The organism is Nocardia wallacei (genome assembly GCF_029868745.1).
In the GTDB taxonomy this organism is placed as follows: domain Bacteria; phylum Actinomycetota; class Actinomycetes; order Mycobacteriales; family Mycobacteriaceae; genus Nocardia; species Nocardia wallacei_B.
Genome location: NZ_JARWOP010000163.1, coordinates 1 through 56,089 on the forward strand (window position 1 = coordinate 1; position 56,089 = coordinate 56,089).

At 66.2% G+C, this 56,089-nt stretch carries 56 protein-coding genes and 1 pseudogene; 25 read left to right on the top strand and 32 right to left on the bottom strand.

Annotated elements, in window-relative coordinates; translation table 11 throughout:
* The first annotated feature begins 849 nt into the window (after window positions 1–849).
* The 3 genes and pseudogenes from QH470_RS13285 (at window position 850) to QH470_RS13295 (ending at window position 2,234) form a co-directional block, all read left to right on the top strand.
* The gene (locus QH470_RS13285) at window positions 850–1,383 is read left to right on the top strand and encodes a DUF6879 family protein (RefSeq protein WP_342228439.1); all 534 of its coding nucleotides are present in this window, start codon (window positions 850–852) and stop codon (window positions 1,381–1,383) included.
* Window positions 1,383–1,577, top strand: a pseudogene (locus QH470_RS13290) (helix-turn-helix domain-containing protein); the annotation flags it as partial. The gene QH470_RS13285 and the pseudogene QH470_RS13290, both read left to right, overlap by 1 nt.
* An 18-nt stretch (window positions 1,578–1,595) precedes the next feature.
* Complete coding sequence (locus QH470_RS13295; protein WP_280272698.1) at window positions 1,596–2,234, top strand: DUF5753 domain-containing protein; 639 nt, start codon at window positions 1,596–1,598, stop codon at window positions 2,232–2,234.
* Window positions 2,235–2,252: 18 nt separating this feature from the next.
* On the opposite strand, the gene QH470_RS13300 is transcribed toward QH470_RS13295, so the two are convergent.
* The 3 genes from QH470_RS13300 to QH470_RS13310 all read right to left on the bottom strand — a co-directional run bounded on the left by QH470_RS13300 (window position 2,253) and on the right by QH470_RS13310 (window position 4,024).
* A complete protein-coding gene (locus tag QH470_RS13300; RefSeq protein ID WP_280272643.1) occupies window positions 2,253–2,567 on the bottom strand; it encodes a glutaredoxin domain-containing protein in 315 nt (104 codons plus the stop codon).
* A 76-nt stretch (window positions 2,568–2,643) separates the two neighbouring features.
* Entirely contained in the window at window positions 2,644–3,630 is a 987-nt protein-coding gene (locus tag QH470_RS13305; protein WP_280272644.1) for an LLM class F420-dependent oxidoreductase, read from the bottom strand.
* A 121-nt stretch (window positions 3,631–3,751) separates the two neighbouring features.
* A complete protein-coding gene (locus tag QH470_RS13310; RefSeq protein WP_280272645.1) occupies window positions 3,752–4,024 on the bottom strand; it encodes a hypothetical protein in 273 nt (90 codons plus the stop codon).
* A 70-nt stretch (window positions 4,025–4,094) separates the two neighbouring features.
* Between QH470_RS13310 and QH470_RS13315 the strand changes: the two genes are divergently transcribed.
* From QH470_RS13315 to QH470_RS13330, 4 genes are all read left to right on the top strand, one after another.
* On the top strand, window positions 4,095–4,466 hold the full coding sequence (locus QH470_RS13315; protein WP_280272646.1) for a DUF488 domain-containing protein: 372 nt from the start codon (window positions 4,095–4,097) through the stop codon (window positions 4,464–4,466).
* Between the two features lie 427 nt (window positions 4,467–4,893).
* Window positions 4,894–6,186 (top strand): RNA 5'-3' helicase PhoH2, encoded by a 1,293-nt coding sequence (gene phoH2 / locus QH470_RS13320; RefSeq protein WP_400182884.1) that lies wholly within the window; start codon window positions 4,894–4,896, stop codon window positions 6,184–6,186.
* Window positions 6,187–6,403: 217 nt separating this feature from the next.
* Window positions 6,404–6,928 (top strand): LGFP repeat-containing protein, encoded by a 525-nt coding sequence (locus QH470_RS13325; RefSeq protein ID WP_280272648.1) that lies wholly within the window; start codon window positions 6,404–6,406, stop codon window positions 6,926–6,928.
* 121 nt (window positions 6,929–7,049) lie between these two features.
* The gene (locus QH470_RS13330; protein ID WP_280272649.1) at window positions 7,050–7,907 is read left to right on the top strand and encodes an acyl-ACP desaturase; all 858 of its coding nucleotides are present in this window, start codon (window positions 7,050–7,052) and stop codon (window positions 7,905–7,907) included.
* A 40-nt stretch (window positions 7,908–7,947) separates the two neighbouring features.
* Here the strand turns inward: QH470_RS13330 and QH470_RS13335 are convergent, their stop codons facing one another.
* On the bottom strand, window positions 7,948–8,388 hold the full coding sequence (locus QH470_RS13335; RefSeq protein WP_187686919.1) for a limonene-1,2-epoxide hydrolase family protein: 441 nt from the start codon (window positions 8,386–8,388) through the stop codon (window positions 7,948–7,950).
* Window positions 8,389–8,454: 66 nt separating this feature from the next.
* On the bottom strand, window positions 8,455–9,171 hold the full coding sequence (locus tag QH470_RS13340) for a TetR/AcrR family transcriptional regulator (protein WP_280272650.1): 717 nt from the start codon (window positions 9,169–9,171) through the stop codon (window positions 8,455–8,457).
* 108 nt (window positions 9,172–9,279) lie between these two features.
* On the opposite strand from QH470_RS13340, the gene QH470_RS13345 reads away from it, so the two are divergent.
* Window positions 9,280–10,464: an FAD-dependent monooxygenase gene (locus QH470_RS13345; RefSeq protein WP_280272651.1), complete on the top strand. Its 1,185-nt coding sequence runs from the start codon at window positions 9,280–9,282 to the stop codon at window positions 10,462–10,464.
* Between the two features lie 7 nt (window positions 10,465–10,471).
* Here the strand turns inward: QH470_RS13345 and QH470_RS13350 are convergent, their stop codons facing one another.
* The 4 genes from QH470_RS13350 to glpX form a co-directional block, all read right to left on the bottom strand.
* A complete protein-coding gene (locus QH470_RS13350) occupies window positions 10,472–11,878 on the bottom strand; it encodes a class II fumarate hydratase (protein ID WP_280272652.1) in 1,407 nt (468 codons plus the stop codon).
* A gap of 90 nt (window positions 11,879–11,968) precedes the next feature.
* Window positions 11,969–12,214 (bottom strand): TFIIB-type zinc ribbon-containing protein, encoded by a 246-nt coding sequence (locus QH470_RS13355; RefSeq protein WP_280272653.1) that lies wholly within the window; start codon window positions 12,212–12,214, stop codon window positions 11,969–11,971.
* A gap of 51 nt (window positions 12,215–12,265) precedes the next feature.
* Complete coding sequence (locus QH470_RS13360; protein WP_280272654.1) at window positions 12,266–13,207, bottom strand: phosphotransferase family protein; 942 nt, start codon at window positions 13,205–13,207, stop codon at window positions 12,266–12,268.
* A 9-nt stretch (window positions 13,208–13,216) separates the two neighbouring features.
* Window positions 13,217–14,260, bottom strand: coding sequence for a class II fructose-bisphosphatase (glpX, locus tag QH470_RS13365; protein ID WP_280272655.1), 1,044 nt, complete (start codon window positions 14,258–14,260; stop codon window positions 13,217–13,219).
* Between the two features lie 286 nt (window positions 14,261–14,546).
* On the opposite strand from glpX, the gene QH470_RS13370 reads away from it, so the two are divergent.
* Both QH470_RS13370 and QH470_RS13375 read left to right on the top strand, forming a co-directional pair.
* Window positions 14,547–15,113 (top strand): DUF4245 domain-containing protein, encoded by a 567-nt coding sequence (locus QH470_RS13370; protein ID WP_280272656.1) that lies wholly within the window; start codon window positions 14,547–14,549, stop codon window positions 15,111–15,113.
* Between the two features lie 370 nt (window positions 15,114–15,483).
* Window positions 15,484–16,371, top strand: a complete 888-nt coding sequence (locus QH470_RS13375) for a phosphotransferase family protein (RefSeq protein WP_280272657.1) — start codon at window positions 15,484–15,486, stop codon at window positions 16,369–16,371.
* A gap of 15 nt (window positions 16,372–16,386) precedes the next feature.
* On the opposite strand, the gene QH470_RS13380 is transcribed toward QH470_RS13375, so the two are convergent.
* The 4 genes from QH470_RS13380 to QH470_RS13395 are packed head-to-tail and all read right to left on the bottom strand — an operon-like array spanning window position 16,387 to window position 18,899.
* A complete protein-coding gene (locus tag QH470_RS13380) occupies window positions 16,387–16,731 on the bottom strand; it encodes a VOC family protein (RefSeq protein WP_280272658.1) in 345 nt (114 codons plus the stop codon).
* Window positions 16,728–16,961, bottom strand: a complete 234-nt coding sequence (locus QH470_RS13385; protein WP_280272659.1) for an exodeoxyribonuclease VII small subunit — start codon at window positions 16,959–16,961, stop codon at window positions 16,728–16,730. The genes QH470_RS13380 and QH470_RS13385 overlap by 4 nt, the downstream gene beginning before the upstream one ends.
* Complete coding sequence (gene xseA / locus QH470_RS13390) at window positions 16,948–18,243, bottom strand: exodeoxyribonuclease VII large subunit (RefSeq protein ID WP_280272660.1); 1,296 nt, start codon at window positions 18,241–18,243, stop codon at window positions 16,948–16,950. Before xseA ends, QH470_RS13385 begins: the two co-directional genes overlap by 14 nt.
* Window positions 18,240–18,899 (bottom strand): lipid droplet-associated protein, encoded by a 660-nt coding sequence (locus tag QH470_RS13395; protein ID WP_280272661.1) that lies wholly within the window; start codon window positions 18,897–18,899, stop codon window positions 18,240–18,242. The genes xseA and QH470_RS13395 overlap by 4 nt, the downstream gene beginning before the upstream one ends.
* A gap of 208 nt (window positions 18,900–19,107) precedes the next feature.
* Between QH470_RS13395 and QH470_RS13400 the strand changes: the two genes are divergently transcribed.
* Window positions 19,108–20,112 (top strand): 4-hydroxy-3-methylbut-2-enyl diphosphate reductase, encoded by a 1,005-nt coding sequence (locus QH470_RS13400; protein ID WP_280272662.1) that lies wholly within the window; start codon window positions 19,108–19,110, stop codon window positions 20,110–20,112.
* Window positions 20,113–20,997: 885 nt separating this feature from the next.
* Here the strand turns inward: QH470_RS13400 and QH470_RS13405 are convergent.
* The 5 genes from QH470_RS13405 to QH470_RS13430 all read right to left on the bottom strand — a co-directional run bounded on the left by QH470_RS13405 (window position 20,998) and on the right by QH470_RS13430 (window position 25,479).
* Window positions 20,998–21,834 (bottom strand): helix-turn-helix domain-containing protein, encoded by an 837-nt coding sequence (locus QH470_RS13405; RefSeq protein ID WP_342228440.1) that lies wholly within the window; start codon window positions 21,832–21,834, stop codon window positions 20,998–21,000.
* The gene (locus QH470_RS13415; protein WP_280272663.1) at window positions 21,831–22,340 is read right to left on the bottom strand and encodes a DUF6879 family protein; all 510 of its coding nucleotides are present in this window, start codon (window positions 22,338–22,340) and stop codon (window positions 21,831–21,833) included. The genes QH470_RS13405 and QH470_RS13415 overlap by 4 nt, the downstream gene beginning before the upstream one ends.
* Window positions 22,321–22,536 carry a hypothetical protein gene (locus QH470_RS13420; RefSeq protein WP_280272664.1) on the bottom strand — a complete coding sequence of 72 codons (216 nt, stop codon included), beginning with the start codon at window positions 22,534–22,536 and terminating at the stop codon, window positions 22,321–22,323. The genes QH470_RS13415 and QH470_RS13420 overlap by 20 nt, the downstream gene beginning before the upstream one ends.
* 944 nt (window positions 22,537–23,480) lie before the next feature.
* The gene (locus QH470_RS13425; RefSeq protein ID WP_280272665.1) at window positions 23,481–24,284 is read right to left on the bottom strand and encodes a DUF6542 domain-containing protein; all 804 of its coding nucleotides are present in this window, start codon (window positions 24,282–24,284) and stop codon (window positions 23,481–23,483) included.
* 58 nt (window positions 24,285–24,342) lie between these two features.
* The gene (locus tag QH470_RS13430) at window positions 24,343–25,479 is read right to left on the bottom strand and encodes a DNA recombination protein RmuC (protein WP_280272666.1); all 1,137 of its coding nucleotides are present in this window, start codon (window positions 25,477–25,479) and stop codon (window positions 24,343–24,345) included.
* Between the two features lie 143 nt (window positions 25,480–25,622).
* On the opposite strand from QH470_RS13430, the gene QH470_RS13435 reads away from it, so the two are divergent.
* From QH470_RS13435 to QH470_RS13445, 3 genes are all read left to right on the top strand, one after another.
* Window positions 25,623–26,798 carry an exonuclease SbcCD subunit D gene (locus QH470_RS13435; RefSeq protein ID WP_280272667.1) on the top strand — a complete coding sequence of 392 codons (1,176 nt, stop codon included), beginning with the start codon at window positions 25,623–25,625 and terminating at the stop codon, window positions 26,796–26,798.
* Window positions 26,795–30,997 (top strand): AAA family ATPase, encoded by a 4,203-nt coding sequence (locus QH470_RS13440; protein WP_280272668.1) that lies wholly within the window; start codon window positions 26,795–26,797, stop codon window positions 30,995–30,997. Before QH470_RS13435 ends, QH470_RS13440 begins: the two co-directional genes overlap by 4 nt.
* Window positions 30,998–31,162: 165 nt before the next feature.
* On the top strand, window positions 31,163–31,528 hold the full coding sequence (locus tag QH470_RS13445; RefSeq protein WP_280272669.1) for an ester cyclase: 366 nt from the start codon (window positions 31,163–31,165) through the stop codon (window positions 31,526–31,528).
* Between the two features lie 111 nt (window positions 31,529–31,639).
* Here the strand turns inward: QH470_RS13445 and QH470_RS13450 are convergent, their stop codons facing one another.
* The 9 genes from QH470_RS13450 to QH470_RS13490 form a co-directional block, all read right to left on the bottom strand.
* A complete protein-coding gene (locus QH470_RS13450) occupies window positions 31,640–32,149 on the bottom strand; it encodes a methylated-DNA--[protein]-cysteine S-methyltransferase (protein WP_280272670.1) in 510 nt (169 codons plus the stop codon).
* On the bottom strand, window positions 32,146–33,645 hold the full coding sequence (locus QH470_RS13455) for a DNA-3-methyladenine glycosylase 2 family protein (protein WP_280272671.1): 1,500 nt from the start codon (window positions 33,643–33,645) through the stop codon (window positions 32,146–32,148). The genes QH470_RS13450 and QH470_RS13455 overlap by 4 nt, the downstream gene beginning before the upstream one ends.
* A 134-nt stretch (window positions 33,646–33,779) precedes the next feature.
* Window positions 33,780–34,019, bottom strand: a complete 240-nt coding sequence (locus QH470_RS13460) for a YbdD/YjiX family protein (protein ID WP_280272672.1) — start codon at window positions 34,017–34,019, stop codon at window positions 33,780–33,782.
* Window positions 34,016–36,310, bottom strand: a complete 2,295-nt coding sequence (locus tag QH470_RS13465; protein ID WP_280272673.1) for a carbon starvation CstA family protein — start codon at window positions 36,308–36,310, stop codon at window positions 34,016–34,018. The genes QH470_RS13460 and QH470_RS13465 overlap by 4 nt, the downstream gene beginning before the upstream one ends.
* Before the next feature lie 288 nt (window positions 36,311–36,598).
* Complete coding sequence (locus QH470_RS13470) at window positions 36,599–38,281, bottom strand: tetratricopeptide repeat protein (protein WP_280272674.1); 1,683 nt, start codon at window positions 38,279–38,281, stop codon at window positions 36,599–36,601.
* A 225-nt stretch (window positions 38,282–38,506) separates the two neighbouring features.
* Window positions 38,507–38,878, bottom strand: a complete 372-nt coding sequence (locus tag QH470_RS13475) for a hypothetical protein (RefSeq protein WP_280272675.1) — start codon at window positions 38,876–38,878, stop codon at window positions 38,507–38,509.
* Window positions 38,879–38,889: 11 nt separating this feature from the next.
* Complete coding sequence (locus QH470_RS13480; protein ID WP_280272676.1) at window positions 38,890–39,381, bottom strand: roadblock/LC7 domain-containing protein; 492 nt, start codon at window positions 39,379–39,381, stop codon at window positions 38,890–38,892.
* Window positions 39,378–40,166, bottom strand: coding sequence for a hypothetical protein (locus QH470_RS13485; protein WP_280272677.1), 789 nt, complete (start codon window positions 40,164–40,166; stop codon window positions 39,378–39,380). The genes QH470_RS13480 and QH470_RS13485 overlap by 4 nt, the downstream gene beginning before the upstream one ends.
* Window positions 40,156–40,539 carry a hypothetical protein gene (locus QH470_RS13490; RefSeq protein ID WP_280272678.1) on the bottom strand — a complete coding sequence of 128 codons (384 nt, stop codon included), beginning with the start codon at window positions 40,537–40,539 and terminating at the stop codon, window positions 40,156–40,158. The genes QH470_RS13485 and QH470_RS13490 overlap by 11 nt, the downstream gene beginning before the upstream one ends.
* Window positions 40,540–41,321: 782 nt before the next feature.
* Here QH470_RS13490 and QH470_RS13495 point away from each other — a divergent pair.
* Both QH470_RS13495 and QH470_RS13500 read left to right on the top strand, forming a co-directional pair.
* The gene (locus QH470_RS13495) at window positions 41,322–42,191 is read left to right on the top strand and encodes a hypothetical protein (RefSeq protein WP_280272679.1); all 870 of its coding nucleotides are present in this window, start codon (window positions 41,322–41,324) and stop codon (window positions 42,189–42,191) included.
* Window positions 42,175–42,612 carry a hypothetical protein gene (locus QH470_RS13500; RefSeq protein ID WP_280272680.1) on the top strand — a complete coding sequence of 146 codons (438 nt, stop codon included), beginning with the start codon at window positions 42,175–42,177 and terminating at the stop codon, window positions 42,610–42,612. Before QH470_RS13495 ends, QH470_RS13500 begins: the two co-directional genes overlap by 17 nt.
* A gap of 44 nt (window positions 42,613–42,656) precedes the next feature.
* Here the strand turns inward: QH470_RS13500 and QH470_RS13505 are convergent, their stop codons facing one another.
* Window positions 42,657–43,112 carry a PaaI family thioesterase gene (locus tag QH470_RS13505; RefSeq protein ID WP_280272681.1) on the bottom strand — a complete coding sequence of 152 codons (456 nt, stop codon included), beginning with the start codon at window positions 43,110–43,112 and terminating at the stop codon, window positions 42,657–42,659.
* Window positions 43,113–43,471: 359 nt separating this feature from the next.
* On the opposite strand from QH470_RS13505, the gene QH470_RS13510 reads away from it, so the two are divergent.
* The 5 genes from QH470_RS13510 (at window position 43,472) to QH470_RS13530 (ending at window position 48,505) form a co-directional block, all read left to right on the top strand.
* Window positions 43,472–44,704, top strand: a complete 1,233-nt coding sequence (locus tag QH470_RS13510; RefSeq protein ID WP_280272682.1) for an SGNH/GDSL hydrolase family protein — start codon at window positions 43,472–43,474, stop codon at window positions 44,702–44,704.
* Between the two features lie 12 nt (window positions 44,705–44,716).
* Window positions 44,717–45,811: a redox-regulated ATPase YchF gene (ychF, locus tag QH470_RS13515; RefSeq protein ID WP_280272683.1), complete on the top strand. Its 1,095-nt coding sequence runs from the start codon at window positions 44,717–44,719 to the stop codon at window positions 45,809–45,811.
* 140 nt (window positions 45,812–45,951) lie between these two features.
* Window positions 45,952–47,061 (top strand): GmrSD restriction endonuclease domain-containing protein, encoded by a 1,110-nt coding sequence (locus QH470_RS13520; RefSeq protein WP_280272700.1) that lies wholly within the window; start codon window positions 45,952–45,954, stop codon window positions 47,059–47,061.
* Complete coding sequence (locus QH470_RS13525; protein ID WP_280272684.1) at window positions 47,042–47,767, top strand: MAE_28990/MAE_18760 family HEPN-like nuclease; 726 nt, start codon at window positions 47,042–47,044, stop codon at window positions 47,765–47,767. Before QH470_RS13520 ends, QH470_RS13525 begins: the two co-directional genes overlap by 20 nt.
* 66 nt (window positions 47,768–47,833) lie before the next feature.
* Window positions 47,834–48,505: an HAD family hydrolase gene (locus QH470_RS13530; protein ID WP_280272685.1), complete on the top strand. Its 672-nt coding sequence runs from the start codon at window positions 47,834–47,836 to the stop codon at window positions 48,503–48,505.
* Here QH470_RS13530 and QH470_RS13535 read toward each other — a convergent pair.
* Window positions 48,486–49,754 (bottom strand): helix-turn-helix domain-containing protein, encoded by a 1,269-nt coding sequence (locus QH470_RS13535; protein ID WP_483243936.1) that lies wholly within the window; start codon window positions 49,752–49,754, stop codon window positions 48,486–48,488. The two genes, QH470_RS13530 and QH470_RS13535, sit on opposite strands and share 20 nt — an antisense overlap.
* A gap of 214 nt (window positions 49,755–49,968) precedes the next feature.
* Here QH470_RS13535 and QH470_RS13540 point away from each other — a divergent pair, with 214 nt between their 5' ends.
* The gene (locus tag QH470_RS13540) at window positions 49,969–50,271 is read left to right on the top strand and encodes a hypothetical protein (RefSeq protein ID WP_280272687.1); all 303 of its coding nucleotides are present in this window, start codon (window positions 49,969–49,971) and stop codon (window positions 50,269–50,271) included.
* A gap of 543 nt (window positions 50,272–50,814) precedes the next feature.
* Here QH470_RS13540 and QH470_RS13550 read toward each other — a convergent pair.
* Entirely contained in the window at window positions 50,815–51,654 is an 840-nt protein-coding gene (locus QH470_RS13550) for a LysR family transcriptional regulator (protein ID WP_280272688.1), read from the bottom strand.
* A gap of 105 nt (window positions 51,655–51,759) precedes the next feature.
* Between QH470_RS13550 and QH470_RS13555 the strand changes: the two genes are divergently transcribed.
* The gene (locus tag QH470_RS13555; protein WP_280272689.1) at window positions 51,760–52,485 is read left to right on the top strand and encodes an SDR family NAD(P)-dependent oxidoreductase; all 726 of its coding nucleotides are present in this window, start codon (window positions 51,760–51,762) and stop codon (window positions 52,483–52,485) included.
* A 33-nt stretch (window positions 52,486–52,518) separates the two neighbouring features.
* Window positions 52,519–53,142, top strand: a complete 624-nt coding sequence (locus QH470_RS13560) for a GIY-YIG nuclease family protein (RefSeq protein ID WP_280272690.1) — start codon at window positions 52,519–52,521, stop codon at window positions 53,140–53,142.
* A 38-nt stretch (window positions 53,143–53,180) separates the two neighbouring features.
* Here QH470_RS13560 and QH470_RS13565 read toward each other — a convergent pair whose 3' ends face one another.
* Window positions 53,181–53,981 carry a hypothetical protein gene (locus QH470_RS13565; protein ID WP_280272691.1) on the bottom strand — a complete coding sequence of 267 codons (801 nt, stop codon included), beginning with the start codon at window positions 53,979–53,981 and terminating at the stop codon, window positions 53,181–53,183.
* Window positions 53,982–54,006: 25 nt separating this feature from the next.
* Window positions 54,007–54,981, bottom strand: a complete 975-nt coding sequence (locus QH470_RS13570; RefSeq protein ID WP_280272692.1) for a type IV toxin-antitoxin system AbiEi family antitoxin — start codon at window positions 54,979–54,981, stop codon at window positions 54,007–54,009.
* 329 nt (window positions 54,982–55,310) lie between these two features.
* On the opposite strand from QH470_RS13570, the gene QH470_RS13575 reads away from it, so the two are divergent.
* A complete protein-coding gene (locus QH470_RS13575; protein ID WP_280272693.1) occupies window positions 55,311–56,072 on the top strand; it encodes an alpha/beta fold hydrolase in 762 nt (253 codons plus the stop codon).
* The last annotated feature ends 17 nt before the right edge of the window (window positions 56,073–56,089 follow it).

A 56,089-nucleotide genomic window follows, 5' to 3' on the forward strand; every position in this document is an offset into this window, starting at 1 on the left:
CGACGTCGGGCAGGGGCACGGCGCGCTGGACCTGCGCTCGGTGCGGCCGCTGAACCCGGCGGGCGGGCGGCTCACGGTCGTGTATCCGACGCCGGTGGATTCCGCGATGCGCGTCGACGCGGGCGTGCCCCCTTATGGGGCTCCCCCCCATGGGTCCCCAACCCGCCGGGCCCCGTCTATCCCTCCTCCCACCCAGGGCCCACGGTCGTATTGTCGAGTGTGGACGCGTTTTTACCGCCCGTCTTCTCCTTCGAGCCGATCACGGATTCCCCGCACCGACTTGTCCTCCGGCGTCCGCTGCGGCCATAAAACCGCGATCGCGAAGACCACCAACGGAATTCCGATCACGATAACGAGGCCAACCTGCCATCCGAGCACATTCATGACGCCTCGCATTCCACGAGCCCGCCATCCTCAGCATCACCATCGAACATCCGTGTGCGCCACTCCATCTCGTCCCCTCATAGCCGTCGGTATGGCAACCCCGAACCGGTCCCATTCCGCCGGCTCCAAATGCCGCCTACGACGCTAGGAAGCTGGATACCACCAGGTCGACATACTTGCAGATACTTGCAGATATTGACAGAACCGAGTACAGCGCTCATTACTCCGCGAGACAATGTCTCTTGTCATCGCAAGAACTCGCAAGTATTCGATGAGGGGAAGTCGTCATGAATCTGAAGTTCCTCGGCAGTGGAGGATCCGACAGGAACGGGTGCCCTACCTTGTATGCCAAGGGCGAGGGGTACGTCGTCCAGGCATGGCGGACGGATCGAGTGGGCACTGTCGAGCTTCCGCATCTGCACGAAACGGCTGTCGAAGTACCGAAGGCTGAGAGGACCTACTACGGTGGAGTTTCGCGGACTCGATGATTGGATTCGGCCCTTCCTCGAGTGTCGACACTCGGCTTTCCATATGGAAGTCCGCGATTCCTACCTGGAGCCGTCCGAGTCGGAGGCGCTGCGACGATTCCTGAATGACGAGCCGCCGCCGGAGTACGACAAGAGCGATTGGATCCAGCTGATCCAGGATATGACCGATCGAGGTGTCGGAGTCGGTCGTATCCGGGTAGTCACTGTGCCGCACAGCGGCTATCAGCGCTGGCTATTGTCGGTTACGGGCGAGAACGTGGAGGCAGGCGAAGACATTCGATATATCCCACGGCATACGGTCCCGCCGGAAATCGTGCCATCCGACGATTGGTGGCTATTCGATGAGAGAATAGTGGTATTCAATCTGTCAGATGCCGACGGTAGACCGGCGGGTACGGGAACGACGACCGATCCCGGAATTGTCACGTATTGCCGAGAGGTCAAGGCGAAGCTCTGGCCCTTTGCTATACCTTACCGCGACTACTACGAACGTCCGGTGACCGCTCGATAGTGACGAACTCGGCTCAGGAAGGCAGGGAGGCCCTCGGCCTGCGGCTCCGGGAGATACGGCGAGACGCCGGTGTCACAGGCCGAGACCTCGCTGCTCGCGAAGGATGGCACGAATCCAAGGTTTCGCGTATAGAACACGGAAAAGCGCGCCCGTCGAGCGATGATATTCGTGCGTACTGCCGACATTGCGGGGCTGGTGACGAGCTACCGGAGTTGCTGGCTACACTTCACGCGGTCGACTCGGCGTATCTGGAGTGGCGGCGTGTGCTGGGCGGCGGGATCAAACGGGCGCAACAGCTCGTAATGAAGAACGAGGCCGCAGCTCAATTCATAAGAAATTATGAGCCCCAGGTGATTCCTGGGCTGCTTCAGACCGCCGAATATGCGGAAGCCAAGCTTCGGAGTGTCATTCAGTTCTACAATCTTCCCAATGGCCTGGACAGTGGCGTATCGAAGCGCATGGAACGTCAGCAGGTTCTATACAAACGCGGGCGCCGATTTCATTTTCTGATCGGCGAGAAATCCTTGTACGGCACCGTGGGAGGCGACAACGTGATGATCGGGCAACTCGATCGTCTGCTTTCGATAATCGGAATGCCGAGAGTTGCGCTGGGCATCGTACCGCTCACCGCCGAGACCGTTGTATCCGTCGAAAATTTCATGATGTTCGACAATCGCATGGTAAAGATCGAGGGGCATACGGCCGAATTGACCGTAACCCAACCGAGAGAGGTCGCACTCTACGGCCGCGCATTCGATGTCTTGGCGGGTCAGTCCGTGACAGGGGAGAAGGCGCGAGCGCTGATCCGGACTGCGTTGGAAATTCGACGGAGTCCGGACGATCAGGGATAGCGCCTGCCCGCTGAGCCCCTACCAGAGCCGGAAACGGAAATGACGTGGGCCGCCGGTGAGCGTGGGCGCATCGGCGGTCACTGTCGCTATCAGGTCCTTCGGGTGTGGGTTCACCCAGTGCCGTTCGCCGGACCCGTCGCGTAGGACTACGGTCGGCACGGCCTCGTTGCCGTAGGCGACCGAGCGGACGAAGTCGGCCGCTTGCGGGTCGTTCCAGATGTCGACCTCACGGTGCACGATGCCGTGCCGATCGAGCACTCGTCGCATCCGCGCGCAGTACGGGCAGCCGTCGCGGCGGTAGACGACGAGTTCGGGTGCGGAGTCGGCGGACATAGCCGAAGTGTAAGGCGCGCACGACGACTACCCGCGCCAGAGCAGTCTCGCTGCCGCCCAAGGCTATTCGGGCCGGTCAGTGCACCAGGGGGCTGAGCGTCTTCCCGGCCAGTTCCAGCACGCCCGGCTCGTGGCCGTTGGCCACCATGTTGACGATCACGCCGTCCACGCCGTGGTCGAGCACGCGACGCTGGATCTGGTCGGCCACATCGTCGGGGTCGCCGACGAACTGGCGGCGGCCGAGTGCTTCGCGGAGTTCCTCGACCGAGGGGCCGGAGGGATCCTGGGCGGCCTGCTTCCGGAGCAGGTCGTCCTGCAGTGCGCGGGCGCGGTCGCCGTCCTCGTCGACGATCAGGAAAGCGAGGAAGCTGGTTTCCAAGGTCGCCGGATCGCGCCCGGCCTCCGCGCAGCGCTGCCGCAGCGCCTCGATCTTGCCGGGCAGTTCGGGAGCGTCGCAGATGATGTTCAGGTGGTCGGCGAAGCGGGCGGCCAGGGCGAAGGTCTTCTTCTCCCCGCCGCCGCCGAGCATGATCGGCAGGTCGTCGCGGATGCGCGGCTCGTTGAGGGCCTCGCGGGTGTGGTACCACTTGCCCTCGAAGGTCGGACGCTGCCCGCGCAGCATCGGCTGGATGATCTGCAGGGCCTCGTCCAGTCGCTGGAAGCGTTCGGTGAACGTGCCGAATTCGTAGCCGTATCCGATGTGCTCGAGTTCGAACCACCCGGCGCCGATGCCGAGCACCGCGCGCCCGCCGCTGACCACGTCCAGCGTGGTGACGGTCTTGGCCAGCATCGCCGGATTGCGGTAGGTGTTGCCGGTGACCAAGGTGGACAGCTGGATCCGCTCTGTCGCGGTGGCCAGCGCGCCGAGGGCGGTGTACGCCTCCAGCATCGGCTCCTCCGGCGCACCGAGCACCGGCAGCTGATAGAAGTGGTCCATTACGAACGCGGCGTCGAAGCCCGCCGCCTCCGCCGCCCGGGCCTGGGCGATCACCGAGGGAAACAGCTCGCGCGGCGAGGTCGCATGACTGAAGTTCGGCATCTGGTACCCGAGGCGAATGCTCATCCGACGACCTTTCGCTGAGGAAGTAGATACATGCTCACCTTCGCGAAGCTACCCGCACGGCACGACTGCGAGACAGGGAGCGATCTGCCCTTGCTGTCGGCGTGATGTGGGTGTATGTGGCTCAGTCGTGCTCGGCCAGGTACTCGATGTACAGCGGCCGCAGCACCTCGGCGAGCTTGCCATCGCCGGCGTGCACATAGTCGTCGAGCATCGGCAGCACGTACTTGATGTCGGCCTCGCTCTCGCCGATGTCGCCGGAGGCGGCCGCGGCGGCGGGAATCTGCTCGAGCAGCCGCCACAGGAACCGGATATCGCCGTGCCGGACGGCGTACTTCACGGCCCGGTCGTGCAGCTCCTTCGACGACAGCTGCTCCAGTTGCTCAACATCGGCCATGAGTCGACTCTATCCGGTGCCGCGGCGTGTGGTCCGCTATCGCGGCCCGCGACTGTGCTCCCATGGAGCCATGGCACAGCAACCCGCGGGCGGTTTCCGCGTGCAGCGTGTCTACGACCCGCCCGAGGATTCCGACGGCGCCAGGGTACTGGTCGACCGGCTGTGGCCGCGCGGCATCGGCAAACATCAGGCACGCATCGACGAGTGGGCGAAGGACGTGACACCGTCGAACGAACTACGCCGCTGGTTCCATGCCGACCCGCAGTCGCGCGAAGCCGAGTTTCGCGACCGTTACCTGGCGGAACTTGCTGCGTATGAGCCCCAGCGGGGTCTGGCGAGACTGCGCGAGTTGGTTGCCGGAGGTCGCGTCACGCTCGTGACCGCGGTTCGGGATCCGGCGCACAGCCACGTTTCGGTACTGTTGGAGCTACTCGACCGCTAACGAACTCGGTCCACTCGGCGACCCATCCGAAATGAGATGTGTGTCATAGCTTGAACTTTCGCTGAATTGGGTATACGTGCGCCGCGTTAACGACATATTCACCGACACGCCTGCGATCTCGGGAGCCGGAATCGCGGATGCGCAGTAACGTCGGATGTGCGGGCCGCGGCGGTGTGGCTCGTGCGGGAGGTCCTGATCGTGGCTGAGAAATTCAGTGCGAGGGGGCCGGCGCCCGGCCCTCGGGTCCACTGACCCCAGGGCGGACCGGCCCAGCGAGAACGTTCGTACGGGTGCTGTACGAACAACAAAGGAGCCCACCGTGACTGATGCACGCTCCGTCATCGCTCCCTCGGCGAAAGCCCGCTCGACCCAGAGCGCACGCTCCGGAAAGGGAGCTTCCACCTCGCAGACTGCCCGGAAATCCGGGTTGAAAACCTTCGTCATCGACACCTCCGTGTTGTTATCGGATCCCTGGGCCATCACGCGTTTCGGCGAGCATCACGTGGTGCTGCCGCTCGTGGTGATCAGCGAACTCGAGGGCAAACGGCACCATCACGAACTCGGCTGGTTCGCGCGGGAGTCCCTGCGCATGCTGGACGATCTGCGGGTGGTGCACGGGCGGCTGGACGAGCAGGTGCCGATCGGCACCGAGGGTGGCACGCTCCAGGTGGAGCTGAACCACACCGATCCGGAGGTGCTGCCGGTCGGGTTCCGCACCGACAGCAACGATTCCCGCATCCTCGCCTGTGCGCTGAATCTGGCCGCCGAGGGCCGCTCGGTCACGCTGGTGTCCAAGGACATTCCGATGCGGGTGAAGGCCAGCTCGGTGGGTCTGCACGCCGACGAGTACCACGCGCAGGACGTGGTCACGTCGGGCTGGACCGGTATGGCCGAACTCGAGGTCGCTCCCGAGGCCGTCGACCGGCTGTACGCGGAGAGCGTCATCGATCTCGACGAGGTCCGGGACATGCCCTGCCACACCGGGATCCGGCTGTTGGGCGCCAACGGCAGCGCACTGGCCCGGGTGACGTCGGACAAGCGGTTGCAGTTGGTGCGCGGGGACCGCGAGGCGTTCGGACTGCACGGTCGCTCCGCCGAGCAGCGCATCGCGCTGGATCTGCTGCTCGACGAGAGCGTGGGCATCGTGTCGCTGGGCGGCAAGGCCGGCACCGGCAAATCGGCGCTGGCGCTGACCGCGGGCCTGGAGGCGGTGCTGGAGCGGCGATCTCAGCGCAAGGTGGTGGTGTTCCGGCCGCTGTACGCGGTCGGCGGTCAGGAACTGGGCTATCTACCGGGTTCCGAGAGCGAGAAGATGGGCCCGTGGGCGCAGGCGGTGTTCGACACCCTCGACGGCCTGGCCAGCCCGGAGGTCATGGAGGAGGTGCTGGCGCGCGGCATGCTGGAGGTGTTGCCGCTGACCCACATTCGGGGCCGCTCGCTGCACGACTCGTTCGTGATCGTGGACGAGGCGCAATCGCTGGAGCGCAACGTGCTGCTGACGGTGCTGAGCCGGTTGGGCAGCGGCTCGCGGGTGGTGCTCACCCACGACGTCGCCCAGCGTGACAACCTGCGTGTCGGCCGGCACGACGGGGTGGCGGCGGTGATCGAGAAGCTCAAGGGGCACCCGCTTTTCGCGCACGTGACGCTCACCCGAAGCGAGCGATCGCCGATCGCCGCGCTGGTCACCGAGATGCTGGAGGAGTACGGGCCGAACGCGTAGGTCAGCAAATCCTTGGTATGTGTTTCACCTCACAGGCTGACGGGTATATTTCCACGGGATACCTGTTCGGCGTTGGTTTCGGGTGACGAGCTTCAATTCGCCGGACCATAGCCGGGCAACGGCCTGAGTTGCCGGTGGCGTCGTAGTGGCGCCACCGGCAACCATTTTCGAGAGGATGGACATGCACCACTTCGCTCGACGTTCGGCGGCTTGCACCATGACGATCGCTGCCGCGGCCCTGTTGTTCACCGGCTGCAGCAACGACGACGACAACAACGATTCGAGTAGTTCCGCCTCGGCCACCACCATGCCCGCCACCACCACGCCGGCGACCACCTCGGAGCACGAGATGGGCAACGAGAGCGGCGCGGCGACCGAAACCAAGATCGCCACTCAGAACGGTGAGATCGCCGTCGCCGGGCAGGTTCTCGCCAAGTACAACGAGACGGGCGGGCCGACCGGCGCGCTGGGCGAGCCCACCGGGGCGGCCGTGAGCGGCCCCGACGGCGGCTCCTGCCAGGAGTTCACGGCCGGTCTCATCTGCTGGAGCGAGCAGACCGGGTCGCATGTGGTGTGGGGTGACATCCGCCAGGAATGGGAGAACAGCGGCGGGGTGAACAGCAAGCTCGGCTACCCGACCACCGACGAGAAGGACATCAGCGGCGGCAAGCAGAGCGACTTCACCGGCGGCAGTATCAGCTGGAACGCCGGCGACCGCAAGACCACGGTGACCGAGAAGTAGATTCTCCGACCCGCACTCGGCCCCGGAAACGTCCCAACGGTTCCGGGGCCGTTGCTGTGGATTGTCTGCGTGTTCGGCGGAGCCTTTCCCATTCGCCGGGCGGACTGGGTAGGTTGTCGGGGTGCAAACTCTGTTGACCGACCGTGAACTGCTGGAATCGCTGGCGGCGGAGGTGGAGGAGAACCTGCGGCGGCACATGGCCGTGGCGGATGGCTGGCAACCGCACGACCACGTGCCCTGGGACGACGGCCGGAATTTCGCCTTCCTCGGCGGAACCGACTGGGAGCAGGGACAATCCGAGCTGAGCGAGGTGGCGCGACTGGCGCTCACCGTCAGCGTCCTGATCGCCGACAATCTGCCCTCGTATCACCGTGAACTCGGCAAATATCTGCGCACCGGCCCGTGGTGGCGATGGGTCGGCCGGTGGACGGCCGAGGAGAACCGGCACGAGATCCTGATCCGCAACTATCTGATGGTGTCCCGCTCGGTGGACCCGGTGGAGCTGGAGCGGCTGCGGATGGCGCATATGACCGACGGTTTCCGCCGTCCGTCGCTGCATCTGCTGGATGTGCTGGCCGCGAACGCCTTCGAGGAGACCGCCGCCGCGGTGCGGCATCGCAATACCGCCGCGCTGCAGGAGAATCCGCTGGTGACCGCGATCGCCGAGCGGCTCGCCGCCGACGACGAACTGCAGGCGGTGTTCTTCGCCAATCTCGTCGCCGCCGGACTGGACCTGGCGCCCGACCAGACCGTGCGGGCCATCGCCGATCAGGTCGCCGCGTTCCGCGTCCCCGAGGTCTCGCTGCCCGGCGGCCGCAACAGCACCGAGGTACTGGCCGAGGCGGGCATCTACGATCCGGCCCGCGAGGGCGAGCTGGTCTTCGCGCCCCTGTTGGAGCGCTGGAACATCTTCTCCCGCACCGATTTCACCGACGTGGGTGAGGCGGCGCGCGCCGAACTGGCGCACTTGCGCCGCTGAGGTAGGCGCGGGGCGTCGGTCGATCGGCGCCCCGCCGGGTTCAGCGGCGTACGGCGCGCCAGAGCCCTACCGCGGTGCCGCGCAGGAAGTTCTCCCAGGAGAAGTGGTCGTGCCACAGGGTGATGCGGCCGTCCACGATCTCGAAGGTGCCGCAGACCCAGAAGGCGATCTCGACGGGCCCGGCGCGCAGGTAATCGGTGCGCTCGGTGAGCACCGTGCTGCCCTCGGCGGCGGGGGAGCCGTTGGATTCCGCGGCGATGTGGTGCATGTCGGCGCGAAAACCGAACGACGGCCGGTTCAATCCGCGCAGCAGCCCGGCCACGCGGCCGGCGCCACGGACATCGGGCAGCGAGGTGTTCTTCCAGACGATGTCGGGATCGACGAGATCGAGGGCCTCGTGCACCGCGCCCACTTCCAGCGCCGCGAAGAATTCGCGCACCGTGGTGATCGCATCCTGCTGTAACTCGGGTAGCTCGGACATGTTCCGACTGTAAGCGCCGCGGGGTCGCTCGGGCCATGTTCCGGCCGTTGTTTCGCGCAACGGCTTTCAGCGCGCCCGGTCGGCGATCAGGGCGGCGATGCCGTCGAGAATGCGGTCGATACCGAAGGACAGCGCCTTGTTGCGCAGGGTGGCGGGGTCCGCGGCGTTGTCGGCGAAGGCCGCGACGACGTGTGGATATCGGTCGGCGTGGGCGCCCAGGACCTGCCCGATCTGTTCGGCGAGCCGCGCCTCGAGATCGTCGTCGGCGCCGGCCGGGCCGACCTGCTGCACGAGGCTGCGGACGTGACCGAGCAGCAGCACCACCGTGTCGAGGCGTTCCGCGCCGGTGAGGGGCAACTCGGACAGGGCCGAGAGCGCGCTCTCCAGCCACGCGATCTCGTTGGGGCCCATCGGCCGCACGCCGTTGGCCAGCTCCAGCGTCCAGGGATGGTCGCGCATGCGGTCGAAGATGGTCTCGGACCACATCCGCAAATCGTCGCGCCAGGCGGGCGCGGCGGGCGACGAGGACGGCGGCGTACCCATGGCCGCGTCCAGCATGAGGGCGGTGAGTTCGGTCTTGCCGGGCACATAGCGGTACAGCGCCATCTTCGCGCAGCCCAGCCGCTCGGCCAGGCGTTGCATCGACAGGTTGGTCAAACCCTCGGCATCCGCGAGGGTGATCGCCTCGCCGACGATCCGTTCCAGCGTGAGCGAGGGTTTCGGCCCGCGCTTGGGGCGCTGCGGGGCACCCCACAACAGGTCGAGGGTGCTCGGTGCCGACATGGTCCCCATCCTTCCCGATAGTTCCCGCTTGACGAGAATCTGCGTCCAGCATACGCTAATCTTCATCAACAGCGTCCGCCGGACGCAGTTAATGAAGGAGTTCTCCTCATGCGCAAGACCACCGTCCTCGTCTCCGGCGCCAGCATCGCCGGTCCGTCCCTCGCCTACTGGCTCGACCGGTACGGCTTCGACGTCACCGTCGTGGAGCGCGCGCCGGCGCTGCGCCGCAGCGGTCAGGCCGTCGATTTCAAGGGCGCCACGCACCGCACCGTGCTGGAGCGGATGGGTATCTGGGAGGAGATCCAGCGCCGTCAGACCGGCAAGACCGACATGGTGTATCTGGACGACTCAGGTCGCGAACGCGCCGTCATCTCGGGCGAATTCACCGGCGGCGATGTCGAGATCCTGCGTGGCGACCTGGCGGAGCTGCTCTACGAGCGCACCGCGGGCAGCTGTGAGTACCTGTTCGGCGACTCGATCACCGAACTAACCGAGACCGAGCAGGGCGTGCGGGTGCGGTTCGAGCGCGCGCGAACCCGCACCTTCGACCTGGTCGTCGGCTGCGACGGAATCCATTCGGTCGTGCGGCGGCTGGCCTTCGGGCCGGAGCGCGACTATGTTCGTCACCTCGGTTACTACTACTGCCTGGCGGGCGCTCCGGGCTGGGGCCACGACCCGGACAGCAAGCAGCGCAACATCTCTCATACCTGGAGTGCGCCGGGGCGGCTGGCCGTCAAGGGTGGATCGAAGGCGTCGCAGATGTACATGTTCGCCGCGCCCCAACTCGACTACGACCGCAAAGACGTTGCGGCGCAGCGCCGTATCGTGACCGAGCGATTCGCGGGCATGGGTGGCGAGGTGCCCGGCATGCTCGCCCGGCTCGGCGAACTCGACGACTTCTACCTGGATTCCATCGGTCAGGTGCGGATGAAGGACGGCTACACGAAGGGCCGGGTGGCGCTGGTCGGCGACTCCGCCTACGGAAATACCTTGGGCGGCTTCGGGACCGGGCTCGCCGTCGTCGGCGCCTATGTACTGGCCGGTGAGCTGGCGGCGGCCGGCGGCGACCACGTCGCGGCGTACGCCCGCTACGACGAGGTCATGCGCCGCTACGCCAAGATCGCCGGAAACTCCAACGCAGGTCACTTCCTGGCGCCGAAGACGGCGTGGGGCATCCGGGTTCGCAACTGGTTCCTCGGTTCCCGGCTGTTCGACCTGATGCTGAAATACGCCGACAACGCGGCCAACGATATCGAGCTGCGGGACTACGAGGCGATCGCGGCCGGCCGCTGAGACGGTGTTACTTCTCGCCGTCCACCTTCGCCATCGACAGCACGTCGAGCCTGCGGTCCAGCTCCGCTTCGGACAGTGTGTCGCCGATGAGGCCACGATCGATGACGGCCTGCCGAATGGTCTTGTGTTCCTTCAGCGCTTCCTTCGCCACCGCGGCCGCCTCCTCGTAACCGATGGCCGAGTTCAGCGGTGTGACGATGGAGGGGGAGGACTCGGCCAGCCGGCGCAGCCGCTCGGTGTCGGCGGTCAGGCCCGCGACACACTTGTCGGCGAACAGCCGGGACACGTTGGCCAGCAGGCGGATCGACTCGAGGACGTTGCGCGCCATCATCGGGATGTAGACGTTCAGCTCGAAGGCGCCGTTGCCGCCGCCCCAGGCGGTCGCGGCGTCGTTGCCGATCACCTGCGCGGCCACCTGCGTAACCGCCTCCGGCAGTACCGGATTCACCTTGCCGGGCATGATCGAGGAACCCGGCTGCAGATCCGGCAGCTGGATCTCGGCCAGGCCGGTCAGCGGGCCCGAGCCCATCCAGCGAATATCGTTCGCGATCTTGGTGAGGCTGATCGCGACCGTGCGCAGCGCGCCCGACACCTCCACCAGACCGTCGCGGGCGGCCTGCGCCTCGAAATGGTCCTGTGCCTCGGTCAATTCGTCGAGGCCGGTCGACTTGCGCAGTTCCGCAACGACTTTCGCGCCGAAACCGGCGGGCGCGTTCAGTCCGGTGCCGACCGCGGTGCCGCCGATGGGCAGCTCACCCAGCCGGGGCAGCGTCGCGATCAGGCGTTCCATCCCCGCCTGCACCTGCCGGGTGTAGCCGCCGAACTCCTGGCCCAGCGTGACCGGCACCGCGTCCATCAGATGGGTACGGCCCGACTTCACCACGGTCCGCCACTCGGTGGACTTGTCCAGCAACCGCAGCCGCAGATGGTCGAGGGCCGGAATCAGATCCCGGACCACGGCCTCGGTGGCGGCCAGGTGAGTGGCGGTGGGGAAGGTGTCGTTGGACGACTGCGACATGTTCACGTCGTCGTTGGGGTGCACCGTGATTCCGCTACCGGCGGCCAGACCGGAGATGACCTCGTTGGCGTTCATGTTGGAGCTGGTGCCCGAACCGGTCTGGAACACGTCGATGGGGAACTGGTCGTCGTGGCGGCCCTCGGCGATCTCGGTGGCCGCGGCGACGATGGCGTCCGCCTTGGTGGCGTCGAGCAGGCCGAGGTCCTTGTTCACCGTGGCGCAGGCCGCCTTCAGCAGGCCGAGCGCGCGGATCTGGGCGCGCTCCAAGCCACGGCCGCTGATCGGGAAGTTCTCGACGGCTCGCTGGGTCTGCGCGCGCCACAGTGCGTTCACCGGCACGCGGACCTCGCCCATGGTGTCGTGTTCGATGCGGTACTGCGTCTGGTCGTCGGTCATGCTTTCGACCCTAAGCCCGCGTGCGGTCGAGGTGGGCTGCCACGCCTGAGTGCTTTCGCACACGGGCGCGACCGCTGGTCCGGGAATAGTTCAGGACGAGAACAGCATCTTGCCGAAACCGCGTTTGTGGTGCTTGTGCCCGTGGCCGTAATGCTGGGCGCCCCAGGCCGGGCCCGCGCCCGGGGGCGGCGGCGCGCCGAAGCCGGAGCCGAGGCTGGTCAGATGCTCGAGTTCACCGTAGTCCAAGAAGATGCCGCGGCAGTTGGTGCACTGTTCGATCTGCACACCGCTGCGGTTGTAGGTCTGCATGAAACCGTGACATTTCGGGCATTGCATCCCATTCGCTCCCTAAGCTTCGCGGCACGTATGCGGGCCGTGCCATATGCGTCACCCACCATACGGGAGCGCCGTCATACGCACGCACGCATCGATCAACGCGAGGTCGAGATCGTCCAGGCCCGCAGGGGACTTCGCCACCGCGAGGGCGGCGGCCTGCACCACCAGCGCCCGCGCCGGAACGTCGAGCGCCGCCCACTCGTCTCCGCGCGGCGGCACCGCCGGACCGCCGCCACGCCGATAGGCGTTCAGGAACCGCTGCCAGGCAAGCGGTTCGAGAATGCCCGCGGCGAAGTAGCCCGCGGGCCGCGCCAGATCCCACACCGGGTCACCCACGCCCAGATCGTCGACATCGATGAGCCGCCAACGGTTTTCGTCCAGACGTACCAGCTGGCCCAGGTGGAAGTCGCCGTGTACCAGCGTCTTCGGTGCGTTGTCCAGGGGCGGGAGGGTGTCGAAGGCGCGAAGCACGGCTTTGGTGGCGGCCGAGGCGGTGTGAGCGCCGCGCAGCCGGGCGATGGCACGGTGCACGCGGGCGGGCGCACCGGCTATCGGGAAACGGTGGGGTAGGTGCTCTGGATGCCCGGCGTTCTGTGGGTTTTCGTCGTCTACTCGTGTTCGGGCGAGTGCGATGCGGTGCAGGCGGGCGAGCAGGGTCGCGCTCTGCTCCCAGGGAGCGGAATCCGGATCGCCGGGATCGACGGGGATGCCGTGGGGCCAGGCCGTGACCGGGCGTTCGTGGACGAAGCACAGCAGGTCGCCGTGGATCGTCAGCGGTGCCACGAGGATGTCGCGTAACGGTGCGGCGCTTGCCGTTCGGAGCCGGGCGCGCAGGGCGAGCGGGTCGGTGGCGGCGGGGTGCGCCTTGACGACCAGCGCGCCCACGCGGACCACCTGGCCGTCGGCCCGGTCGGACAGCACCTCGGGTATTCCCTCGGCCCCGGCCTCCCGGGCCACGCGGATCAGTTCGGCGAACAGGTCGCCCGTCGTCATCGCGGAGGGTCAGGGCATCGGCGGGACGGCGTCCTCGTCGCCGCTGAAGTTGACCGAGGAGTACTCGCGCAGCTTGGTCAGGCGGTGGTAGGCGTCGATCATGCGGACCGTGCCCGACTTCGAGCGCATCACGATGGACTGGGTGGACGCGCCGCCGCTGAAGTAGCGCACGCCGCGCAGCAGGTCGCCGTCGGTGACGCCGGTGGCGCAGAAGAAGACGTTGTCGCCCGAGACCAGGTCCTCGGTGGTCAGGATGCGGTCCAGGTCGTGGCCGGCGTCGAGCGCCTTCTGCCGCTCCTCGTCGTCCTTCGGCGCCAGCTGAGCCTGCAGTTCGCCGCCCATGCAGCGCATCGCGGCGGCGGCGATGATGCCCTCGGGCGTGCCGCCGACGCCGATCAGCATGTCGGTACCGGAGTCCGGGCGCGCGGTGGCGATGGCGCCGGCGACGTCACCGTCGGAGATCAGTCGGATGCGGGCGCCGGCGTCGCGCACCTCCTGGATGTGCCGGGCGTGCCGCGGCCGGTCCAGCACGCACACGGTCAGGTCCGACACCGAGGAGTTCTTGGCCTTGGCCACCCGGCGCAGGTTCTCCGCGATCGGGGCGGACAGATCGATCACGTCGGCGGCGTCCGGCCCGACCGCGATCTTCTCCATGTAGAACACGGCCGACGGGTCGAACATCGAGCCCCGCTCGGCCACCGCCAGCACCGCGATAGCCCCGGGCGAGCCCTTCGACATCAGCGTGGTGCCGTCGATCGGATCCACGGCGAAGTCGACCTCGGGCCCCGTGCCGTCGCCGACCGCCTCGCCGTTGTACAGCATGGGCGCCTCGTCTTTCTCGCCCTCGCCGATCACGACGATGCCGCGCATCGACACCGTGGCCACGAGCTGCCGCATCGCGTCCACCGCGGCACCGTCGCCGCCCTCCTTGTCACCGCGGCCGACCCAGCGCCCCGCCGCCATCGCCCCGGCCTCGGTCACCCGGACCAATTCCAGCGCGAGGTTACGGTCCGGGGCCTCACGGCGGCTGGATGCGGGCGTAGGTGCCGTCATGTGGGATGCCTCCTAGAGTTGTGTCCTGCGCCCTGAATTGTCGCAGACCCCTCGAGCAAGAGTTCAGGTACTAGCGTCCAAGTGTCCGATGCCTCGACACGCGGGTCGCCACGGAGTGCCCATCCCTCTCTTTGCGGGTAACGACACAGGGGCGCGGCCCGGCTCGTTTCTGGACTGACGGAGCGGGGGAGCGAAGCGGAGGAGCGGAGGAGGGAAGAAACGAGCCGAGGGGGCCGCGCCCCCGCCGGAGCGAAGCGGAGGCCGACAACACTGCATACTTGGGGTTGTGTCTTATCAGAAGCCGCGGATCATGCAGGACTATCGGGACTTGTTCTGGTCGCTGATTCCGCTGGTGCTGATCTGCCTGGTGATCGCCGCGATCGCCAGCCAGTGCAGTTTCTCCGCCGACGGTCCGACGCCGGGGAAGATCCCGAACTTCGACGTGCACGCCGCGTTGCGGGACGATGCGCGCACGCTGCCGTTTCCGATTCGCGAACCTGCCCTGCCGGAGGGCTGGCAACCGAACTCGGGCAGCCGTGACACGGTGTCGGGGAACGGTGGGGGAGCTGCCAGCACGGTCGGTTACATCACACCGCAGGGCACGTACATGCAGCTGACCCAATCCGCCGCCACCGCCGACGCGCTCGCCAACCACCTGCTGGGTACTCGTGCCCGTGGCGGCACCCAGCAGATCGGTGATCGGTCGTGGACGGTGTATCACGTCGAGGGCAGCGAGCCCGCCTGGGTTTCCGACTTCGGCGCGGTCCGAGTGCTGGTCAAGGGCGCGGGTAACCAAGAGGCGTACAAGACGCTGGCCGGCGCTGCCGGTGCGGCACAGCCCATCTCGCCTTAGTGGCCCCAGATAGGGTTGCAGCGCTACCCCTTCGTGGTTCCGGCACGAAACCGTTCCTGCCATTCCGGCATGACCCCTTCCCGTCCTCCGGGCATGACCCCTTCCCGTCATTCCGGCATGAACCCTTCCCGTCATTCCGGCATGTTCTTGGCCGGAATCCATCTGCATGGGTGTGGAGCCCGGCCAAGAACATGCCGGGATGACGACGATTTCGCGAGGATGCTCTCCCTAAACGGTCGGCTCTTGCATTGGTGCCCAACCTTTTTCGCGCACCCGCAGCAGCCACCGGCACCGGGACGGCGCGGATCGGGACTGTCGCTCGGCACAGTTTCGTAGCGTCGGGAGGGGTACGCCCGCTAACGTCAGGCAAGTGGAACGCGCGGACGTCGGCTGGCTGGAGCGGGCAGTGGGTCAGCCTGTCAGCGAAGCAATGCCGGCCGAGTGGGGTGTTCAGAACCGCACCGAGTTGGTGACCCTCGCCGACGAAACCCGTGTGGTCCTGCAGCGTTACAGACGCCGCGCCGACGCCGAGCGCCGCGTACGGATCATGGAGGCCTTACGCGAACCCGCCGCGGACAAGGGCATTCCGATCCCGGTCATCCGCCGCTCCGACCTGGACGCCGACCCGCCGTGGGCCGTGTTCGAGGCACTACCGGGAGTCCCGGTGCCGGACAGCCCGGAGACCGGCCCGAAGAGCCCGCGGTTCCCCCTGGTGGCTTGGTCGATGGGCGCCCTGCTCGCCGATTTCTCCGAATTGCCCGGCGACGACCTGGATCTCGACGATTCCTGGGCCCGTCCGCGCTACCTCTCCGCCCGCGCCGACGCCTGGGCCGAATGCCTGGCCCCCGCGCTCTCGTCCCAGCAGAGCGACACCTTGGAAGAGGTACTGGCCGATCTGCCCGAACTGTTCGACGGCCGCCCGACGGTGCTGGCGCACGGCGATTTCGCGCCGGTGAACGTGCTCGTCGAGGGCACCTCCATCACCGGCCTGCTCGACTTCGAATCGGTGCGGCTGGCCGACCCGCTCTACGACGTGGCCTGGTGGGCCTGGTCGGTGAGCTTCTCCGGCCCGGCCGTATTCACCGCCGCCTGGCCCGCCTTCCTGGACGGTGTGGGTATCGACCCGCGTGAACCCGGTCTGGTGCCGCGCGTTCGAGCCCTGCAGATGGTGCGCATGCTGGAGATGCTCGCCGAGCACGACCTCGGCCCCGACCTCTGGCGCACCGTGCACGAACGACTCGTGCGCATGCTGAGCTGAACCGGGCGGCTCCGGTCAGCGGTGGCTCACGACATTGACGACGGTGCCGTCCGGGTCGCGGACGAAAAACCGGCGCACGCCCCACGGTTCGTCGCGCAGCGCGTAGACGATCTCGGCATCGGCGGCGACCATCGCGGCGTGCGCGGCATCGACATCGTCGACCTCGACGCTGATATCCGGTTGCGGGCCTTCGGCATTCGCCCCGATGAGCAGGATCTGCGCGGTCGGGTTCGACGGCGACGCGAGCGTGACGACCCAGCCGAGGTCCATCACCTCCTCGAAGCCGAGCTGCCGATAGAAGACCCGGGTGCGTTCCAGGTCGGCGGGGCGCAGGTCCGGGACCACCCGGCGGATGCTCACGACTGCCCGCCCTCGGCGTCGCGGCGGGACAGGGCGTCCTCGACCCGCTTGCGGGCGCCGGCGAGATGCTCCTCGCAGCGGTTCGCCAGCGCCTCGCCGCGCTCCCACAGCGCCAGCGAGTCGTCCAGGTCCATGCCGCCCTGTTCCAGCATCTTCACGACGTTGACCAGTTCGTCGCGGGCGCGCTCGTAGCCGAACGTCTCGATTTCGGCGAGGTCACTGTCGGTCATTCTCGGCCTCCTTCGTCTTACCACCCAACCCTTGGCTGCCCAGTGCGGCCGCGCTGATCGCCCCGTCGGCGACCCGGATCCGCAGCTGGCTGCCGGGCGGTGCGTCGGCGACGGCGCGGATCACGTGTCGCTCCGTGCCCGAAACGCGCTGCACCACAGCGTATCCGCGGGCCATCGTGGCGGCGGGCCCGACGGCGGTGAGCTTGTCGCGCAGGTGCCGGGTGGTGGTGGACTGGGCGTCGAGGCAGTGTTCGACGGCCCGGCGCGCGGCGTTGCGCAATCGCTCGGCCTCGTCGTGCCGCTGCTCGAGCAGCCGCAGCGGATCGGCCAGCACGGGCCGGGAACGCAGCTGGCTCAGGGCGCGCGACTCCCGCTCGACCCAGCCGCGCAGCGCCGCCGCCGATCGCTCCCGCAGCTCTCGCACCAGCGCCAGTTCGGCGGCGGCGTCGGGAACGACGCGTTTGGCGGCATCGGTCGGGGTGGCCGCGCGCAGGTCGGCGACGTGGTCGGAGATCGGGTTGTCCGGCTCGTGGCCGATCGCGCTCACGATCGGCGTGGTCGCGGACACGATGGCGCGGCACAGGGCCTCGTCGGAGAACGGCAGCAGATCCTCCACGCTGCCGCCGCCGCGGGCCAGCACGATGACCTCGACATCGGGGTTGCGGTCGAGTTCGGCCAGCGCGTCCAAGATCTGGGGGACCGCGGTCGGTCCCTGCACCGCGGTGTTGCGGACCTCGAACCGGACCGCGGGCCAGCGCTCCCGCGCCACCGTGAGCACATCGTGTTCGGCGGCACTCGCCCGGCCGGTGATCAGGCCGATCACCTTGGGCAGGAACGGAATCGGGCGCTTCAAACGCGGATCGAACAGTCCCTCGGCGGCCAGCAGCGCCTTCAGCCGCTCGATCCGGGCGAGCAGTTCACCGATGCCGACCGGGCGAATCTCGGTGACGCGCAACGAGATCGTCCCACGGCCGGTGAAATAGGTGAGCTTCCCGTACACCACGACCCGGCTGCCCTCCTGCAACGGCACCGCCGAACCGCGCAACAACTGCGGATCACAGCTCACCGACAGCGACATGTCGGCGGCCGGATCACGCAACACCAGAAACGCGGTGCGGGTGCCGGGGCGCAAGGAGATCTGGGTGATCTGCCCCTCCACCCAGATGCTGCCGAGCCGGTCGATCCACTGCGCGACCTTCACGGCAATGCTGCGCACCGGCCACGGGTGCTCGGGCGAGGCGCCGGGGCGGTCGCTGTCGGGCGTCGTCCGGGGTTCGGTCACTTCGCCCGCACGGTGGCGATCCGGTTCGTCAGCATGGTCACGAACGGCGCCCGGTCGCGGGTCTGCTGCTCGTAGTCGAGCAGGGCGGTGAGATCTTCGACACTGAACACGCGCAGGCGGGCGCGCAGCTGCGCCAGCGTCATGTTGGTGTAGTCGTAGCGGGCGGCGACCTCCGGTTCGATCACCTCGACCGCGCCGTTGCTGGAAGCCGTTGCGGCGAGCGCTGTTTCGGGCTCGGGCTCGGGCTCCGGCGTCACCGCCGGGGCCGTTTCGTCCGCCGGTTCCGCGACTGTTTCGGCCTCCGGTGCGGCGGTCGCTTCGGGAGCAGTTTCCGGCTCCGGTTCGGAATACCGATCGAACGCGCTCACCCGGGCGGCCTCGGCGATATCGCGAAAGGTTTGCTCGAACTCGGTGTCCTCGTCGAAAGTCGCCCACTCGGGCTGTTCGACCGGACGGTTGGCGAGGCGGTCGAACACGGCGTCGCCCTTGAGAGCGAGGCTGGTCACGAACTGCTGCGCGTGCATCGTGGTCTGCAGCAGCTGACTGATCGCGGTGATCGGGAAATTCGCTGCCGCCGTGGGTAGCCGACGGGTTTCTTCGATGGCGTACACGGCGGCCCCGGCAGCGACACGGGCGAGAAACGGCGGTCGAAACATGCTCATAGCGTGCCCGAAACGCGGTGTGATGCAAAGAGTGGGGCCGCGTGAGTTACCCATGTGACCACTTAATCAGCCGATGTGACGGGTGGTGCCGCCGGGGTGCGCCGGGCCGCGCGGCCGATGCCCTCGTCGGCGGGCGTGTCGTACCCGCGTGGCGGTGCCGTCGCCTGGGCGCGTCGTTTTGCACGCACGTAAGCTGTGGGGCATGTCCTCGGCTATCCCGTTGAATGTCGGAATCGCCCGGTCGGCCGGCTCCGGCGCGTCCGGTGCGGCCAAGCGCGTGCTGCTCGCCGAGCCGCGCGGCTACTGCGCCGGGGTGGATCGCGCGGTGGAGACCGTGGAGCGCACGCTGGACAAGCACGGCGCGCCGGTCTACGTCCGCAAGGAGATCGTGCACAACCGGCACGTGGTGGAGACGCTGCGCGAGCGCGGCGTGATCTTCGTCGACGAGACCGACGAGGTGCCCGAGGGCGCCGTCGTGGTCTTCTCCGCGCACGGCGTGTCTCCGGCGGTGCACAAGGCCGCCGCCGAACGCAGTCTGCACACCATCGACGCCACCTGCCCGCTGGTCACCAAGGTGCACCAGGAGGCCAAGCGCTTCGCCCGCGACGATTTCGACATCCTCCTCATCGGCCACGAGGGCCACGAGGAGGTGGAGGGCACCGCCGGCGAGGCCCCCGAGCACGTGCAGCTGGTCGACGGCCCCGACGCCGTGGACACTGTCACCGTCCGCGACGAGAACAAGGTGATCTGGCTGTCGCAGACCACCCTCTCGGTCGACGAGACCATGGAGACGGTCCAGCGGCTGCGCGAGCGCTTCCCCAAGCTGCAGGATCCGCCGTCGGACGACATCTGCTACGCCACGTCCAACCGTCAGACCGCGGTGAAGGCCATGGCGCCGGAGTGCGATCTGGTGATCGTGGTCGGCTCGCGCAACTCCTCCAACTCCAAGCGCCTCGTCGAGGTCGCCCTGAACGCCGGCGCCCGCGCCTCCTACCTGGTGGACTTCGCCGCCGAGGTGGACCCGGCCTGGTTCGAGGGCGTCCGCACCGTCGGCGTCACCTCCGGCGCCTCGGTCCCGGAGATCCTCGTCCGCGGCGTCCTGGACCTGCTCGCCGAGCACGGCTACGGCGAGGTCCAGCCGGTCACCACCGCCAACGAAACCTTGGTCTTCGCCCTCCCGCGCGAACTGCGCGCCGCCCGCAGCTGAATTCTCTCGCCGCCGCACCGCCGACCGGCACAATACTCGGTGTCGAGACGGTTTGTGCAACCAGTCTGATTGGTCTAAAGTCTTGCCGGTTAGACGAATTGAGCCGTCACCTTACCAAGATGAATACACATCTGGTCACAGGTGAGGCCGTTGATGCCTTTCTTTGACCAAGGAAGGTTAAGTCGGTATGGACGCGGGAAGAACTGCCGCAATAACGGCCGTCTGTGGATCGGCTGTTTGTATCTTCGCCCTTCGGGGTGCGCCGCCTGAGAACCGCGCGGAGATTTATCAATGCCCTTGCAAATCTGTTCCGGCCACTTCGCCGAAGAGTGCCAGGCCTGGGATGTCAAGAAGACGATCCCCGGTCTTTCCCGAGGAATCCGCCAAAGCCGTAACGGTTGTGTCGCGCTTCTAATAGTTCGGCGGGGCTAGCCCGCCGGGGTAGATGCCCATGGCGCAGCGGCATGAGACCGATACGCGGTATCCCCGGTCGTTAGCCTCCTCCCGCTGGCCGAAATTCTCGGAAATATTCTGCAATTCCATCTGAGAAAGTTTTAGGTGTGGGCGCAGTGACTCGAACCAGGGATATCCGGTAATGTTCGGAAGTGGACCTTCTTGACTTGAAGTCCTGCTTCTTATCGGATACGTGTTCCACGTGTGCCGCGCGGATTCCTTCGCGCCACTCTCTAATCAGCTAACGCCGATGCTGTATCTCCTCAGCTGCTTTCGCTGCCTTTTGGGCCTTTTCCATCCTCTTCGATTCGTGCGCCACGCAATGTACGGGGTTGCTAGTAACGCCAGCTCACACGGGATTAACCGTGTACCTATTCTGACTCATAGGTTCCAGAAAACAGCGTAAGCCCACATGCGACATGCCGCACGTACTCAGCGGCTCCTTGCATCAATTGCTCTCCGGACCAATCTCCGTGCAGCCTCGCCAGTCACAGATTGCCCCACCAGCACATCGAAAGTCCGGTGATATACGCGAATCTCGCGCGGTTGAGTGATGTTCAACTCTGCCGTGATGTTTTCCACCAGGACCATTTTCGAGTCGAACATCAGGAAACTGGTTGTAGCCGTTTCGAACGGAGCCGTGAACGGAATTACCCCGATGGTTATCCGGGGCATGCCTTGAACGGCTAGGAGTCGGTCCAGCTGACCGATCATCGTTTGATCGTCTCCTACTGTGGTGTACAAAGCTTGTTCACCGATAATGAAATGAAATAAGTGGTCACGTCGGTACAAGACTTGTTGTCGTTCCATTCGCTTAGACACGCCCGCATCCAAGTCGTCGGGTATCTGTTGGAATTCGATTACTTTGCGGAGGATGCCGGTAGCGTATTCGGCGGTTTGCAGTAGTCCCGGAATCAACGTCGGTTCGAACGACCGAAGTATTCGAGCCTCGGATTCCCACTTGATCGATGCTTGCTGCCGTCGCTTTGTTCCGGTGCCGAGAACTTTTCGCCATTCAAGGTAGGCGGTATCTATGTTCTGGCGGGTAGCGTGCAGGTCCGCCAATTGGTCCTGCGCCACGCAGTCGCGACAGTATGCGCTAATATCTTCTAGAGACGGTTTGATTCGTCCGTATTCGATTTTGGATACCTTCGACGGGTCCCAACCGTTACGGCGTGCAAGTTCGGCTCCGGACAACCCGGCGGTAAAGCGAATCTCCCGGAGCCGAGCCCCGAGAGATTCGCGCTGTTGGCCTACTGGACCAGTCACTTGAAGACGTACTCCCGGAAAGGAGTACCGAGAGGCCAGAACCGTTGTTTCAGCCCTAGGGCGTATGCCGCAATGTGCAGGTCGGTGGTGACTACGCCGGACCAGCCGCCTGACACTCCGAAAGCCGAGTAGATGACTGTTTCATCATCGAACAACCAGAAATCATCCGGCGGGACTTCCCCAGCCTCATGCCGGGGCAGATACCGGATGTCCTCGCCTGCGGCGGTGTTGAGTTCAGCGATCCGCATAGAGAACCGGGTGTATTCGGTGTGAGGCACCGAGACAATACGAACCCGGGTCACCGAGACTCCCCGGCCGACGGTCTCCTGTACTAGGTCCGTCCACGGTTCGAACCATCCGTAATCGTCCGGCTCATCGGCTAGGAACCGCCGGAACGGTTCACTCTCCCCCGGCTCGGCGTACGAGTCGAGCACTTCGAGATGAAACGCTTCCCGCTCGCAGGTCCGGAGTAGGTCCGGAAACCCTTCATCGGGCACCAGCAGCATTGCCGTAGAACCTCCGTGGTTGTTTCGGAACCTCGATCGCAGTCTCATCTTCCGCCAAGGTCAACCTGCTAAGTACGTCCGGCTCGGTGACCGGTCGGCCGGCGACGCTGAACGTTCCCCGGCCGGTGTCGGTCAACGTGGCACCGATGAACGTATCCGGTTCGGCAAACCCGGTCAGCAAGTGCGGAATTTCCACTGTGCCAACCATATTCGTCTCCCAGCCTTGCACTAGGTACGTGTCTTGGTCTGTGGCGTACAAGCTAGGACACCCGTTATTGGTGCTCCCACCTCTGCCGAGAAAACGTAGCTGCATCGCGCTTACCTCCGTGTGTCATGCATGAAGTTGCACGTACGTCTCTGATTGTGGCGTGGTGATGCTTGGTATGCACAGGGAACTTTCGACTTGTGCACGATTGTGCATGACGGTAGACCGTGGTCCGGCTCGGTTCATACCTTCTGACCAAAGCCCCCAGTACCGGGTCGAAATGACTTCCCCGGTGCCGGGCGCCGTACCACTTCGGGAGGAACCGTGAAGCACTACTTGATCAAGGTTCATTGCTGCGGCGAGCGGTGGATTATCCACGCGCCCGGTCTTCAGTTGTGGACTACCGCGAGTCGTAAGCGTTCAATCGAACCCGTTGCCAGAGCGATGGTTTCGGGCGCTACAGGGACGCCGTTGGATGGCTTCGAGGTTGACTTGACGGCCGGTCGGGCGCTGGGATCGGAAGCTGAGTTCACGATGTCGGAATCGTTCGCTCAGCGCTGGGTGCAGTCCGCTTGGCAGGCCGGGTGCAACGACGCGCGGGGCGTTCGGAAGCGAAGCGCAGGCTCGGGCAGCTCGGAGACTGGCGTGACCCAGCCCCGAGCGTGCCCGTATGAGGTTGATCTGACCCAACCGACGCCGCCGGGAGTCTCAGCATTGGTGTTCAATCTGGGGTTGCATGAAGGTCATGGGTGCGGCACCGAGGAACGGTTGCGCCGCATCTGTGAGGAACGTGGGTTACTGCGGAATTCCGCATCGGGAGCAGCTGTCAACGCAAAACGCCCCTGGCCCTCGGAGATGATCCGGTGTCGCGACTAATTACGTGACGTGGGAATGGGGCGTGTGGAGGTCCGTCGTTGGGGGCGGTATGCCCGTCGTCAGCGCTCGATGCGCCCGGAGTCGCGGTAGCGCACATTCGGGCGCGGGTGGGGCGGGACATCTCCGTTGCGCTGTGCTCGGGATCGGCGCGCGGCCGGGTCGGGCGTGGCGCGGTCCGAATTGGCGCGCGGATACGCCGCTTTGGCGGGGGAGACGCGCGGCGGCCGTTCCGCCACACGGCCCGAGGCGCGACGGCTCGCGCGTGGCGCAGGTTCCGGGTCGGCATCGGCGGCCGACGAACGGGCTCGGCGACGCAGCGTGTCCGACGAACTCGCGGCCCGGCTACGGCGCGTGCGATCACCCGACCGCGGATTCCGGCTCCGGGGCGAGGATTTACGGGTGCGGTCGCCACCGGTACGCGCGGCCTCCTGCCGGTGCATCAATACGCGACCCCCGCCGATCAGCAGTACCAGCACCGTGGCCACCGCCATCGTCGGAAACCTGTTCACCAGCGGGATCGCCAGATTCAGCAGCACGTCCTTCACCGACGTGGAACTACGGCCGAGCAGTTGCTGATACGCCAGCGGGACCGACACGAACAGCAGCAGCGGCGGCGTCACCATCGTGGTGAACAGACCGCGATAACGCACGACCAGCGCGGCCAGCACGCACCCCACGACGTAGCAGATCGCGAAGGTGCCGGTCAGCTCCTTGCCGCTGCTGCCTGCATCGATGAAGAACCCGATGAACGTACACGCCACCGCGATCAGCACCGCCGCACCGGCGGCAACGCCGGGCACCGATGGAATGATCGAGCGGTGCGATGCCGGTACCTCGGATCGCTCGCGTTGGGTAGCTGCCACGTAAAGCACACTATCTGCCCCGGCCGAGACGTGTCTCGAGGCCGGGCGGATGGGCAGGTTACTCGCTGGTCTCGACCAGTCCGACGGCCCGCGGCCAGGACTCCACCCGGGCGATTGCCGGGACCTCCCGGTCGCCGATGTCCAGCTCGTGCAGCCGGCGGGCGGTCACCATCACCCGGGACTCCACCGCGGCGACGGTGTGGTTGAAAGCATCCACGGCCTTTCCCAGTTGAGCGCCGAGGCGGTCCAGGTGGCGGCCGGTGGTGCCCAGTCTCGTATACAACTCCCGCCCCAATTGCTGCACCGTTGCCATATCTCGCGACAGGGCCTCCTGCCGCCAGCCGAAGGCGACCGTGCGCAGCAGCGCGATCAGCGTCGTCGGCGTGGCGAGAATCACATTCCGGCCGAAGGCATATTCCAACAGCCCGGAGTCCGCGGTGAGCGCGGCGTCCAGGAACGGGTCACCCGGCACGAACAGCACCACGAATTCCGGCGACGGGTCGAAGGCCGTCCAATACGCCTTGTCGGCCAGTTGGTCGACATGCGCGCGTAGGTGTTTGGCGTGCCGGGCGAGATGTTCGCCGCGCGGTCGCGGCTCGGTCTCTGCGGTGGCGTCCAGGTAGGCGGTCAGCGGGACCTTGGCGTCGACGACGATCTGACGGCCGCCGGCCATTCGCACCACGAGGTCCGGGCGCACGCCGCCGTCCTGACCGGACGCGCTGACCTGGGTGTCGAAATCGCAGTGCCGCGACATTCCGGCCAGCTCCACCACCCGTTCCAACTGGATCTCGCCCCAGCGCCCGCGGACCTGCGGCGCCCGCAGCGCCGACACCAGTTGGCCGGTCTGCGTGGACAACTGGTGCGACACCCGCTGCATCCCCGCCACCTGCTCCCGCAGTCCGGAATAGGCGTCGACGCGGTTGTGCTCGACCTGCCGCAGATGCTGATTCAGCGCGCCCACCGCCTCGCGCAGCGGGTCCACCAGACTGCCCACGGCCTGCGAATTGCGCCGCGCCGCATCCTCGTTCGCGGCGCCGAGCGACTGCCGGAGCAGTCTCTCGTTGTCGCGCAGCGCGGCCAGCTGGGCCTCGGCGGCCGCCGCACGCCGCCCCGATCGCGCGGCATGCCCCAGCCACCCGAGCCCGGCTCCGGCGGCGAATACCAACAACAACGCACACAGCATCGATGCGGTCATGGGTGCAGATAGTGCCCCATGCCACCGACAACTACGGGAATCCGGACAATCCCCCCGCGCCGCGTCGGGTCCGGTGGCGTTTCGGGACATCTTCGGCCAGCCGGTTTCGGATCTGTCGGTGGGAGCGTCTACGGTTGCGCGGCATGCGGATGCTGCATACGTCGGACTGGCACATAGGGCGCACGTTCCACGGCGTGGATCTGCTTGCCGACCAGGCACGTTCGCTGGAATCGATCGCCGAGATCGTGGCCGCCGAGGGTGTCGAGGCGGTGCTCCTGCCGGGCGACGTGTACGACCGATCGATTCCCAGTGCCGACGCGATCGCGGTGTGCAATCGGGGATTCGAGGCGATCCGGGCGGCCGGCGCGGTGATCGTGGCAACCTCCGGCAACCACGATTCGCCCACCCGCCTGGGCGCGCTGGGCAGCTTCGCCGCCGCGGGCGGGCTGCATCTGCGCACCACCGTCGCCGACGTCGAGCGGCCGGTGCTGCTCTCCGACGAGTTCGGTGAGATCGCCTGCTACGGCATCCCGTATCTGGAACCGGAGATCACCCGCGCCGAGCTGGAGGTGCCGCAGGCACGGTCGCACGCGGAGATCCTGGACGCGGCGATGGCGCGCATCCGCGCCGATGTCGAGCGACGCGGGCGTCCGCGGTCGGTGGTGCTGGCGCACGCCTTCGTCGTGGGCGGCGAGGCGACCGGTTCGGAGCGGACCATCTCGGTCGGCGGCGTCGAGACGGTGCCGATGGGCGCCTTCGACGGCATCGATTACGTGGCGCTGGGACACCTGCATTCGCCGCAGGCGCTGTCGGATTCGGTGCGTTACTCCGGTTCGCCGCTGCCGTACTCGTTCGCCGAGCGTTCGCATCGCAAGGCGGTGTGGATCGTCGACATGGACGCCGACGGGCTGAAAGACGTGGTACGGCGAGATCTTCCGCGGGTGCGCGGTCTCACCCACCTCACGGGCGCACTCGAGGAACTGCTCGACGACTCGGCGCACGCCGCGGCCGAGGACGACTACGTCTCGGCGACCCTGACCGACCATGCCCGTCCGGTCGACGCGCTGCGGCGGCTGCGCGGCCGATTCCGACACGCCGTGCACGTGGAATGGGTTCGCCCCGAAGGTAATCCGGAGTTGCGTTACCGTGAGCGGGTGCAGGGCCGACGCGACACCGACGTAGCGCGCAGCTTCCTCGCCGACGTCCGCGGCGAGCCGTCGCCGGGCGAGCTGCAGTGGATGGAGCGCGCCCTCGCCGCGGCCGTCGCCGAACGAGAGACCGAGGCCGTGGCAGCCGCCGCCGACGAGCTGACGGCATGAGGCTGCACCGGCTGAAGATGACGGCCTTCGGGCCCTTCGCCGAGACGGCGACAGTAGATTTCGACGAACTCGGCGCCGACGGACTGTTCCTGCTGCACGGGCAGACCGGCGCCGGAAAAACCACGGTGCTCGACGCGATCGCGTTCGCGCTCTACGGGCGGGTGCCGGGCGCGCGTGGGGAGAGCAAGCGGCTGCATTCCGATCACGCCGACCCGCAACTCCCGCCGCGGGTGATGTTGGAGGCCACGCTCGGCGGCCGCCGGCTGCGCCTGATCCGCTCCCCGGAATTCCAGCGCCCGAAGAAGCGCGGTACCGGATGGGCCACCGAACAGGCCGCCGCGACATTGGAATGGCTGGACGGGCGCGGCCATGCCAACCTCTCCCGCATACCGGATATCGGCGACGAGATACTCCGCCTGCTCGGCATGAGCGCCGACCAGTTCTTCCAGGTGGTGCTGCTACCGCAGGGCGATTTCGCGCGTTTCCTGCGCGCGGACAACGAGGATCGCGAGAAGCTGCTCGAAAAGCTCTTCGACACCGAACGTTTCGGCACCGCCGAGCAGTGGCTCGCGCAGCGCCGCCGCGAGAGCGGCGCCGATCTGGAGACGCAGCGCCAGCACATCGACAGGCTGATCGCACAGGTGGGCGGCGCCGCCGGACTCGGCGCCACCGAAACCGTCGCTCCGCTGGAGTCGGTCGACTGGTCGCAGCGACTCCTGACCACCGCCCGCACCGACCTCGCCACCGCGACCACGGAACTCCAACGCTGCCAGCAGGTTTCGGCCCGCGCCCAGACCGCGGCCGAGGAGCAGCGCCGCCTGCGCGACCTGCACCGCCGCCTGTCCGCCGCCCGCACCCAACTCGACGAGTACGCCGCGGCCGCCGACCACCGCGCCCAGCTCACCGCCGAACTGGACCGCGCCCGCCGCGCCGAACCGGTAGCCGCGGCCTTGACCGAGGCCCGCTCGGCGGCCGTGGCACTGCGCCGCCGCACCGACGAGGCCCGCGCCACGGCCGAACGCCTGGCGACCCGCCTACTCGACCCACCCAGCGCCGAACTCCCCGGAACCCCTTGGGCAGCAGCAGATCTCGCCACCGCCGAACTGGCAGACACAGCCCTGGCAACCGACCTGACCGAGCTGATCCCCACCCCGCCGCAGGCTCCCGAGTTCTGTAACGAAACCCCGGACTCGGATCGACCCGCGGGAGCAGCAGCCGCGTCGGCACAGGAAAAGTCCGAGCCGACCGGACATGTGCGGGCCGCAGCCAACTCGTCCGCGAAGACGTCGGGGGCCGAACACGTGCCAAGCGTGGGCGAGTCGGCTGAGGAGCTGTCAGGCTCGGCCGAAGACGTGCCGGCCGTAGGCGAGATGGTTGAGGAACTGTCGGGGTCGGCTGATCATGGCGCGGCAGCGGGCCAGTCCGGCAAACATATACTGCGCGTGGCCGATCCGATCGACCCCGATGAGATCCTGTCGCCTGCGGTTGACTCGGTGGACTCACCCGAAGTCGCGTTGTCCGTTGCCGACTCGCACGAGTCCGAGGAACTGGAGTTGTTCTCGATCGACAGCTTCCTCACTCCGAGTGCTAAAGGCCGGACTCGAAAGGCGGCCGAGTCCGCAGCTGAAAGGCAATCCGAGTCCGCTCCCGGGAAGCAGTCGGAGTCCGCTTCTGGGAAGCGGTCGGGGTCGGCGACCGGTAGGCGGCTCGAGTCCGTACCTGGACAGCGTTCCGAGTCCACTCCCGAGAATCGGCCCGAGTCGTCGCGTGCGGAGCGGTCCGGATCCCTGGCGGGTGACCGAATCGGAACTCCCGCCGGGGACAGTCGGAAGACGCCGGACGGCGAGCGGAACCATGGGCAGGTTCATGATGAGTGGTCCGAGGGGCAACTTCATGGCAGGGACGAGGCTCAGGTTCACGAGCGGTCCGTAGGGCAGGCTCATGAGCGGTTCGAGGGGCAGGCTCACGAGCGGTTCGAGGCGCAGGCACATGAGTGGTCTAAGGGACAAGCTCATGAGCGGGACGAGGCCCAGGTTCATGAGCGGTCCGAAGGTTCGGCCGGGGACAGGTCGTTGGTCGAGCGCTCCGGGGATTCGGCTGAGATGCGGTCTGCGGCCCCGTCCGGGGAAACGGCCGGTGGGATCGAGGCGGCTGTGCGGGGGTGGTCGGCGCAGATCGGGGCGCTGGACGAGGTCCGGGCGGATGCTGAGTCGGCAAAGTCGCTGGCGGCCGAATTGGCCGGGCTGCGTACCGAATACGCGAATTTGACCGGACGTGCCGAGAAGCTCGAATTGCGACGGGCTGAACTGCCCGAGTCCATCCGGACCGCCGAGGTGCGGTTGCGAGCGGCCGCCGATGCCATGGCCGGGCTGGCGGGGCTGGCAGCTGAATGCGAGCGGTTGCGGGCGGCCGCGACCGCCGCAGTGGATCTGGTGCGGTGCCGTGCCGAGGCCGCGCAGGCCCGCGAGGAGTACGAGACCGCCCGAACCGCGCACACCGATGCCCGTGAACACACGCTGGATGTGCGCGAGCGCCGCCTCGCGGGCATGGCCGCGGAGCTGGCGGGCGCGCTGGCGGACGGTACGCCGTGCGCGGTGTGCGGCGCCCCCGAGCATCCCGAACCGGCCCGGCCGACCGCCGCGGCCGCCACCCGGCGCGACGAGGAGCGGGCGGTCGCGGCCGAACGCGCCGCCGAGTCGACCCGCGATCGCGCACTGGCCCGCAGTACCGAGCTGGAGCGCCGGATCGAGGTGCTCGTGGAGCGTGGCGGCGACGGCGACAAGGCGGAGCTGGCCGCCGCCCTGACGGCCGCCACCGAAGGCTACGAGGCGGCGGGCCGCGCGGCTGCCCAGCACGACGATCTCACCGTGGAACTGGCCCGCCTGCGCACCGCCGAGACGCAGCTGCACGACGAACTGCGCGAACTCGAATCCCAGTGCAGCGCAGTGCAGGAACGCCTGCTGGCCGCCGACCGCCGCCTGGCCGAACTCACCGAACGCCTGCGGGAGGCGGCAGGCGCCGACGGTACGGTGGACCGCCGCCGAGCCCGGCTGGAGGCCTTGGTCCGCGACGCCACCGAACTGCGCGACGCACGTGTCGAAGTCGCCGCCGCTCGAGACCGGGTGACCGCGCTCTCCGCCCGCGTCGAGCAACTGGCACGCGCTGCGGGCCTGGTGCCGCGGTCGAAGAACGCTGCGGCCGAAGGTGTTTCGGACTCGGAGCGGTCCATTGCCAATACCCAGTCCGAAACAGGGCAGGTCGGAGGTGGTTCGGACTCGGAGCGGCCCAATGCCGCTACCCGTTCCGAGACATGGAACCATGACTTCGCCGTGCTGGCGTCCTACGCCAAAGTCGTGGACGCCGCCACCCGTACCGCCGAGCAGCAGTCGGAGATGGAGGCCGCGCTGGTCTCCGCCGACCGCGCCCGCGCGCACGCGGAGGCCGTGCTGGCGGAACCGGAGATCCGCGCCGCCGCCGACATCGAGTCCGCCGACCTCGACGAGCTGGAAACCGCTGTCGCACAAGCCCGCACCTGTCTGGACGCGGCGGTCGGCACCCACGCCGAGGCCACCCGCCGGGTGGCGCGGCTGGAGGAACTCGGCGGTCAGCTGTGGGCCGCGGTGGACCGCATCGCCCCCATGCAGCGGGCCCACGACGAGCTGGCCGGGCTGGCCGAGGTGGTGGCCGGTCGCGGCGAGAACAACCGCCGGATGTCGCTGCGCTCCTACGTCCTGGCCGCCCGCCTGGAGGAGGTGGCGCTGGCAGGCTCCGTGCGGTTGCGCCGAATGTCCGGCGGCCGTTACGAATTCGTGCACACCGACGCAGCCGGTCCGCGCGGCCGCCGGGGTGGTCTGGGCCTGGACGTCCGCGACGACTACACCGGCGCCATCCGTCCCGCCAAAACCCTCTCCGGCGGCGAAACCTTCATGGCCTCACTGGCATTGGCGCTCGGCCTGGCCGACGTGGTGGCCGCGGAATCCGGCGGCCTGGTGCTGGACACCCTGTTCATCGACGAGGGCTTCGGCAGCCTCGACGCCGACACCCTCGACTCGGTCATGGGCGTACTCGACGAACTCCGTTCCGGCGGCAGGGTAGTCGGCGTCGTCAGCCACGTAGACGAAATGCGCCAACGCATCCCCAGCCGCCTACACGTAATCCGCGAACCCACCGGCTCCCGCCTCCAAACCATCGTCGCCTGACCACCCGAGCGTCCGCGCCGTTCCGCGACCAGTGCAACCAGGAACAACCACGCGAAATCGTGGCCGTCGCCCCGGGCCTGACAGGGATTCGACGCAAGGATTCATGGTGGAATGGCGAAGGATTGCCGCTGCAACCGTTCTGACGGGACGCTAGGCTGCGTCGGCATGAGTGGGCACGACATCAGGTCGATCGGGGAACGGTTGTACGCGGCCTTGGACGCGCAGGACTGGATCGAAATCGGCGCGCTCATCGCTCCGGAGTTGGTCGTGCAGGTGGGTAGCGGACCGGCGATGGGGCAGGCGGAGTGGCGGCGCAATCAGGAAGCCTTCTACCGCGGCTTCCCGGACGGCCGTCACCTCATCGACGAGGCGCTGGTCGACGGCACCCGCTTCGTGTCCCGCTGCAGGTTCGTCGGTACGCACACCGGCCCCTTCGACGGCCACCCCCGACAGGCGTCTCCGTATCGGTCGGTGTCATCCACATCGACCACTTCGCCGACGGGTTGCTCATCCGACATTACGGCCAATTAGACATGCACGGCCTGCTTCGACAGCTGAAGACGACTTGTGTAAGAACCGCTTTCGCAACACGTCCAAACACCGTCCGCACGACACCTCCAGCAACGCACGCGAGGGCGTGCGTCAGGCCGCCCCAGACCCCTCATGGTCCAGTAGCCAGCGTTTGACCGGGAGCCCCCAGCGGAAGCCGCCGAGGGAGCCGTCCGTGCGCAGGACGCGATGGCAGGGGACGAAGAGGGCGGCGGCGTTGCGGGCGCAGGCGTTGGCGGCCGCGCGGATGGCCTCGGGGCGGCCGGACAGGTCGGCGAAAGCGGTGTAGGTCACCGGGTTTCCGGCGGGGACCTTGCGCAGCACCTCCCAGGCGTGCACGAGGAACGGGCCCGAGAGCTGCCGCACGGCGATGTCGTCGATCGCGAAAACGTCACCGGCGTGGAACTTTTCGACGGCTCGGGTGACCGCGCCGAGCGACGGTCGCTGCCGCAGCTCGGCGGGCCGCAGGCGCGGGTGGATCAGCACGCGCAGCTCCTCGGCGTCGCCGGTCCAGCCCGCGGCCAGGACGGCGCCGTCGGGATCGACCAGCGTGGTGAACGGCCCGACCGGCGTCGAGGTCGTCGCGTACTCGGCGGTTGTCATTGCCGCACACTCACTTTCGCGGAACCGTTGGTGGCGCGGGCGGGCACGGCGCGTTCGGCCAGCGCGCGCTTCCACAGATGCATGGACAGGTAGGACCGCCACGGCGCCCACCGGGCGGTGTCGGTGAGGTCGATGCCGAACAGCGCCGCGCCCTGCCGCACCACCAGATCGGTGTGCAGCAGGATGTCGGGGTCGGCGAGCAGCCGCATGGTGACGTAGTCGGCGGTCCACGGCCCCACCCCGTCCAGCGCGAGTAGATCGCGGCGCACGTCGCCGGCGGTGCGCCCGGCGTGCAGGGACAGTTCGCCGGAGGCCAGTGCGCGCGCGGCCGACAGGATCGACGCCGTGCGCCGCGCCGGACCGGTGAGCACCTCGGCGCCGCGCTCGGCGATGGTCTCCGCGGTCGGGAACAGCCGCGGCACCGGCCCGTTGACATTGTCGCCGAGCGCCTCGACCAGCCGCGCGGTGTGCGTGGCCGCGGCCGACACCGAGATCTGCTGCCCGATCATGGTGCGCAGCAACAGTTCCGGGCCGTCCAGGCAGCCCGGCACCCGGATGCCCGGGGTGATCGCCGGGCCGCGGAATCCGGCCGCGAGCGATTCGTCGATCCCGATCGGATCGGCGTCGAGGTCGAGCAGATGCCGCAGTCGCGCCACCGTCGGCGCCAGGTCCCGCATGTCGTGCAGCGCCAGCCCCGCGCGCACATGCCCCGCTTGGACGCTCAGTCGCACCGTCGCGTGCCCGTGGGGAGTGCGCAGGCTGCGTGTGTAGGTACCGTCCTCCCACAGCTCCAGCCCCGGCACCGCGTGCGACGACAGGAACCACTCCAACCAGGACCGATCGAGCGGTTCGCGATACGGCAGTCGCAGGGTGAGCATGCCGTTGGTGGCCGGCAGGGTATCGCCGCGCAGCCGCCGCGCCTCTTCCCGCAGTGTCGTGGGGCTGACCGCGAACACCTCGCGGACCGTGTCGTTGAACTGCCGGATGCTGGCGAAACCGGCGGCAAAAGCGATGTCGGACATCGGCATTCGGGTCGTCTGAATCAGCAGCCGGGCGGTGTGCGCGCGATGGGCGCGCGCCAGCGCCAGCGGCCCGGCGCCGAGTTCGGCGGTGAGCACCCGGGTCAGTTGCCGCTGCGAGTAGCCCAGCGCACCGGCGAGCGCCGGCACCCCGCCGCGTTCGATGGTGCCGTCGGCGATCAGCCGCATCGCGCGGGCGGCCAGGTCGGCGCGGGTGTTCCACAGCGGCGACCCGGGCGCGGCGTCGGGCAGGCAGCGACGGCAGGCCCGGAACCCGGATTGCTGCGCGGCCGCGGCCGTCGGTAGGAAGGTGACGTTGGTGCGCTTCGGAGTGATAGCAGGACACGATGGGCGGCAATAGATTCCGGTCGTCCGCACCGCGGTGACGAAGTGACCGTCGAATCGCACATCGCGGGTCGCTACGGCACGATAACAGCGCTCGAAGTCCAGACCGTTCGCACTCACGCCGTCCACCATGTCAGTCCGAGCCGATCCGCGCTAGCGGAAATCTGCCACCTTCCCCTACGGCTCGAATGTTGCATAGCGATGCACTATGGCTATTACCGTGGTTGCCGGAGATGAGCTGATTGCCCGGTACTCGTTTCCGCAGCTCAGCAACACCTGGTGCCCGGATTGCGGGCCGCCGCGTCGTGCCGGTCCCGCCAGTACTCCCGCTCGCTCGGAATCGGCCGATCGGGGTGGTTGCGCCGCAGATGCTCGACGTACCGCGCGTAGTCCTGGCCACCGAGAATCGAGTTCATGTACCAGACGACGGCGCGCGCGCCACGTAGGACGGCCCACCCGGGACCGCTCCGCGTGGCGCGCGGTGTGTCGATACCCGGCTCGGTCACTCCGGCGCCACGGCGGAGGCGGCTCCGGGTTCGTCGGTCCTGCCCGTCTTCGCCTGTTCTTCCCATTTCCGCTGCACCTCCTTCTCGGCCTTCGAGGCGAGAAATCCGCTGGGCCCGAAGATCTTCGACGGCGACTCCGGCGATTCGGTGGTCGGCCCGCCGCCCTTGCGCAGCGCCTGCACGCAGACGATCAGACCCACCGCCGCCACGATCAGCACCAGCACCGCGAAGACGATCGACAGCGTGCCCTGGATGAAGGTGTTGCGCACCACCTTGTCCATGTCCGCCATGGTCTTCGCGGGCGCCACGATCTTGCCGGCCTGTTGCGCGTCGCTGTAGATGCTGTGCTGCTTCCAGTATCCGATGTTCTTGTCGGCGGAGAAAATCTTCTGCCAGGAGGCCGTCATGGTGACGATGAGATCCCAGATCAGCGGCAGCGCGGGAATCCAGGCCCACTTGACCAGGCCCTTCTTCACCACGATGACGAGCACGACGGTCAGCGCCACCGCGGCCAGCAGCTGGTTGGCGATACCGAACAGCGGATACAGCGTGTAGATGCCGCCCAGCGGATCGGTGACGCCCATCAGCAGCACCGAACCCCACGCCGCAACCACGACGAACGAGCACAGGAAAACACCCGGCCACCAGGACGGATTCTTGAACTTGGCGGCCGGGCCGCCGAAGTTGCCGAGGGTGTCCGACAGCATGAACCGCGCGACACGGGTACCGGCGTCGATCGTGGTGAGAATGAACAGCGCCTCGAACATGATCGCGAAGTGGTACCAGAACGATTTGAGCCCGGTGCCGCCGATGAACTTGTGCATCACCTCGGCCATGCCGACGGCCAGCGTCGGCGCGCCGCCGGTGCGCGAGACGATGCTCTCCTCGCCGACATCCTTTGCGGCCTGGTTCAATTCGGCCGCGGTCATCGGATCGCCGCCGAGGCCCAGGCTGTTGGTGTAGGTCGCCGCCTTCTCCGCGGTGCCCCCGGTCGCGCCCGCGCCCGCGTTCATGGCGAAGTACAGATGCTGGTCGAGGATGCTGGCGGCGATGAGCGCCATCACCGCGACGAACGACTCCATCAGCATGCCGCCGTAGCCGATCATCCGCGCCTGCGACTGCTTCTCCAGCAACTTCGGCGTGGTGCCCGAGGCCACCAGCGCGTGGAATCCGGACAGCGCGCCGCAGGCGATGGTGATGAACAGGAACGGGAACAGGCTGCCGGCGAACGACGGACCGCTGCTGTTACTCGCGAACTGTGAGATGGCCGGAGCCTTCAGCACCGGCATGGTGACCACCACGCCGACCGCGAGCAGCACGATGGTGCCGACCTTCATGAACGTCGACAGATAGTCGCGCGGGGCCAGCAGCAGCCAGACCGGCAGCACCGAGGCGATGAAGCCGTAGACGATCAGCAGCCAGGCGATGGTGGTGCCGGACAGCGTGAACAGGTCGCGGCCCCAACCGGATTCGGAGACCCAGCGGCCCGAGATGATGGCCAGCAGCAACAGCGCGAAGCCGACGATCGAGATTTCGCCGACCTTCCCCGGCCGCACATAGCGCAGGTACAGGCCCATCAGCAGAGCGATCGGGATGGTCATCGAGATGGAGAACACGCCCCACGGGCTCCCGCCGTGCAGCTGCCCGTCCGCGCCCTTGGTGGCGGCCAGCGCGTTCACCACGACGATGCCGAGCACGGCCAGCAGGATCACCATGATGACCAGCACCGCGATCAGCGCCGCCGCGCCGCCGACCACGCCGAGTTCGTCGCGGGCCATCTGGCCGAGACTGCGCCCGCGGCGTTTGGTCGACGCCCACAGCACCAGGTAGTCCTGCACCGCCCCGGCCAGCACCACGCCGACCACGATCCACAGCACGCCCGGCAGGTAGCCCATCTGCGCGGCGAGCACGGGGCCGACCAGCGGGCCCGCGCCAGCGATGGCGGCGAAGTGGTGACCGAACAGGACCCGCCGGTCCATCGGCATGTAGTCCTTGCCGTTCTCCATCTCCTCGGCGGGAGTGGCGACGCGGTCGTCGGGCTTGGTGATCTTCCATTCGATCAGCCGCGCGTAGAACTGGTAGGCGATGATGTAGGTGCAGACCGCGGCGACCACGATCCACACCGCGTTCACGTTCTCCCCGCGGGCGATGCCGAGCACGGCCCACGCCGCCGCGCCGAGGACGGCGATGGCGAGGAAGATCCCCTTCTTGGCGGGCGTGATCGGGGAACGGTCCACGACTCCCACGGGAGGTAGGTCGGGGTCTGTTCGGAGGGCTTCGATGGTCGCCATGCGAGCTACTCTCCCGTGCGTCAATGCTGGTCATGCGGAAACGGACACAACGTAGCCGAACCCGGGCGCGTTCGAGTTCGACTTAAGAAAGTCCGAACATATCGATCGGTACGTTCCTGTATCCGACTGTATGTTGTCACGCCGATCTCACATACTGCACGGTCGCTTCCGCTACTCGAGATGCGCGGCTACGCGGGTTACGCGCGTGTCATCCCGACCGCGCGGCGGTGACCTTCTTCGTCCAGGCGCACCTCATCGCGCAGTCCGGACTCGGCGGGCGATGAGGGCTCATTTTCGATTCGCGGGCGGGGCGCCCGCCGCCTCGGCCTGCAGCGTCGCCCGGTGCGCGAGGGCGAGATGTTCGCGGGTCTTCACGGTGTCGGGATGGTCCGGGCCGAGGACCCGCTCGCGATCGGCGAGGGTGCGGGTGAACTCGTCGACCGCGTCGGCGTAGCGGTCCGCCTCGAAGTACGAGCAGGCCAGGTTGCTACGGGCGAGGATGGTGAGCGGATGCCCGTCGCCCAGCAGCCGCTGCCGGTCGGTGAGCACGCGGAGATAGAGCTCGATGGATTCGTCGCGCCGACCCAGCCGCTCGTAGGCGAGCGCCAGATTGCCGCGGGCGCGCAGCGTCGCCGGATGGTCCGTGCCCAGCGCCCGCTCCGCGGTGTCGACCGCCTGCTCGGAGAGTTCGGCGGCCTCGGCGACCCGCCCGGCCTCCAGATGATCGTCGGCTACCGCCGCCAGCGAGTCGATCGTCTCCGGATGGTCGGCGCCGAGCGTGCGCTCGCGGACGGCGAGGCTGTGCTGGTTCAGCTCGGCGGCCTCCTCGACGCGGCCCGCCTCGCGCATCGCGAGGGCCAGGCTGTCGTAGGTGGCGAGGGTGTCCGGGTCCTCCGCGCCGAGCACGCGTTCGGAGTCGGCGAGGGTGCGCTTGTAGAGGGCGATCGCCTCCGGCAGCCGGTCCGCCTGGCGGTAGGCCATGGCCAGATTGTGCCGGGCCGCAAGGGTATTGCGATGTTCGTACCCGAAGACCCGCTCACTGTCGGTGAGTGTGCGCTCGTACAGGTCGATCGCCTCGCGCAGGCGGCCGACGCGGCGGTATCCGCGGGCCAGCTTGGTGCGGAAGTTGAGCGTGTCGACGTCGTCGGAGCCCAGCACGCTCTCGCCGTCGGCGAGCACCCGCTCATAGAGGTCGTTGGACTCGGTCACCCGGCCCGCGTCGTAGTAGGCGCGGGCGAGATCGCCCGCGGCGACCAGAGTGTCGCGGTGCGACGGCCCGTGTGCCCGTTCCCGGTCGGCGACGATGCGCTCGTGCAGAGCGATGAGTCCGGCGTGCCGCCCGATGACCGTCTCCGCGGCCGACGCGTCGCCTGCGGCCTGATGCTCGATGGTAGAAGCGGGTTCGTCCGATGCCGCATCGGTGCTGGAGGTGTTGTCGGATGCCGTACCTGTGTTGGAGGTCGCGTCGGATGCCGTACCCGTGTTGGAGGTCGCGTCGGATGCCGTACCCGTGCTGGCGGTCGCGTCGAATGCCGTACCCGCGCTGGACGTCGCATCGGATGCCGCACTCGTGCTGGGGGTTTCGTTGTCGGCGGGGGTTGCCGGGGCGGTGCTGATGGCGTGCGGGATGGGCTCGGTCGGTGCCTCCTCGGTGACCGGCTTCGGCTCCGCGGCAGCGGGTTGCCCAGGCGCGTCGGCCGCCACTGCTGCCCCTGTCGCCGGGGACAGCGTGAGTTTCACTGTGTGCGTGGTGGTTCCGCCCGGCAGCAGGGTGTTTGCTCCGACCACCCAGAAGCGCGGTTCGCGGTTGTCGGCGTCGGTATCGATCAACAGTTGACACGTCAGGTCGATGGTAGTGGGCTCGAAATCGATGGCCTCGAACGGACGTATCGCTGCCAGCTGGGTCGACAGTGCGGCAACGACGTCGGTGAGCGGCAGTGCTCCGACGAGCCCTTTTCCGCTGTCCGGCATGGTGATTCCCCTCGGGAGCGCGTATGAACCACCGCCGCGAGGCGGCTCCTCCGATCGTACGGTTCCCCGCCGGCACTTCCACACGGTAGTGGTGAGCGTGGCACCGGAGGGGCAGTATACGGGCAGCGCGCCGTGAAACATCTTGCCCCGCAGGGCCATGCGCAGTTGCCCGGCCCCGGGAAAGCCGTCGGTATCGAGAAGCCGGGCAATCACCTGCGGTCGGGATCAGACCTCCAGGCTCTCCTCGATGTTCTTGAGCCGATGCCGGGCCATCGCGAGATTCGCTCGCCCCCGGTCCAGCGCGAGATAGAGGAACAGGCCCTTGGATTTACGGCCGGTCATCGGCCGGATGATGTGGTACTGGCCGGACAGCGAGATGAGGATGTCCTCGATCTCCTCGTTGAGTTCGAGCTGCTCGATGGTGCGCATCTTGGCGCGGACCACCTCGGTGTTGCCGGCCGCGGCGACCTGCAGGTCCAGGCTCTTGGAGCTGCCCAGCATGCCGAGCGGCATACCGCTGTTGTAGTCGACGACCGCGGCGCCGACCGCACCGTCGATCACCATCATGTCCTTCAGCGCGAGATCCAGATTGGACACGTTCGTTCCTTTCACTCGGTGTTGAACGCCTCGTGGTTGCCGAGGTCGTTCGTTGTCGCCGCCAGATGGTCGGCGATCGCGCGGGCGACCGGCCGCGACTCCAGATGGAGACGGCCGACGTTCACCTCCGGGCCCGCGAGCACTGTCAACGCCGTCCAGCTCGCCGCGTAGATCACCACGTATCCGCTGGTGCCGTGCAGCACGACCTCGCGGAAACCGCCACCGTGCGCGGTGGTGACCATCCGATAGGACAGCGCCAGTTGTGAGGCCGACAGCGCGGCCATCCCGCTCGGCTCGATCTCCGCGGGCAACGCGTGTGCGATCAGCAGTCCGTCGCCCGAGGCCACCAGCGCGCCGGTCAGCCGGGGGACGCGGTCGCACAGCCCTTTCAATTCGGTTTGCACCAGCGCGTTCGGCTCGGGTCCGGACATCCCCGCCTTGGTCATCCCCACCTTGGTCAACCTTCCAATCACATTGCCGAGCAGTCTTTTCCGCACGGTCACGCAAGCTCCTCCAACGCCGCCCGTAGCCGGACGAGTACGTCTCGGTCGACCGGCTGCCAGCGGTCCCGGGCGGCGACCGTGGCGTTGGACGGCACGCGGCGCCGCAGCGGCGGTGCGTGCCGGGGCGGATCCTGGCGCAGCGGTTCGGGCGCCGGTTCGGCGACCATGACCGGTGGCTCGACCAGTCCGGCCGCGGTCAGCTCGCGCACCGCCGTCAGGCATCCGAAGGTGGTGCGGCCGAGGTCGCGGGCGATCGCGCAGACGTGCCGCCGGGTGTCCGCGGCGGCCAGCACCTCGATCTGCCCGGCGGTCAGCACGACCCGCCGTCGGCGGACGTGGCGGACCGGAACCACGGGGTAGCTGTCGACCCACCCGGCCGGCCACGGGCCGATATCCGGATCACCGCGGCGCTCCACCTCGTGCACCAGCGCCCCCGGCGTGATGCGACAGACCGGGGCGAGCCAATGTGGCGGCGCCGGACGGAATTTGGCGACGGTCGGCGCCGCCAGCAGGAAGTAGGCGGCGTCGAACACCGACAGCAGGGCCAGCACCTCCAACCGCGGAAGCTTCAGCAGCCGTGCGGGATCACCGGATTCGGCGGCGTGCCAGTCCGCTGCGGTGGCGCCCGACTCCGCCAGCAGCCGGTCCAGGCCGGTCGTGCGCCGGCAGGCGGCGTACGTCACGCAGCCCTCGGTGAGATGGAACGCGTCGTCGCCGACTCGCAGCACCCCGGTTCGCTTCTCCTTCTCCAATTGCCGTAGTACGACTGCGAGTTCAACACTCATGCCCGGTGAGTTCCGCGAGAATGCCGCGCAGCCGGAAGCGCGCCATGGCCAGGTTCCCGGTCTCGTCGTCGAACCGGACGTGTACGAACAGCCGTCCCTCGAAGTCACCCTCTACCAAATTCAGCAGGTGATACCCGCGCGGGCCGCAGACGACGAGTTCGGTGATGTCGTCGTCGTGGCCGTCGGCCAGTGCCGGGCATTCGAGTACGGCGCGCACCACGTCGGTGGTGGCCGCGGCGTTCTCGTGCTCGTCCAGTCGGCCGTGCCGGCCGGCCGCGGCGATCGCCAGGCCGCTCGCGCCGTCCACCAGCGTCACGCCTATGGCGCCAGGAATGCCGATGATTTTTTCCAGGCAGCCCTCAATACCGATCAACGTGCCACCGATTGTCAGATTGGATTCAGGAATCTCGACGCTACACAGCGTCGCTGTGGGTTGTACAGAAGAATCGTGGAAAATATTTAGCAAATCAGAAGTCGATAATGGTACCTATCGGTATTCATTGCTGTGTGGAGTTCTTGTGCAGTCGGTGGAGTGTCGGAGTGTGATGTCCGTGCGGAAGATTGTTTCAATTCTGACGGTGTAATAGATTCGTGGCGGTCGGTTGTTTTACGGCGTGTCGAATCGCCGTGTGGTCGCCCGGTCGGTTGGTCGATGTGTGCGGTCGTGGCGGGCGCTGTCGGGTTCTCCGCGTAACGGACCGGTTGGCTCGGCTTTGTCTGCAACGTGGCAGGTTAAGCGCACTTGACTCGCAAAGTCGCAGGTACGGGCGCACGCCGGATAGCGTTGGGACCGCTCATCAGGGCCGGATGCGGGTGCTCGGCGCGCGATTCGAGCGAAGGCTGCGGGAATTTTGCGCATGAGGTTGCTCTAAATGTTTCGGACTGTCAGGATGTGGGTGTGCGCCGACCGGGTTGGACGGGTCGTCGTAGCTCAGTGGGAATTCGAAAGACAATCGACTATTCCAGGAACACTATTGCCATCCCTATGTGAAATCCGGCGACTATTACCCTGCTCCGGTTGCCTCCCGGCAAATCGCTGAAACTCAACCGGAGAAGATCTCAGCAGTCACGACCACGCCGGATGAACGGTCCGGCGGGTCGTGATTCTGCTGCCATGGGATTTCCGACTGCTTCTCCCTCCGTGGAGTTCGAATCATGACGACCGGTTCTTTCGCCGCGCCGGCCCGGCTGCCTGCCCACGGCCGGCGGGCGGCCCAGGAGGTGGCTCGCGAATTGACGACGGCGTTCGCGGCCGCACGCACCGGGGACCTGCACGTCTCCGGCGATCCGGGCGGCCGGCTGCGAGTCGTTCGCGGGTGTGTCGTCGCGGTCGGCACCGCGGGCGCTCCCGGAATCTCCGAGTTGCTGGCGCGCCCCGGCCGGAAGGCGCCGGGGGAGGCCGAGCGTCGGGCGCTCGAGGTGGTCGCGGCGCTGGACGGCGCGTTCGCGATCGCCTCGGGCTGGATCGACGGCTGCTACTGGACCTCCGAGATCGACCTGTCTCCGTCGCCGGCCGGTGCTGTCACGACGCGGCAGCTCGCCGGTATCGAGGCGGACAAGTTGGCTGTGGAGACCGAGCGCAGGCTGCGGGCCCTGGCCGGCAGCCGGGTGTCGCCGCATCGAAACCGCTTGGCGCGCACCGAACGTGGCGACACACTGCTCCGTGACTGCCCCGCCGGGCAGCGGCGGGAGGTGCTGCTCCGAGTGGACGGGCGGCACCGTTGTCGTGACATCGCGTTCGCGCTGGGTCGCGGCCTCTACCCGGTCACCGTCGAGGTCTCCCGGTTGCTGGCGGAGCGGGCGCTGACGGTGCCGCGCGACGCGGGCGGTCCTGCCGCCGTGCGGCCGGTACCGAGCGACCTGCCCCGAATCACGCTGCCGCGCCGGCGGCGCGGCGCGAGCGGCATCAATGAGCTGTATCCGCCTGGCGCCCAGAGACTTCCGGCCCTGGCCGGAAGCGAACGTCAACCAGAAGACCGCCGCAACGGCGGACGGCAGAGAGGATGCGATGAACGCACCGAGTAACAACAGTCCCGGCAGCATGACCGACCGAATCGGCGCGCTGGTCAAGACGCTGGGAGCCGAGGTGCCGGAGTGCATAGCGTCCGGCGCGATCGATATGTCCACCGGCATGCTCCTGGCGGTGCAGACCGTGGACAACCATCCCGCCGAGGTGCTCGATTTGCTGGCGGCGGCGACGCTGGAGCTGTTCCAGGGGCGCAATGTCGTGATGATCGAGGAGATCTGGAAGGAGCGCCGGGGAGTTCGCAGCGATGCGCACTACTTCCAGGAGATCCTGGTCAACAGTGACAATCTCGCGCACCTGTTCGTCCGCGTCGAGGGCCGTGACGACGTCGTGGTGGTGGTCGTCTGCCGCAAGTCCGCCAACGTGGGAATGCTGATGGCCCAGGCCAGAAGGGTCGTGCGGGACGTCGGGCGATTGTGAGGAGCGGAGTGCGGGTGGTCTCGCGGCCGCCCGCATCCGCGTACTCAGCCGACGCCGGTCCCGATCGGCGCGACGATCACCGACTTGGTGACCTGGCTGGTGGCGATCACCGTCGAGGGCGAATCTTCCAGTGCCGCAGTGGCGGTCACGAAGGCGACGGCGCGGCCGCGCTTCACCAGTTCGCCGTAGACGAGCACCCACACGTCGCGGGGCGCCGCCCGGACGAACTGGGTGGAGATGGCATGGGTCACGGCATGCTCACCGGGCCCGAGCGTCGGTGCCACCGCCAGATATCCGGCGAGTTCGATGATGGCGTTGAGCGCACCGGCGTGCAGGGTGCCCGCGGGAGTCACCGCCAGGCCGCGCACCGGAAACCGCACGCCCGCAGTCGGATCCTCGGCATCGATCAGCTCGGCGCCGAGCGCGTGTTGCAGGCCGACCAGCAGCGCGGCGTCCGCCCGCGCCCGCAGCTCACCGTCATCGACGACGTCGGAAGACACGGCCGCAGCCTAACGCGAACCTCGGGTCCGTGAGTGTGAACATTTCGGGAAGAAGGTGCGAGCGTTGGGAGAACGGGCTCGCCTGCTCGGCACGTTGCCTCGCGCGGAGGTACTTGCGGGTTGCCGAGTAGACGGCGGCGGGTGATCAGGTCACGCCCGCTCCACCGCCGGCGCAGGGATCCCTTTGGCCGCAAAGTTGTCGGACGCCGCGGATATTGTCGGCGCAAGGCATCTCGACCGGTGCCGTCCGCGGCAGGCGAATTCGCCGGTTCGCGGCGGGAATGCGCGGGCGTGGCGCCGGGTTGGTGAGTTCATATCCGGGCGGCTCGGGCCGTGCGGCTGACGAAGGGATCGCACCCGTGCGTGCTGTGAGTGTTGTCGCCGCGATCATCGCGGTCGTACTGGGACTGTCCGGAGGGGCGACGGCCGCACCGGCAGCGGGCTGGGAAGCGGTGTGGGCGACCGCGCCGATGCGCGCGTCGGAGAGCTTCGCGCCCAACTGGTCCGAACAGGGCTTCGCGAATCAGACTGTGCGGCAGGAGATCCGGGTAAGCAGCGGCGGCCCGGCACTGCGGATCCGGCTGTCCAACGCGTACGGCACGCAGCCGCTGGAAGTGACCGGAGCGACCCTCGCCCGGACGGCCGGTGCCGCCTCGGTGCGGCCGGAAACCTTGCAGCACTTGACCGTCGGGCTGAATCGCACATTCACAGTCGCCCCCGGCACGGAAATCGCCACCGACCCTCTGGTATTCGCGGTCTCGCCGCTGGAATCACTGACCGTCACTCTGTATTTCGCCCGGCCGACCGGCCCGGCCACCTACCACGCGCAGGCGTTGAACACCACGTACCGCGCGAACGGCGACCACCGCGCCGACGGCCCGGCCGATGCGTTCGCCGAGACCTCGCAGTCCTACTACTACCTCTCCGGGGTGGAGACCGCCGCGCTCCCGCGCACGTCGGGCGTGGTCCTGTTCGGTGACTCGATCACCGACGGCTACGGCGCGACGCCGGACGCGCGCAACACTTACCCCGACGAGCTCGCCGAGCAACTCACCGCACACGGCACCCCGCGCCCGCTGCTGAACCTGGGCATCGGCGGCAACCGCGTCACGGTCGACTCGCCGCGCCTGGGCGACAGCGCGCTGACCCGGTTCCACCGCGACGTGCTCGCCCAACCGGGCGTCGGCACGGTCGTCATCCTGGAGGGCATCAACGACATCGGTCTCAGCGGCGGCGGTGACCCGGTCGGCGCACCCTTCCCGGTCGTGTCCGCCGAGCAACTCATCGACGGCCACCGGGAGCTGATCCGGCAGGCCAGAGTCGCAGGCATCCGGGTGATCGGCACTACCCTGCTGCCGTTCGCGAGCTCGGACTACTACACCGCCGACCGCGAAGCCGTCCGCCAGGCCGTCAACGCCTGGATTCGCACCTCAGGGGAGTACGACGCGGTCGTGGACCTCGACGCCGCCCTCGCCGACCCGGCCGACCCCGCCCGCCTGGATCCCCGCTTCGACGTCGGTGACCATCTGCATCCCAACGACGCCGGATACGCGGCAATGGCCGACGCCATCGGCCCGCGCCTGCCCGCGTAGACTCTGCTTCTCGTGAGTCTCACCCTCGGTATCGTCGGCCTGCCCAACGTCGGAAAATCGACGCTGTTCAACGCGCTGACCAAGAACGACGTGCTGGCGGCGAACTACCCGTTCGCCACCATCGAGCCGAACGTCGGGGTGGTGCCGCTGCCCGATCCGAGACTGGACAAGCTGGCCGAGATCTTCGGCTCCGCGCGCATCCTCCCCGCCACGGTGTCGTTCGTCGATATCGCCGGGATCGTGAAGGGCGCCTCCGAGGGCGCGGGCCTGGGCAACAAGTTTTTGGCCAACATCCGCGAGGCCGACGCCATCTGCCAGGTGGTCCGCGTCTTCGCCGACGACGACGTGGTGCACGTCGACGGCCGCGTCGACCCGCTCGCCGACATCGAGGTCATCGAGACCGAGCTGATCCTCGCCGACCTGCAGACCCTGGAGAAGTCCGTCCCGCGCCTGGAGAAGGAAGCCAAGGTCAAGAAGGACCGCAAGCCGGCCTACGAGGCGGCGAAGGCAGCCCAGGACGTCCTCGACGAGGGCAACACCCTGTTCTCCGTCCGCGACAAACTCGACACCGACCTCCTGCGCGAACTCTCCCTCCTCACCATCAAGCCGTTCCTCTACGTCTTCAACGCCGACGAATCCGTCCTCACCGACGAAGCTCGCGTCACCGAACTAAAAACGGCCGTAGCCCCCGCCGACGCCGTCTTCCTCGACGCCAAGGTAGAAGCCGAACTCCTCGAACTGGACGACGAGTCCGCCGCCGAACTCCTCGAATCCATCGGCCAATCCGAACCCGGCCTACACGCCCTCGCCCGAGCCGGCTTCCACACCCTCGGCCTCCAGACCTACCTCACCGCCGGCCCCAAGGAAGCCCGAGCCTGGACCATCCACCAAGGCGACACCGCACCCAAGGCCGCAGGAGTCATCCACACCGACTTCGAGCGGGGGTTCATCAAGGCCGAGGTCGTGGGGTACGACGATCTGGTAGCGGCGGGGTCGATGGCCGCGGCGAAGGCAGCGGGGAAGGTGCGGATGGAGGGGAAGGATTATGTGATGTCGGATGGGGATGTGGTGGAGTTCCGTACCGGATTAGCGTCTGGGAAGAAGTAGCAGGCTGCTACCTGGGAAGCTGAGATGCGGGTAGAGGGTGCGATGACGCGCGCGTACTCCGCGCCTGTTTGCCTTGTGAGCCGAATCTTTGGGCAAAGATGTCGGAGATTCCTCCGGCTACGAACTACACTTCCAAGGTGATGAACAGCGACGATTCAATCCTGGTCAAACAGATCAGCGATCGGGCGAAGGAGATTCGGACTGATGGCTATGCGATGTCCATCGGCGAGGTACTCTCCTTGTACCGCGACGGAGACATAGAGATACATCCCGAGTTTCAGCGAATTTTCCGCTGGGATGATGATCAGAAGTCCAAGTTAATTGAGTCGATCCTTCTAGGAATTCCCATCCCGTCGATATTTGTCTCTCAAAGAGAAGATGGTGTCTGGGACGTAATCGATGGAGTTCAGCGAATATCCACAATTCTGCAATTTGTAGGTGAGTATGTAGATGAAGGAGGAAACAGGCAACCCGGCCTAATTTTAAGGCAGGGGGAGTATTTGACAAGCCTCGAGGGATACAAGTACTTCAAAGATGATGACGAGGACGATTCGCCAGTATTCAACGAAGCCCTCAGGAGGGATTTTAAGCGGGCAAAGCTTGAACTTCGAATCATAACCAAAGAATCCGACGAGAATGCAAAGTATGATCTTTTTCAACGGCTAAACTCCGGATCGATTCTTTCTCCTCAAGAAGCAAGAAACTGCTTGATGGTTATGATCAATAAGCCGTTCTATGAGCAAGTCAATGAGCTATCGCAAAATGTCGATTTTATGGCGTGCGTCCCTTTGACTGACCGGCAAGAAGACCGAGCTTATCGGTCGGAGTTGGTTCTCCGGTTCTTCTGCCAGGTGGACTTTTCTGCTGGGTCATCCGAACTTAAGAAGGAGTATGGCGACTATCTAACGGATTGGATGAGACGCCGGGCGGCGGGATCTGATCTGTTAGATGCGGCACTCTTCGATAAGACTTTTGGATTGCTGAATGGAGCTCTTGGCGAAGATTCATTCCGTCGCTTGGGCAATAATGGTCACACGGGCCCTTTCTCGATTTCTGGGTATGAATTTGTTACATCTGGCGTTTCGCACAATATAGCAAGCTGGGAGAACAAACCTCAGAGCGAGCTAGCTGAACGCATCAAAAGCATCTGGTCAGCTCCGATATTTAAGTCCAATTCCGGAACTGGCGTTAGTCCCCGTCGCCGAGTGCCTAGGCTCGTTAACGCGAGTCGTGAATACTTTGGCCAGTAACATGGCGGCGACAACAGACGAGGATTTTGAAACCTTTGTGGATGAAGAGCTTGCATGGCGGAGGATTGAGCTTACGGCATTGGCGGACCAGCTCAATTCGGCTGCGAAGAAGAGCCCTTCTAGCCCTGTGGCACGTGCGCTTGCGCGAGGTGTGGTTACGCTTTTGTATGCTCATTGGGAAGGATACTGTAAGGCAGTATTCGAGACATACGTTAAGTTGATAATAAAACGGAAGCCACTTGTTTCGCAGGCGGCAAATAGCTTAGTACTCGCCCATGTTGCGCATCTCCTTCGCAGATTAGACTCTGGAGATCAAGCCGCAGGTCTAGAGATAGTAAGACTCGCCAGAGGCGCTTCATCGGAGCGGTTGAGAGTCGCGCATGATAAAATAGTGGATACGAAATCAAACCTCCGATTTGCTGTGTTTGAATCAATCATGTCGTCACTTAATTTGCCGATATCTGATTTCTCAACGAAGCGACATCTAATCGATGTCCAGCTGTGTGATCATAGGAATGATATTGCTCATGGAAGAGCGAATTTCCCTGAGGCCAGTCATGTGCTGGAACTGCATAAAACGGTAATAGAAATGATGGAGTCGGTTCGCGATTTGTCGATCGGTCAACTCCGGTCTAAATCCTATTGCATTCCTAAGTCCATGCCCGACGGTCGGCCGACCGGTAACTCAAAATTAGTCGATCCGTGAATCTTCGAATATAGAGATCGTAACACGGCACGTCCTTAGCTTCGACGCAAGGGTACGGTTAGGCACATGATTTCAGCTGTTGTGTTCGATGTTGGTGAGACACTGGTTGATGAGACTCGGGAGTATGGGACGTGGGCTGACTGGCTCGGTGTCCCGCGCCACACGTTTGCTTCCGTGTTCGGTGCGGTCATCGCGAACGGGCTCGACTACCGCGAGACATTCCAGGTGTTCCAACCGGGCTTCGACCTTGCTCGTGAGCGGCAAGCTCGAGCGGGCGCGGGCAAGCCGGAGTCATACGGGGAGGAAGATCTCTACGCTGATGTTCGGCCTGCCTTGTCCAAGTTGCAGGAGCTGGGCGTATGGGTGGGCATCGTCGGCAACCAGACGGTTCGGTCTGGTCAGATCCTTCGAAGCTTGGAGCTCCCAACGGACTTTATCGCGACATCGGACGACTGGGGTGTAGAGAAGCCATCGGCGGAGTTTTTCGCGAAGGTGGTCGAGGTAGCGCCGTGTAGTGCCGAGCAGATCGTGTACGTCGGTGATCGCATCGACAACGATGTTGCGCCCGCGAAGAAGGCTGGCATGAGGACCGCCTATATCCAGCGTGGCCCGTGGGGCTGGATCCTTCGGGACAAGCAAGAGGTTGCGGACCTATCCGATTGGAAGATCCGCGACCTTACGGAGTTGCCGGAAATCGTTGCGGCGGAGAACGGTTCGGCTAGCCAACAAGTGAGTTGACGGTCGTGTGCCAGTCGTAGAGCCGATCATCGAGGCTCCGAATAGCTGGCAGTGAGTCCCACTGGCGGAGCGTCTGGCGAACCGCCTTGATGCGGTCCATCGCTGTCGCGTACCAGTTCCGAGCGAGGATATCGAGAGCTTCCTCTAGGTAGGTGCAGGCTTGCTCCGGGCTCTGCTCCAGGACTGCGGCGGCAGCCAGGTCTGCTAGGTATACGGCCCGCTGCTTGATCGACTCGTCAGGAAGATCCGATAGCACTTGTTCGAGGGTCTGACGGGCCTCGCGACCCTGGCCCGCAGTGATAAGGGTGTTGCCCTTGAAGCCTGCGAGCCGAGTGGGAGAGAACCAATCCAGCCATGGCGGTGACGGGTTCTGATCGCTGTCGTACTTCCGATAGCACTCCTCAGCGTGATGGATCAGGCGGAGAGCGTGCCGGGTGTCGCCGAAACGTGTCTCGGTTTCGGCTTCGACTGCGTCCAACCACGCCACCATCTCGGTGCTGGCGTTGCCACGGCGTGCGAACGTCCGCGCCGCGCGAATTCGATCACGTGCCTCCTCGGCGCGTGATGGATCGCCGGAAAAGGCTGGGGCGAAGGCCATGTGCGCTAGCGTCGCCGCTCCGAGCAAAGCGTCGTCGGCCTCGTGCGCTGCTTGCAGCGCAAGGGTCAGACTTGGCTGTGCGAGATCGGGCTGCTGAAGATCGAAGAACTCGATACGGCCGGCGAGCAAGCCTGATTCTGAAACAGCCCGTGCAAGCATGGTTTTCGCAGAACCGGACAACTGCTGAAGCAGTTCGATACCCAGTGCTGCATGTTCTGCGACGGCACGATGGAGCGGTGCCGCGGGCACAGACCAGTAGAGATGGCGATGCGAAACAGTGACCGCCATGAAATCGGTGGCGACCGAGGTTGGAAGCATCGAAGCCGAGGCGCCGAAATGCCTTGGCGCCCAGCTCTCAACATGCGGAGTGCCGCCTGATTGGATAGCGGAGCCTCCTGTGTCCGTCCATGGCGGACTGAAGCCGAGTTCGGTGATCGGTCTCTTGAACAGGGCTTCCAAGGCAGTGGCGTGCTCAGGGTGTGGCCAGGGCGACTCATCGGACTCCCAACGCCTGACTGTCCGGGCGCTGACCGCAATGCGGAGCCCGATAGTGCGAGCCGTTTCGTTGAGTGCGTCAGCGAGGGCGGTTTGTGATCGGTATCCGAGGGCTTGTCGGGCCGCACGAAGCGCGGAGTTCCCTGGGGTCGTCATGAGATCAGGATAGTCCTTTATAGGTCCATTATGTATAGATCCTGACTGCAAATGGCCGGTCTACGTCCTCTTATATGGCCTTTAATGATCAGTTGTCTGGCGACAAGATGCCATGCATCAAGTGTTGAGTGCTTCGACTCGAAGGCTTCTTTTGAGCTGACCAACGCTCGCGGCCTGCTGCTTCGAAGCTGACATGGACGGCGAGGAGTAAGGCATGAGGCGGATACCGACGGCACTCGGGTGGATAGACCCCGACGTGTCGAATTCGGCGGAATGGGATGCGGCGCAGGTGCGTCGGTTGGCTCGGCGGCTCGGGTACGTGCTGATTTGGCCTGATGATTCGCCGGTTCGGCTGGTGGATCGCGCACGTGCTGCGGATGTCGACGTGGTGCTTGTACCTGCTCCGAATCATCTGGACGCCCTCCAGCTTGACGCGCTGATGCAGGTGGCGGATGTCGAAATAGTCTGTCCTCGAATGTCTTTCGATCGCTGGGCGGCATTGGGAGCGGGCGCATGAAGGCGGCGGAGGTGGCCGTCCTGTCGGTCCTCGCCCCTGGCGGCATGCTGACCGTCGCGCAGATAGGTCGAGAGACGGCGCTGACCGGGTGGAGTACTCGTAACGAGCTGGCTTCTCTGGATGTGCGAGGGCTGGTAGTGCCCAGCCGATCGAGGGGCCGTTGGCAGATCAGTCTGCGTGGACGTGCAGCGCTGGCGGTAAAGACAGGGCTCGGCCGATGAACGGATGGGTCGCCCTTGGCTTGTTCGTAGCTGTTGCCGTGCCGAGCGCTGTCTTCGTGGCAGCACTGCTGTGGCCGGAGCGCCCACCGCCAGGCCGTTCGGTGGACGAAATCCGACACCGAGTCGAAGACGAGGACCAACCGCTCTGACTCCGCTTTCCAGGCCGAGATCGTCGCCTACGACGACCGGGTCGCCGGCTCCATGGCCTCCGCCAAGGCTTCGGGCAAGGTCCACATGGAGGCAGGTACCACACCATTGCACGCCGGCGACGTAGTGGAGTTCCGGTTCAACGTGTAGGGGATCAGGCGCGAAGAGGTTTTGGTTAGAGGCGTAGGGCGGTGCGGACGAGGGCGGCGACGGCTTTGGATCTGCTGTGCGGTGGCCAGGCGATGACGGTTGTGACTGCCGGCGCGTCCGGTACCGGCACGATGGCGTGCTTGTCGCGCAAGTGGGTTCGGACCGACTCGGGCATGATCGCGCAGGTTCGGCCGAGGGCGATCAGCTGGGTTAGTTGGGTATGGTCGCGGACCTGCGGGCCGGGGCCGTCCGGGTAGGTCCCATCGCGGCGAGGCCATCGCGGCAAAGGCAGATCCGTCAGGGCGGAGACCTCGGCCAGAGACATATGGGTCCGAGTGGCAAGGGGGTGCCCGGCGGGCAGGACCAGGACCTGCTGTTCGGTGTGCAGGTCCTCGGTGTCGAATCCGGCAGTCGAGTCGAAGGGACGGTGCAGCAGGGCGACGTCGGCGCGGCCGTCACGCAGGAGTTTTTCCTGTTCGCCGGGCCCGCACAGCGTCACCTCGACGGTGACGGCGCCCGGTTCGGCGGCGTAGGCGTCCAGCAGCTTCGACAACAGTTCGCTGGATGCTCCGGCCTTCGTAGCCAACACCACCTGTGACCGATCGGCAGCGGCACGCCGGGTACGGCGCTCCGCGGCCTCGACCGCGTCGAGCACGATTCGGGCTTCCCGCAGTAGCACCGATCCCGCCTCGGTCAAAGTGATTGCGCGAGAGGTGCGTTGCAGCAGCACTACTCCGAGCCGTCGTTCGAGCTGCTGGATCGTCCGCGACAGTGGTGGTTGCGCCATCGTGAGCCGCTGCGCCGCCCGCCCGAAGTGCAATTCCTCGGCGACGGCGACGAAGTATCGCAACTCCCGAGTCTCCACCGTGGCATCGTATCCGCCGCTGACCGCGCCCGATACCCGTGCGGTATGGCCGCCTACCCGGTTGGTCTTGGACGCGCTACGCGAGGCCGAACCAGGATCGACGGTATGGGTACACAGACGATCGCGCTGGTGACCGGTGCGAACAAAGGAATCGGATACGAGATCGCGGCGGGCCTGGGCGCCCTCGGCTGGCGAATCGGTGTGGGCGCGCGGGATTCACAACGCCGCGACACCGCAGTGGAGAAGCTCCGCGCGGCCGGAACCGACGCGTTCGGTGTACCACTCGACGTGACCGACGACGCGAGTGTGGCCGCTGCTGCCGATCTCATCGCCAACCGAGCCGGAGGCCTCGACGTCCTCGTCAACAACGCCGCGATCACGGGCGGTATGCCACAGGCGCCCACTACGGTCGATCCCGCGACTGTGCGAGTCGCCGTGGAAACCAACGTGATCGGCGTCATCCGCGTCACCAACGCGATGCTGCCCATGCTGCGCGGCTCGGCATCACCGCGAATCGTGAACATGTCCAGCAGCGTCGGCTCCCTCACTTTGCAGACCACGCCCGGCACCGAGACCGGCCCGATTTCTGCCGCATACTCAGCGTCGAAGACCTTCCTCAATGCCGTCACCGTCCAATACGCAAAAGAACTGAGCGACACCAACATCCTGATCAACTGCGGCTGCCCCGGTTTCACCGCAACCGACCTCAACGGCTTTCGCGGCTACCGCACACCCGCGCAGGGCGCGGCAATCGCGATTCACCTCGCGAACCTCCCCGACGACGGACCGACCGGCGGATTCTTCGACGACGCCGGAACAGTGCCGTGGTGACAGGCTCAGGCTGGTCGTGTCACGATCTATCGCGTGGCAACCGACTCGGCGCGATTGGCGGACTACCTGGCGGCCCGCCCGTATCCCCGTGGCGAGGTACTCACGAAGCCATCGCCCATCCCGGCGGCGCGCGGTATCTATGGCTGGTGGTTCCGGAGATTGCCGGCTGAGATCGATGCTGGATGCTGCGCTACGAAGGACGGTCTTACGCTCCTCTACACCGGAATCGGACCGTCGAAGCCTCCCGCGAACGGCAAGGCGCCGAGTCGCCAGACAATCAGATCAAGGATCAGGACGCATTGCACGGGTAATGCGGCCGGCTCGACGCTGCGGTTGACGCTCGGGTGTCTGCTGTCGGATGAGCTCGGGATCGAACTCCGCTTGTTCGGCTCTGGCAAACGATTGCATTTCGGTTTGGGTGAACGTCTGTTGTCGCAGTGGATGCACGAAAATGCGCTGGTTTCATGGATAACCGATCCGATGCCGTGGGAGGTCGAAGACGAGCTGATCGCGACGCTCGATCTACCGCTGAATCTGAAAGGCAACGCGCGGAACGGATTTCATACGGTTCTTACGGCAGCCAGGTCGGCAGCGAGAACCCGCGCGACCGATCTGCCGGTGTTGGCCAATCCGGGCGTAGGCGGCCGCTGGCCGTAACGGTCGAAGTTGCCGGATCGATCCCCTGAACGCCAGGCTCAACTCGATACCAGGAAGTCGGTCATGGCAGATATTGCGTCGAGTGCTGCTGCATGGTCGGGGATTGCTCTCGAGCGCTCGCGTGCGAAGTAGGTCGCGAGTATTTCGCGGTTCGTGAGGCTCCATACCATCGCAAGCTCTGCGACGCGGGTACCACCGAGGACCTCGGATATCTCCTCCCCGAGCAGGTAGAGCGAGGCGAGGTTGACATCCATATCGGCACGGAATAGTAAGTCGGCACGCCCTGTGTCGAGTCGGTACAGCGTCGACCGGATTTCCTCGTCCTGCTGATACCAGCTACACGCGGTGGCGATATCAGCGGCGTCTTTGTACTCACCATTTGCCGAACGGTCGCACCATGCCTTCAGCTTGAGTGCGGCATAACCGGCCGGAGAGGGAAGCCGGACTCGATAACCACTCGGCAAGGACAGCTCGACCGCCCGATCGAACACTTCCTGGAAGCCGAACACATCAAGTGTCTCTGCCCTGCCCGGCAAGGTCGCTGTACCCGCAGGATCCTCGATTTTTCCGAACGGCACCACATCGACAGCGATTCCTGCGATGGAGTAACGGACATCGGTGGTTCCGGATCGGGGGAGCGCCGAGGTGATCCGCTCGTACTCTCTGTGGCCGCTCACCGCAATTGCGATATCTACATCGACCGTGGAGCGTAGTGGAGCCGTTCGACCGAACGCTGCGTGTAGTAGGTCGCGGCAGTGTGCTCCGATGAGCATGAGAGACATGGCGTTTGCCTCGGCATTCGAGATCAACTCGACGACGACCGTATCGATCAGGTCCAACGATTGTGAGTCTATGCGCTCGGGATCAAACAAGTCGTTCCCTTCTCAGCACGCCTGCTACCTCGGCCTGTCGCGGTTCTCTGGATGTGATGAGATCTGCATAGACCAGAGTTGGGGGTGCCGCTGACTCGACAAACGCTGGGGATTTATCGGGGATGGTCAAGCCTTGCGGTTCCTTCCAGAACTTCTGCCGGACTTCGATATTCGGTTGATCGGACTTGTGCCAACCGTTTTTCATCGCCTCTTTCGGGTCGAAGTTTTCGACGTAGAGAGTGAGTGTCTGCGGGTGCTTGATGTCGCCGACAGCCGATTCGCCGCTGACGAGGTAGCCCGGTGGTGGTGACCAGCGCCTTATGTCTCCTTCGAGCGAGGCTTCGCTGATTTTCGGAAGAAGCGAACCACGGAACGCGGCGGCCCACAGATCGAGGAGTTCGTCGCGGCGTTGCAGTGTCCTGCCTATCAGGTAGTCGGCTTCCTTCATGGCGTCGAGCGCCGACTGCGTGAGCCCTACGGAAGAACGGGCTACATCGGCAATCGTGCGAACCGGCATGCCCGCGAGCCCCGGCCAACAGAGCAACGCGAACAGCACCTGCATCCGCTTGGCGCTGAAGAGGTTCGCGCCCGTGGCCCGAGGACTCGAACGAGTGTCGTGGCCGCCACGGCCTCGGATGTCGATCAGCACCGGGCCGATCTCGAGATGTGCGTTACCTGCTTGATCGACGTAATCGATGTGAGCGTCACGCAGGGCGTCTGCGGTGCGACTGCTGATCCGAGGGCCGGCGACAAGGAGGCGATCGGATCGATCGAGACGTGATACCGCCGAAAGTGTCGGGTTAGGCAACCAGGTCATCTGATAGGTCGTGTCGGCACCGTGGCGGCTGAACTTGACCACCGCGGTGTCGTCGGACGTCCAGTGCTCGACGTGGAAGTCCACAGAGAACTCCGACAACGTCCGGGCCATCGAACGTTCGATGTCTGGGTGTCGTGTTCGGTCTTGCATGATGTTCAGTTTAATTGAACATCGACAAATACTGAACAAGGCCAGTGACCGACGTCACGCCCTAGGGTGATTCCGACCGGTGAGGGCTGACTTGTCTACAAGACACGGGCGTTGTCGCTGGGCAGGGTTGGGGTGTTGCGGGACGAAGGAAGGGGACTCCGATGGGTGACACCACTGCTGGGCCGGTGATGGGGCGGCGGCGGATCAGGTTGATGGGGGCTGCGGTGTTGGTCGCCCTGATGGTCGGTGGGGTGGGAAGTGTTGCGGGGGCTGGGCCGGAGGGGGCGCAGGAGCGGATGGTGGTGCTGCCTGGTGGGGATGTTCATGTCGTGACGGAGGGGGAAGCGCAGAACGATGCGGTCGTGCTTGTGCACGGGCTGGGCGGGTCGACGGGCTGGTGGGATCCGGTGATGCCTGCGCTGCGGGGGAAGTATGTGGTGCGGATCGATTTGCTCGGGCATGGTGGGTCGGCGAAGCCTGAGGATGGTTACAGCATTGGCGCGCAAGGGGATCGGGTCGGGGAAGTGTTGGATCGGCTCGGTGTGCGGCGGGCGGTTGTTTTCGGGCATTCCACCGGCGGGTATGTAGCGACTTCGCTGGCCGAGCGGCGGCCGGGGCTTGTCGCCGCGCTCGGGCTGATCGATTCCGGTTCGCGGCTGGACGCGTTCACCGACAACGGTCCCGCGGGGGAGTTGCTGCTCAATCCGGCGATCGGGCAACCGTTGTGGCCGCTGCTGCCCGATGCCGTGCTTCGGTATTCCATGAGCAGTGCTCTTACCCGCGACGTACCGATTCCCGATCAGTTGGTCGCCGACTTCAAGGGAATGACGTATCGCAGCCTCACCGCGACCTCGAACGCGTCGGACGAGTATCTGCGGGACCGGCCCGCACCGGATCGGCTCGTGGATCTCGCGCTGCCGACCATGGTGATCTACGGCTTGCAGGACAAGCGTTGGCCCGCAGCGTCTTTCGAGGAGTATCGCCGCGTTCCGAATGTGCGGCTCGAATCCCTCGATTGCGGCCACACCCCGATGCTCGAGGATCCCGGCCCCACGGGCACCCTCATCCGCGACTTCGCCGAGCATCACTGAGCCAGCTCCACCAACCA

Excerpts from the sequence above, each read along its gene's own strand:
- QH470_RS13300 (WP_280272643.1), bottom strand. The coding sequence starts at position 2,567 with ATGTCCGCCGACTCCGCACCCGAACTCGTCGTCTACCGCCGCGACGGC.
- QH470_RS13305 (WP_280272644.1), bottom strand. The coding sequence starts at position 3,630 with ATGAGCATTCGCCTCGGGTACCAGATGCCGAACTTCAGTCATGCGACC.
- QH470_RS13310 (WP_280272645.1), bottom strand. The coding sequence starts at position 4,024 with ATGGCCGATGTTGAGCAACTGGAGCAGCTGTCGTCGAAGGAGCTGCAC.
- QH470_RS13315 (WP_280272646.1), top strand. The coding sequence starts at position 4,095 with ATGGCACAGCAACCCGCGGGCGGTTTCCGCGTGCAGCGTGTCTACGAC.
- QH470_RS13325 (WP_280272648.1), top strand. The coding sequence starts at position 6,404 with ATGACGATCGCTGCCGCGGCCCTGTTGTTCACCGGCTGCAGCAACGAC.
- QH470_RS13335 (WP_187686919.1), bottom strand. The coding sequence starts at position 8,388 with ATGTCCGAGCTACCCGAGTTACAGCAGGATGCGATCACCACGGTGCGC.
- QH470_RS13340 (WP_280272650.1), bottom strand. The coding sequence starts at position 9,171 with ATGTCGGCACCGAGCACCCTCGACCTGTTGTGGGGTGCCCCGCAGCGC.
- QH470_RS13345 (WP_280272651.1), top strand. The coding sequence starts at position 9,280 with ATGCGCAAGACCACCGTCCTCGTCTCCGGCGCCAGCATCGCCGGTCCG.
- QH470_RS13350 (WP_280272652.1), bottom strand. The coding sequence starts at position 11,878 with ATGACCGACGACCAGACGCAGTACCGCATCGAACACGACACCATGGGC.
- QH470_RS13355 (WP_280272653.1), bottom strand. The coding sequence starts at position 12,214 with ATGCAATGCCCGAAATGTCACGGTTTCATGCAGACCTACAACCGCAGC.
- QH470_RS13360 (WP_280272654.1), bottom strand. The coding sequence starts at position 13,207 with ATGACGACGGGCGACCTGTTCGCCGAACTGATCCGCGTGGCCCGGGAG.
- glpX (WP_280272655.1), bottom strand. The coding sequence starts at position 14,260 with ATGACGGCACCTACGCCCGCATCCAGCCGCCGTGAGGCCCCGGACCGT.
- QH470_RS13385 (WP_280272659.1), bottom strand. The coding sequence starts at position 16,961 with ATGACCGACAGTGACCTCGCCGAAATCGAGACGTTCGGCTACGAGCGC.
- QH470_RS13395 (WP_280272661.1), bottom strand. The coding sequence starts at position 18,899 with ATGTTTCGACCGCCGTTTCTCGCCCGTGTCGCTGCCGGGGCCGCCGTG.
- QH470_RS13400 (WP_280272662.1), top strand. The coding sequence starts at position 19,108 with ATGTCCTCGGCTATCCCGTTGAATGTCGGAATCGCCCGGTCGGCCGGC.
- QH470_RS13415 (WP_280272663.1), bottom strand. The coding sequence starts at position 22,340 with ATGCTGCTGGTGCCCGATGAAGGGTTTCCGGACCTACTCCGGACCTGC.
- QH470_RS13430 (WP_280272666.1), bottom strand. The coding sequence starts at position 25,479 with ATGACCGCATCGATGCTGTGTGCGTTGTTGTTGGTATTCGCCGCCGGA.
- QH470_RS13435 (WP_280272667.1), top strand. The coding sequence starts at position 25,623 with ATGCGGATGCTGCATACGTCGGACTGGCACATAGGGCGCACGTTCCAC.
- QH470_RS13440 (WP_280272668.1), top strand. The coding sequence starts at position 26,795 with ATGAGGCTGCACCGGCTGAAGATGACGGCCTTCGGGCCCTTCGCCGAG.
- QH470_RS13445 (WP_280272669.1), top strand. The coding sequence starts at position 31,163 with ATGAGTGGGCACGACATCAGGTCGATCGGGGAACGGTTGTACGCGGCC.
- QH470_RS13450 (WP_280272670.1), bottom strand. The coding sequence starts at position 32,149 with ATGACAACCGCCGAGTACGCGACGACCTCGACGCCGGTCGGGCCGTTC.
- QH470_RS13455 (WP_280272671.1), bottom strand. The coding sequence starts at position 33,645 with ATGGTGGACGGCGTGAGTGCGAACGGTCTGGACTTCGAGCGCTGTTAT.
- QH470_RS13465 (WP_280272673.1), bottom strand. The coding sequence starts at position 36,310 with ATGGCGACCATCGAAGCCCTCCGAACAGACCCCGACCTACCTCCCGTG.
- QH470_RS13470 (WP_280272674.1), bottom strand. The coding sequence starts at position 38,281 with ATGCCGGACAGCGGAAAAGGGCTCGTCGGAGCACTGCCGCTCACCGAC.
- QH470_RS13485 (WP_280272677.1), bottom strand. The coding sequence starts at position 40,166 with ATGAGTGTTGAACTCGCAGTCGTACTACGGCAATTGGAGAAGGAGAAG.
- QH470_RS13495 (WP_280272679.1), top strand. The coding sequence starts at position 41,322 with ATGACGACCGGTTCTTTCGCCGCGCCGGCCCGGCTGCCTGCCCACGGC.
- QH470_RS13500 (WP_280272680.1), top strand. The coding sequence starts at position 42,175 with ATGAACGCACCGAGTAACAACAGTCCCGGCAGCATGACCGACCGAATC.
- QH470_RS13520 (WP_280272700.1), top strand. The coding sequence starts at position 45,952 with ATGAACAGCGACGATTCAATCCTGGTCAAACAGATCAGCGATCGGGCG.
- QH470_RS13530 (WP_280272685.1), top strand. The coding sequence starts at position 47,834 with ATGATTTCAGCTGTTGTGTTCGATGTTGGTGAGACACTGGTTGATGAG.
- QH470_RS13535 (WP_483243936.1), bottom strand. The coding sequence starts at position 49,754 with ATGACGACCCCAGGGAACTCCGCGCTTCGTGCGGCCCGACAAGCCCTC.
- QH470_RS13540 (WP_280272687.1), top strand. The coding sequence starts at position 49,969 with ATGAGGCGGATACCGACGGCACTCGGGTGGATAGACCCCGACGTGTCG.
- QH470_RS13555 (WP_280272689.1), top strand. The coding sequence starts at position 51,760 with ATGGGTACACAGACGATCGCGCTGGTGACCGGTGCGAACAAAGGAATC.
- QH470_RS13570 (WP_280272692.1), bottom strand. The coding sequence starts at position 54,981 with ATGCAAGACCGAACACGACACCCAGACATCGAACGTTCGATGGCCCGG.